57 protein-coding genes and 3 pseudogenes (1 of these 60 only partly in view) are annotated in these 55,563 nt (G+C 67.0%); 29 read left to right on the top strand and 31 right to left on the bottom strand.

The window, feature by feature from the left end:
• The 4 genes from ADT71_RS18195 to ADT71_RS18180 all read right to left on the bottom strand — a co-directional run.
• Positions 1–345 carry the 5' portion of an MFS transporter gene (locus ADT71_RS18195; protein WP_054439042.1) on the bottom strand. 1,032 nt of this gene lie to the left of the window's left edge, so the window shows 345 of its 1,377 coding nt (coding positions 1–345); its start codon is at positions 343–345; its stop codon lies off the left edge, out of view.
• A gap of 32 nt (positions 346–377) precedes the next feature.
• On the bottom strand, positions 378–959 hold the full coding sequence (locus tag ADT71_RS18190) for a hypothetical protein (protein WP_054439040.1): 582 nt from the start codon (positions 957–959) through the stop codon (positions 378–380).
• Positions 956–1,822, bottom strand: a complete 867-nt coding sequence (locus ADT71_RS18185; protein ID WP_054439039.1) for a phytanoyl-CoA dioxygenase family protein — start codon at positions 1,820–1,822, stop codon at positions 956–958. The genes ADT71_RS18190 and ADT71_RS18185 overlap by 4 nt, the downstream gene beginning before the upstream one ends.
• Positions 1,823–1,976: 154 nt before the next feature.
• Positions 1,977–2,942, bottom strand: a complete 966-nt coding sequence (locus ADT71_RS18180) for a LysR family transcriptional regulator (RefSeq protein WP_054439038.1) — start codon at positions 2,940–2,942, stop codon at positions 1,977–1,979.
• A gap of 162 nt (positions 2,943–3,104) precedes the next feature.
• Between ADT71_RS18180 and ADT71_RS18175 the strand changes: the two genes are divergently transcribed.
• The 3 genes from ADT71_RS18175 (at position 3,105) to ADT71_RS18165 (ending at position 6,223) form a co-directional block, all read left to right on the top strand.
• Positions 3,105–4,292 (top strand): LLM class flavin-dependent oxidoreductase, encoded by a 1,188-nt coding sequence (locus ADT71_RS18175; RefSeq protein ID WP_054439037.1) that lies wholly within the window; start codon positions 3,105–3,107, stop codon positions 4,290–4,292.
• A 15-nt stretch (positions 4,293–4,307) separates the two neighbouring features.
• Positions 4,308–4,859, top strand: coding sequence for a cupin domain-containing protein (locus ADT71_RS18170; RefSeq protein WP_054439036.1), 552 nt, complete (start codon positions 4,308–4,310; stop codon positions 4,857–4,859).
• A 143-nt stretch (positions 4,860–5,002) separates the two neighbouring features.
• The gene (locus ADT71_RS18165) at positions 5,003–6,223 is read left to right on the top strand and encodes an alpha/beta hydrolase-fold protein (protein ID WP_054439034.1); all 1,221 of its coding nucleotides are present in this window, start codon (positions 5,003–5,005) and stop codon (positions 6,221–6,223) included.
• A gap of 48 nt (positions 6,224–6,271) precedes the next feature.
• Here ADT71_RS18165 and ADT71_RS18160 read toward each other — a convergent pair whose 3' ends face one another.
• Positions 6,272–8,485 carry a beta-glucosidase gene (locus tag ADT71_RS18160; protein WP_054439032.1) on the bottom strand — a complete coding sequence of 738 codons (2,214 nt, stop codon included), beginning with the start codon at positions 8,483–8,485 and terminating at the stop codon, positions 6,272–6,274.
• A 204-nt stretch (positions 8,486–8,689) separates the two neighbouring features.
• Here ADT71_RS18160 and ADT71_RS18155 point away from each other — a divergent pair, with 204 nt between their 5' ends.
• The 6 genes from ADT71_RS18155 to ADT71_RS18135 all read left to right on the top strand — a co-directional run bounded on the left by ADT71_RS18155 (position 8,690) and on the right by ADT71_RS18135 (position 12,742).
• Positions 8,690–10,117 carry an MFS transporter gene (locus ADT71_RS18155; RefSeq protein WP_231636014.1) on the top strand — a complete coding sequence of 476 codons (1,428 nt, stop codon included), beginning with the start codon at positions 8,690–8,692 and terminating at the stop codon, positions 10,115–10,117.
• Positions 10,110–11,033, top strand: a complete 924-nt coding sequence (locus tag ADT71_RS18150; RefSeq protein ID WP_082370431.1) for a DUF3089 domain-containing protein — start codon at positions 10,110–10,112, stop codon at positions 11,031–11,033. The genes ADT71_RS18155 and ADT71_RS18150 overlap by 8 nt, the downstream gene beginning before the upstream one ends.
• A complete protein-coding gene (locus tag ADT71_RS18145; protein ID WP_054439028.1) occupies positions 11,030–11,224 on the top strand; it encodes a hypothetical protein in 195 nt (64 codons plus the stop codon). The genes ADT71_RS18150 and ADT71_RS18145 overlap by 4 nt, the downstream gene beginning before the upstream one ends.
• A 189-nt stretch (positions 11,225–11,413) precedes the next feature.
• A complete protein-coding gene (locus tag ADT71_RS18140; protein WP_054439023.1) occupies positions 11,414–11,815 on the top strand; it encodes a cytochrome c family protein in 402 nt (133 codons plus the stop codon).
• Between the two features lie 2 nt (positions 11,816–11,817).
• Entirely contained in the window at positions 11,818–11,964 is a 147-nt protein-coding gene (locus ADT71_RS32295; RefSeq protein WP_197283073.1) for a hypothetical protein, read from the top strand.
• A gap of 34 nt (positions 11,965–11,998) precedes the next feature.
• Entirely contained in the window at positions 11,999–12,742 is a 744-nt protein-coding gene (locus tag ADT71_RS18135; RefSeq protein WP_231636013.1) for a serine aminopeptidase domain-containing protein, read from the top strand.
• Positions 12,743–12,814: 72 nt separating this feature from the next.
• On the opposite strand, the gene ADT71_RS34040 is transcribed toward ADT71_RS18135, so the two are convergent.
• On the bottom strand, positions 12,815–13,639 hold the full coding sequence (locus ADT71_RS34040) for an FAD-linked oxidase C-terminal domain-containing protein (RefSeq protein ID WP_231636012.1): 825 nt from the start codon (positions 13,637–13,639) through the stop codon (positions 12,815–12,817).
• The gene (locus tag ADT71_RS34035; protein WP_231636011.1) at positions 13,549–14,373 is read right to left on the bottom strand and encodes an FAD-binding oxidoreductase; all 825 of its coding nucleotides are present in this window, start codon (positions 14,371–14,373) and stop codon (positions 13,549–13,551) included. The genes ADT71_RS34040 and ADT71_RS34035 overlap by 91 nt, the downstream gene beginning before the upstream one ends.
• 148 nt (positions 14,374–14,521) lie before the next feature.
• Between ADT71_RS34035 and ADT71_RS18125 the strand changes: the two genes are divergently transcribed.
• The 4 genes and pseudogenes from ADT71_RS18125 to ADT71_RS18110 all read left to right on the top strand — a co-directional run bounded on the left by ADT71_RS18125 (position 14,522) and on the right by ADT71_RS18110 (position 17,934).
• Positions 14,522–15,145 (top strand): ureidoglycolate lyase, encoded by a 624-nt coding sequence (locus tag ADT71_RS18125; RefSeq protein WP_054439021.1) that lies wholly within the window; start codon positions 14,522–14,524, stop codon positions 15,143–15,145.
• 4 nt (positions 15,146–15,149) lie between these two features.
• Positions 15,150–15,506 (top strand): hypothetical protein, encoded by a 357-nt coding sequence (locus ADT71_RS18120; RefSeq protein WP_054439114.1) that lies wholly within the window; start codon positions 15,150–15,152, stop codon positions 15,504–15,506.
• Positions 15,507–15,528: 22 nt separating this feature from the next.
• A complete protein-coding gene (locus ADT71_RS18115; protein WP_054439019.1) occupies positions 15,529–16,713 on the top strand; it encodes a class I SAM-dependent methyltransferase in 1,185 nt (394 codons plus the stop codon).
• Positions 16,714–16,840: 127 nt separating this feature from the next.
• A pseudogene (locus tag ADT71_RS18110) lies at positions 16,841–17,934 on the top strand (LLM class flavin-dependent oxidoreductase).
• Between the two features lie 93 nt (positions 17,935–18,027).
• On the opposite strand, the gene ADT71_RS18105 reads toward ADT71_RS18110, so the two are convergent.
• The 12 genes from ADT71_RS18105 to ADT71_RS18070 all read right to left on the bottom strand — a co-directional run bounded on the left by ADT71_RS18105 (position 18,028) and on the right by ADT71_RS18070 (position 25,974).
• Positions 18,028–18,957 (bottom strand): alpha/beta fold hydrolase, encoded by a 930-nt coding sequence (locus tag ADT71_RS18105; protein ID WP_231636010.1) that lies wholly within the window; start codon positions 18,955–18,957, stop codon positions 18,028–18,030.
• Complete coding sequence (locus tag ADT71_RS18100; protein ID WP_132469558.1) at positions 18,954–19,349, bottom strand: hypothetical protein; 396 nt, start codon at positions 19,347–19,349, stop codon at positions 18,954–18,956. Before ADT71_RS18100 ends, ADT71_RS18105 begins: the two co-directional genes overlap by 4 nt.
• Before the next feature lie 2 nt (positions 19,350–19,351).
• Positions 19,352–19,513 (bottom strand): alpha/beta fold hydrolase, encoded by a 162-nt coding sequence (locus ADT71_RS34030; protein WP_231636009.1) that lies wholly within the window; start codon positions 19,511–19,513, stop codon positions 19,352–19,354.
• Positions 19,514–19,619: 106 nt separating this feature from the next.
• A complete protein-coding gene (locus ADT71_RS34025) occupies positions 19,620–19,778 on the bottom strand; it encodes a hypothetical protein (RefSeq protein ID WP_231636008.1) in 159 nt (52 codons plus the stop codon).
• Between the two features lie 41 nt (positions 19,779–19,819).
• Positions 19,820–20,329, bottom strand: coding sequence for an alpha/beta fold hydrolase (locus ADT71_RS34020; protein ID WP_054439016.1), 510 nt, complete (start codon positions 20,327–20,329; stop codon positions 19,820–19,822).
• Between the two features lie 69 nt (positions 20,330–20,398).
• Positions 20,399–20,734 carry a hypothetical protein gene (locus tag ADT71_RS34015; protein ID WP_231636007.1) on the bottom strand — a complete coding sequence of 112 codons (336 nt, stop codon included), beginning with the start codon at positions 20,732–20,734 and terminating at the stop codon, positions 20,399–20,401.
• Positions 20,704–21,813 carry an MFS transporter gene (locus ADT71_RS18090; RefSeq protein WP_231636006.1) on the bottom strand — a complete coding sequence of 370 codons (1,110 nt, stop codon included), beginning with the start codon at positions 21,811–21,813 and terminating at the stop codon, positions 20,704–20,706. Before ADT71_RS18090 ends, ADT71_RS34015 begins: the two co-directional genes overlap by 31 nt.
• Before the next feature lie 2 nt (positions 21,814–21,815).
• The gene (locus ADT71_RS18085) at positions 21,816–22,832 is read right to left on the bottom strand and encodes a phosphotransferase enzyme family protein (protein ID WP_054439015.1); all 1,017 of its coding nucleotides are present in this window, start codon (positions 22,830–22,832) and stop codon (positions 21,816–21,818) included.
• On the bottom strand, positions 22,801–23,634 hold the full coding sequence (locus ADT71_RS18080; protein WP_054439112.1) for an alpha/beta fold hydrolase: 834 nt from the start codon (positions 23,632–23,634) through the stop codon (positions 22,801–22,803). The genes ADT71_RS18085 and ADT71_RS18080 overlap by 32 nt, the downstream gene beginning before the upstream one ends.
• A gap of 71 nt (positions 23,635–23,705) precedes the next feature.
• A complete protein-coding gene (locus ADT71_RS18075; protein ID WP_054439014.1) occupies positions 23,706–25,106 on the bottom strand; it encodes an MFS transporter in 1,401 nt (466 codons plus the stop codon).
• Complete coding sequence (locus ADT71_RS34010) at positions 25,103–25,282, bottom strand: hypothetical protein (RefSeq protein ID WP_231636005.1); 180 nt, start codon at positions 25,280–25,282, stop codon at positions 25,103–25,105. Before ADT71_RS34010 ends, ADT71_RS18075 begins: the two co-directional genes overlap by 4 nt.
• Complete coding sequence (locus ADT71_RS18070; RefSeq protein ID WP_231636004.1) at positions 25,210–25,974, bottom strand: alpha/beta fold hydrolase; 765 nt, start codon at positions 25,972–25,974, stop codon at positions 25,210–25,212. The genes ADT71_RS34010 and ADT71_RS18070 overlap by 73 nt, the downstream gene beginning before the upstream one ends.
• Positions 25,975–26,094: 120 nt before the next feature.
• Between ADT71_RS18070 and ADT71_RS18065 the strand changes: the two genes are divergently transcribed.
• From ADT71_RS18065 to ADT71_RS18030, 9 genes are all read left to right on the top strand, one after another.
• Entirely contained in the window at positions 26,095–27,396 is a 1,302-nt protein-coding gene (locus ADT71_RS18065; protein WP_054439012.1) for a Xaa-Pro peptidase family protein, read from the top strand.
• A complete protein-coding gene (locus ADT71_RS34005; RefSeq protein ID WP_082370430.1) occupies positions 27,393–27,659 on the top strand; it encodes a hypothetical protein in 267 nt (88 codons plus the stop codon). Before ADT71_RS18065 ends, ADT71_RS34005 begins: the two co-directional genes overlap by 4 nt.
• On the top strand, positions 27,554–28,240 hold the full coding sequence (locus tag ADT71_RS31490; RefSeq protein ID WP_231636003.1) for an LLM class flavin-dependent oxidoreductase: 687 nt from the start codon (positions 27,554–27,556) through the stop codon (positions 28,238–28,240). Before ADT71_RS34005 ends, ADT71_RS31490 begins: the two co-directional genes overlap by 106 nt.
• The gene (locus ADT71_RS18055; protein ID WP_054439010.1) at positions 28,237–29,466 is read left to right on the top strand and encodes an LLM class flavin-dependent oxidoreductase; all 1,230 of its coding nucleotides are present in this window, start codon (positions 28,237–28,239) and stop codon (positions 29,464–29,466) included. Before ADT71_RS31490 ends, ADT71_RS18055 begins: the two co-directional genes overlap by 4 nt.
• Positions 29,463–30,458 carry an alpha/beta fold hydrolase gene (locus ADT71_RS18050; protein ID WP_054439009.1) on the top strand — a complete coding sequence of 332 codons (996 nt, stop codon included), beginning with the start codon at positions 29,463–29,465 and terminating at the stop codon, positions 30,456–30,458. Before ADT71_RS18055 ends, ADT71_RS18050 begins: the two co-directional genes overlap by 4 nt.
• Positions 30,459–30,597: 139 nt before the next feature.
• The gene (locus tag ADT71_RS18045) at positions 30,598–31,806 is read left to right on the top strand and encodes an NAD(P)/FAD-dependent oxidoreductase (protein WP_054439007.1); all 1,209 of its coding nucleotides are present in this window, start codon (positions 30,598–30,600) and stop codon (positions 31,804–31,806) included.
• Positions 31,807–31,856: 50 nt separating this feature from the next.
• Positions 31,857–32,147 (top strand): DUF1330 domain-containing protein, encoded by a 291-nt coding sequence (locus ADT71_RS18040; RefSeq protein WP_054439005.1) that lies wholly within the window; start codon positions 31,857–31,859, stop codon positions 32,145–32,147.
• Positions 32,148–32,265: 118 nt separating this feature from the next.
• A complete protein-coding gene (locus ADT71_RS18035) occupies positions 32,266–33,729 on the top strand; it encodes an MFS transporter (protein ID WP_054439003.1) in 1,464 nt (487 codons plus the stop codon).
• A 30-nt stretch (positions 33,730–33,759) separates the two neighbouring features.
• A complete protein-coding gene (locus tag ADT71_RS18030; protein WP_054439001.1) occupies positions 33,760–34,821 on the top strand; it encodes an LLM class flavin-dependent oxidoreductase in 1,062 nt (353 codons plus the stop codon).
• Between the two features lie 73 nt (positions 34,822–34,894).
• On the opposite strand, the gene ADT71_RS18025 is transcribed toward ADT71_RS18030, so the two are convergent.
• Together ADT71_RS18025 and ADT71_RS18020 are read right to left on the bottom strand one after the other, a co-directional pair.
• Entirely contained in the window at positions 34,895–35,263 is a 369-nt protein-coding gene (locus ADT71_RS18025) for a hypothetical protein (protein ID WP_231636002.1), read from the bottom strand.
• 11 nt (positions 35,264–35,274) lie between these two features.
• A complete protein-coding gene (locus ADT71_RS18020) occupies positions 35,275–36,504 on the bottom strand; it encodes a class I SAM-dependent methyltransferase (protein ID WP_054438999.1) in 1,230 nt (409 codons plus the stop codon).
• Between the two features lie 192 nt (positions 36,505–36,696).
• On the opposite strand from ADT71_RS18020, the gene ADT71_RS18015 reads away from it, so the two are divergent.
• The 3 genes from ADT71_RS18015 (at position 36,697) to ADT71_RS33995 (ending at position 38,902) form a co-directional block, all read left to right on the top strand.
• Positions 36,697–37,731 carry a DUF1838 family protein gene (locus ADT71_RS18015; protein WP_054439106.1) on the top strand — a complete coding sequence of 345 codons (1,035 nt, stop codon included), beginning with the start codon at positions 36,697–36,699 and terminating at the stop codon, positions 37,729–37,731.
• A gap of 104 nt (positions 37,732–37,835) precedes the next feature.
• On the top strand, positions 37,836–38,333 hold the full coding sequence (locus tag ADT71_RS34000) for a Gfo/Idh/MocA family protein (protein WP_231636001.1): 498 nt from the start codon (positions 37,836–37,838) through the stop codon (positions 38,331–38,333).
• Positions 38,330–38,902 (top strand): Gfo/Idh/MocA family oxidoreductase, encoded by a 573-nt coding sequence (locus ADT71_RS33995; protein ID WP_231636000.1) that lies wholly within the window; start codon positions 38,330–38,332, stop codon positions 38,900–38,902. Before ADT71_RS34000 ends, ADT71_RS33995 begins: the two co-directional genes overlap by 4 nt.
• Here the strand turns inward: ADT71_RS33995 and ADT71_RS33990 are convergent, their stop codons facing one another.
• The 6 genes and pseudogenes from ADT71_RS33990 to ADT71_RS33980 form a co-directional block, all read right to left on the bottom strand.
• Positions 38,903–39,241 carry a hypothetical protein gene (locus ADT71_RS33990; protein WP_231636024.1) on the bottom strand — a complete coding sequence of 113 codons (339 nt, stop codon included), beginning with the start codon at positions 39,239–39,241 and terminating at the stop codon, positions 38,903–38,905.
• Positions 39,242–39,981: pseudogene (locus ADT71_RS33985) on the bottom strand (glycoside hydrolase family 27 protein); the annotation flags it as partial.
• 176 nt (positions 39,982–40,157) lie between these two features.
• Complete coding sequence (locus tag ADT71_RS18000; protein ID WP_054438998.1) at positions 40,158–42,596, bottom strand: glycoside hydrolase family 3 protein; 2,439 nt, start codon at positions 42,594–42,596, stop codon at positions 40,158–40,160.
• Between the two features lie 9 nt (positions 42,597–42,605).
• Positions 42,606–44,098, bottom strand: a pseudogene (locus ADT71_RS17995) (tryptophan halogenase family protein).
• 162 nt (positions 44,099–44,260) lie between these two features.
• Positions 44,261–46,801 (bottom strand): TonB-dependent receptor, encoded by a 2,541-nt coding sequence (locus ADT71_RS17990; protein ID WP_231635999.1) that lies wholly within the window; start codon positions 46,799–46,801, stop codon positions 44,261–44,263.
• 26 nt (positions 46,802–46,827) lie between these two features.
• A complete protein-coding gene (locus ADT71_RS33980) occupies positions 46,828–47,364 on the bottom strand; it encodes a TonB-dependent receptor plug domain-containing protein (RefSeq protein WP_231635998.1) in 537 nt (178 codons plus the stop codon).
• 216 nt (positions 47,365–47,580) lie between these two features.
• On the opposite strand from ADT71_RS33980, the gene ADT71_RS17985 reads away from it, so the two are divergent.
• The 3 genes from ADT71_RS17985 (at position 47,581) to ADT71_RS17980 (ending at position 49,892) form a co-directional block, all read left to right on the top strand.
• The gene (locus ADT71_RS17985; protein ID WP_369818305.1) at positions 47,581–48,558 is read left to right on the top strand and encodes an ROK family transcriptional regulator; all 978 of its coding nucleotides are present in this window, start codon (positions 47,581–47,583) and stop codon (positions 48,556–48,558) included.
• The gene (locus tag ADT71_RS35875; RefSeq protein WP_369818304.1) at positions 48,531–48,824 is read left to right on the top strand and encodes a hypothetical protein; all 294 of its coding nucleotides are present in this window, start codon (positions 48,531–48,533) and stop codon (positions 48,822–48,824) included. The genes ADT71_RS17985 and ADT71_RS35875 overlap by 28 nt, the downstream gene beginning before the upstream one ends.
• 147 nt (positions 48,825–48,971) lie before the next feature.
• Positions 48,972–49,892, top strand: coding sequence for an ROK family protein (locus ADT71_RS17980; protein ID WP_054438996.1), 921 nt, complete (start codon positions 48,972–48,974; stop codon positions 49,890–49,892).
• Between the two features lie 6 nt (positions 49,893–49,898).
• Here the strand turns inward: ADT71_RS17980 and ADT71_RS17975 are convergent, their stop codons facing one another.
• The 4 genes from ADT71_RS17975 to ADT71_RS33970 are packed head-to-tail and all read right to left on the bottom strand — an operon-like array spanning position 49,899 to position 54,863.
• Positions 49,899–51,359 carry a carboxylesterase/lipase family protein gene (locus tag ADT71_RS17975; RefSeq protein ID WP_054438994.1) on the bottom strand — a complete coding sequence of 487 codons (1,461 nt, stop codon included), beginning with the start codon at positions 51,357–51,359 and terminating at the stop codon, positions 49,899–49,901.
• On the bottom strand, positions 51,356–52,150 hold the full coding sequence (locus ADT71_RS17970; protein ID WP_231635997.1) for a GDSL-type esterase/lipase family protein: 795 nt from the start codon (positions 52,148–52,150) through the stop codon (positions 51,356–51,358). The genes ADT71_RS17975 and ADT71_RS17970 overlap by 4 nt, the downstream gene beginning before the upstream one ends.
• Positions 52,151–52,152: 2 nt before the next feature.
• Positions 52,153–53,607 carry a glycoside hydrolase family 2 TIM barrel-domain containing protein gene (locus ADT71_RS33975; protein ID WP_231635996.1) on the bottom strand — a complete coding sequence of 485 codons (1,455 nt, stop codon included), beginning with the start codon at positions 53,605–53,607 and terminating at the stop codon, positions 52,153–52,155.
• Positions 53,592–54,863 (bottom strand): sugar-binding domain-containing protein, encoded by a 1,272-nt coding sequence (locus ADT71_RS33970; protein WP_231635995.1) that lies wholly within the window; start codon positions 54,861–54,863, stop codon positions 53,592–53,594. Before ADT71_RS33970 ends, ADT71_RS33975 begins: the two co-directional genes overlap by 16 nt.
• Positions 54,864–55,195: 332 nt before the next feature.
• On the opposite strand from ADT71_RS33970, the gene ADT71_RS33965 reads away from it, so the two are divergent.
• Positions 55,196–55,563: hypothetical protein (locus tag ADT71_RS33965; protein WP_231635994.1), on the top strand; the 368-nt coding region annotated here is incomplete at its 3' end.

Genomic DNA, 55,563 nt, shown 5'->3' with positions numbered 1-55,563 from the left:
GAAGAACAGCAGCGTCATCCCCACCCAGACCCAGAGGCCGGTGCCCAAAAGCGCCGCAGGCACGTTGAACAGCATGACCATGGAAAGCCCGGCCATCAGCCCGCCGCCCAGCAGATAGGGGCGGTACTTGCCGAAACGGGTGTGCGTGCGGTCGCCGATGTGGCCCATCAGCGGGTCGCAGGCGGCATCGTATATCTTGGCAAGGACGGTCAGCATTCCGGCCAGCCCGATGGCAAGGCCGAGCGAATCCGTCATGAACCGCAAGTGCAGCAGGCCCACGGCGCTGACCAGCGCCGAGGACGTGAAGGAGCCGATCGCCCAGCCGAGATATGCAGTCTTCTTCACGCGTGTTCCTTGCAGCGAGGGGGGCTATGGGCTCAGCGGGCTTGGTCGGACCAGACCTTCGTCATGTCGGAACTGCCGGACAGGGGGCAGCCTTCGCCGGGAAGCTGCACCGCGACCATGAACGAGCCTTCCGGCCCGGCTTTCGAGATGTGGCCCTTGCCGGTGCAGTCCTCGGCATAGGCGAGGTCGCCGTGGCGCAGTTCGTATTCGGTGCCGTCATGAAGGCCGATCATCATCGACCCGAAGATCGGGATCAGCAGGGTCGGCTGGCTGGCGACGTGGAAGCCGAAACCGGCGCCGGGCTGCGATCCGCCCAGGGTGACGCGCGCGGCGGTGCGGCGCAGCAGCGTGGCGATGGCCTGGCCGCGCGGCTCGACCACTTCGAGTTGTTCGGCCCGGGTCAGCCCGTCTGGTCCGGAATAGAGGTGAAAGACCCGCTTCAGCCAGGGAACCGTGCCGCCGCTGCCGGGAAATTCCATCGGCAGGTTCGGGCCCTGGACCGGCTCTACCCGGATGCCGGGAGCGCTGCCCGCCACCGCCGGGCCGGAAATTCCCAGCATCGCGAGACGCGCCGCGCCGCCAAGGAATTCCCGCTTGCCGGGATCGAAGGTCATGCTGCCCGCGCCGCTTGCGCGGGGCGCGGGGCGAAGGCGCGCGGTTCGTCGTCGGGGCGGTGCCAGATCAGCGGTAGCAGTTCGCCGGGTTCGGGGTGAACGCCGTCGGGCTGGCTCATCAGGTCCATGCCGTGGACCGGCATCAGCCCTTCGCGCGGGCACCAGTAGCAGTCGTCGCCGATCATCCGCATGGCAAGGCCGGTGCGGGCGAGCGTGTCGGAATCGTTGCCCTTGGAATAGTGCGGGATATCGACATGGAACAGCACGGCGTCACCCGGCTGGAGATCCCAGGTGACGAAGCGGAACGGGAAATCCGGATTGTCGCGCTCGGCTTCGAAGTCGGGGAAGCGGAAGGTGCCGTCTCCGGCGGGGCCGAAGCGCGAGCCGGTGTCGATGCAGAAGCGGTGATAGCCCGCGACGAATTCGATCCGGCCGTTTTCCTCGTTCACCGGCGACAGCGCGACCCACAGGTTGGGGATCATGGTGCCGGTGAAGGGCCAGAGGTGATCGGCATGCCACTGCATGATCGCGGGCGATTGCGGCGGCTTGCGGAACAGGTGATCGTGGAACATCTGCACGTTGTCCGCCTCGATCACGCGGCCCACGATCTCGCCGGCGGGCGAGTTGAAGGCGAAGTCGCGGAATATGCCCGGCTTGTGCCAGAGGTGCGAAACCGAGACCATGGCGCCGTGCGAGGGGCCGGTAAGGCCGTGTGCGGCGGGATCGGCGGATACTTCGAGCGCGGCCTGCTGGAGACGCTCGATCCATTCCGCGTCGAACATCTGGCGCAGGCAGACCACGCCGTCGCGGCGATAGGTCTCGATGTGCTCGGGCGTGACGGGGTTGAGGGGATGCTTGTTCATCGCCGGACTCGCTGTGAGGAAAAAAGGGGCCACGGTGAGCGACTGGAACCCAGCGCAGCCAGTGGCGGCATGTTGCTTGGGCTTGGCGAGGCGGAACGGAGAACTAATTTTGACCTGTGATAGAGCGCCTCTATCACCCGGGCAGCAGCGGCCATCATGCCGCGATCTTCGGGGTGGGCAGCGCCTTGGGATGGTCGGGAACCTGCATCGTGCGCAGCAGCGACTTCAGCCGCCGCACCGCCAGCGTCTCGTAGCAGCCGTCGATCCACAACAGGCCGAGCGGCGGCCCCTCGATGTTGGAGCCGGGCACCTGGCGCACGGTGCCGCCCTGCAGTTCGGTGGCGAACTGGCTTTCCGGCACCATGCCCAGCAGGCCGCCGTCCATGACCATCCGGCGGATCAGGTGCATCGAGGCGGAGCGGATCGCCACCATGTTCTCGGTCATCCCGAAGCGTGCGAGCAGTTCCAGCACCATGTTGGTATTGCTGCGATCGCCACTGCTGGCGGTCACCTGCCGCGCGCCGACATTGGGGGCGTCTGCCTGCGCCCAGGCATGTTCGGTGATCGGGCCGCCGCTTTCGATCTGTTCGAAGATCGCGTGATCGGGGCGGGCGAAGATCGAGTAATACTGGCGCAGCAGCGGCTCGAAGGCGATTTCGTCGGCGTCCTCGTCCTCGGGCGGGGCGGCGGAGAAGGCCAGGTCCAGTTCGCCGCGTTGCAGGCGGGCGATGAGGTCGGCGCTATAGGCTTCCACCACGCGCAGGGTAACGGCGGGCTCGCGTTCGCGAAAAGCGGCGATGGTGTGGGCGAACTGGCTGTTGAGCAGCACCGGGTGGACGCCGATCACGATCACCTGCTGGCGGTTCTTGCGCTCCACTTCGGCGAGCAGGCGGGCATGTTCGCTGACGATCAGGCGCGCGCGCACGATCAGCGTCTCGCAGGCTTCCGTCGGGCGGATGCCGGAGGGGCCGCGCACGAACAGCGAGAGGCCGAGGCTTTCCTCCAATTGCCGGATGCTCCAGGTGAGCGCGGGCTGCGACATGCCGAAACGGCGCGCTGCCTTGCGGAAACTGCCTGCCTCGTAGACGGCGATCATGCGTTCGAGCTTGACGATGTTCATCGGCGGGGGGCCTCCTGGTTGCGTTGCCCGGGGAGGTTCGATCAAGCTTCTCTCGCAGGGTAATAGATTTCTTGGATTATTCGCCTCTCGGTCACCTGCCAGTTTTTCGGGGTCAGATTTGAAGCCGGCACGCATCGTGGCCCGGCCTTGGGGAGGGCCGTCATGTCGCTTGAAATCCTGGGAGTCCTGCTCCACCGCAATGCCTCGGAAGTGTCGCCGCCGGGCGGGCCGAGCTTCGATGTGGAGACGATCGGCACGCTGGCCCGCGCTTTCGACGAGAACGGCTTCGACCGCGTGCTGATCCTCCAGAACTCCTACGCGCCGGACCCTTTCGCCATCGCCAGTTACGCGGCCGCGATCACCCGGCGGCTATCCTTCATGGTGGCGCATCGGCCCGGCTTCATCGCGCCGACCATGGCCGCGCGCATGTTCGCCACGCTTGACCGGCTGAGCGGCGGGCGTGCCGGGGTCCATGTCATCACCGGCGCCAACGATCTGGAACTGGCCTGCGACGGGGATTACCACACCAAGGACGAACGCTACCGGCGCAGCGGCGAATATGTGGAGATCATGCGCCGGGTCTGGGCCGCGCGCGAGCCGGTGAGCCATGCGGGCGACTGGTACCGGTTCGACCGGGCACTGGCGGAAATCCGGCCGGAGGGCGGCGCCATCCCGGTCTACTGGGGCGGAGCTTCTCCGCTGGCGCTGGAAGTGGGCGCGCAAGTGGCGGATGTCTACGCGATCGGCGGTCTCAAGCCGCTGGCGCAGATGGAAGATGCGGCGGCGCAGGTCAAGGCGGCCTGGGCGGCAACCGGCCGTCCCCTGCGCCTCCAGACATCGGCGCGGGTCATCCTTGGCGAGACCGAGGAACAGGCATGGCAGGCCGCGCGCGCGGTGATCGAGCAGCTTCGCGACACTGCAGCGATGCAGCAGGCGAAAATCTCCGAAGCCGATGCCGGAAAGGGCGAGGCGACCGGCACCGCCATGCGGCTCGACCCCAGGCTGGCCACGACGCGCGGCGGTTCGGGGCGTGAGGAACTGGAGGCGCTCGCCGGTGGCAGCGAACTGATCGACAAGCGCCTCTGGACCGGGATCACCCGCGCCTCGATCGATTTCTCGACGCCGATGCTGCCGCCCGCGCTGGTGGGCACGGCCGAGCAGGTGGCGGATGCCTTGATGGACTATTATGCCATGGGCATCGGCGGCTTCTTGCTGCGCGGATTCGACCTGCTGGGCGATATCGCGGTCCACGGGCGCGAACTGATCCCGCGCCTGCGCGAACTGGCCGCCCGCCATGACGAGAAGTCCGGCGCCGACCTCGCCGCCGCCGGTTCCCGCGTCAGTGCCTGAAGGAGAACAAGGCGCATGAAACTGCTCGTTCCGTTCGCCGCCGTGCTGGCGCTTGCGGCGCCCGCGCTGGCCGATCCGGCGCCCGTCACCCCGCTTTCTCCCACCGGCAAGGCCATGCGCATGATGCACATGTACGGCGGGGAGGACGGCGAATCCCATCTCGAGATCATCGACCTGCCGCTGACCGGCGGGGGCGACGGGCGTTCGGTGCAGTCGCGCCTGCGCGCCACCGATGTCGAGATCGGCGATACGCTGCCCGGCGGTTTCATCGATTTCCACGGCGTTTCCACCCCGCGTTTCCTGATCGTCCTGTCAGGCCAGCTCGAAGTGGGGCTGGGTGACGGTTCTAAGCACATCCTTTCCAAGGGCGACATCGTTCTGGCGGACGACGTGACCGGGCGTGGCCATACCTCGCGCATGATCGGCACCGAGCCCGTGCGCATCCTCACCGTCCGATTGCCGAAGGACAGCGCGCTCGTGCCCAAGGCCGAGAGCTGCCCCGATGGCATGCCCGCCGACCAGTGCGTGGCGGCGCGGCTGGGAAAGCAGGGCGAAGCGCGCAAGTGAACCGCCACCCACGGTGATGGCGGGGTGTGCGGAGCGGGTGGGTCCGCCAGTCGGATAGACGCGATGGCGCCGTTCGTTCCGGCACCGGCAGAAGCGACCTTTCGCGGCAGCAGCGCTCGCTGCGTTCGCGAAAGGTTTTTTGCATGGTTCGCCGCAAGATAGTCTCCTCCGCCGCGCTGCTGGCGGCCGTATCCGCCATCGCGGCGGCGCTGCCGGCGACGGCGCAGATGCAGTCGCCCAAGCTCGATCCCTCCACTTGCGTGATGCCCCCGTTCTATTCCGGCCCCGCGCCCTACAAGTCGGTGGAGCAGCTTCCCGACCGGCGCGTGACCTTCCGCCTCTGCGCGCCGAACGCATCGGAAGTGCTGCTGACCAGCACCGATATCGCCACGGTCATTCCCATGGGCTTCCCCGCCGGTACGCCGCAGGGCCTTGCCATGGCGAAGGACGCGACCGGTCTCTGGACCGTCACCACCGCCCGCCCGGTGCCGGCGGACACTTACCGCTTCGCCTTCCGCGTGGACGGGGTGAAGACCGTGGATCCGCTCGGCAAGACTTTCTCCGAGGAGCTCAAGGGCATCAATTCGACATTCGAGGTGCGCGGCCCCGAAGGCGATTTCCAGACGTGGAACCCGCAAGTCGCGCATGGCGCGGTATCGACGATCGAATACTGGTCGAAATCGCTCGGCATCGCCCGCCGCGCCCATGTCTATACGCCGCCCGGCTATATGAAGGACGGCCGCAAGTATCCGGTGCTCTATCTCGTGCACGGCGCGGGAGACAGTGACGACAGCTGGACCAGCGTGGGCCGGGCCAATGCCATCCTGGACAACCTGATCGCCGCCGGAAAAGTCGTGCCGATGATCGTCGTCATGCCGGACGGCCACACCCCGCTGCGCGAAGGGGTGATGACGCTCGACAACCCCGATTTCGGCGCCGACCTGATCGGCGACCTGATCCCCTATGTCGATGCCGCTTACCGCAGCGACGCCCGGCCAGAGGCACGGGCCATGGCGGGGCTGTCTATGGGCGGATCGCATACCCTGCGAAACGGGCTAACGCACCCGGACCAGTTCCGCTGGATCGGCATATTCTCGATGGGGCTGAGCAAGGGCAACGCCTTCAACGGCGTGGAGACGTATGCCGCGAAATACGATGCCGAACTGAAGCGCAGCGCGAAGGAACTGAAGCTCGTCTACTTCGCGATGGGCAGGGAGGATTTCCTTCACGAGACGGTCGCGCCCACGCGCGCGCTGTTCGATCGCTACCACATCGCGCACGTCTATCACGAAACCGGCGGCGGCCACGAATGGGTGAACTGGCGGCGCTATCTCGCCGATTTCGCGCCGCGCCTGTTCCGCTGAAGGCAGGCCCGGGCGCGCCTTTTGCGCGCCCGGGCCTGCCTTCTGGCTTCAGTCCTTCCAGCGGCGCGCTTTCATCGTCACGGTCACCGGCGCGCCCAGATGCTCGGCATCGGTGCCCACCGCGAAAGCGTAACGGCCCGCCGGGATCGTCCAGCTTCCATCCTTCCAGTCCGCCAGCAGGCGCGGGTCGATCGTCATCGCCACTTCGCCCGAGGCGCCCGGCGCCAGTTCCACGCGGCCGAAGCCGACGAGACGGCGTTTCGTCTCTCCTGCCCGGTCGGTCAGGTAGAGCTGTACCACGTCCGCACCTGCCCGCGCGCCGGTGTTGGTCACGGTGACGCGCGCGGCGGAACCCTTGATCACCGGCTTGCCTTGCGCGAACGCGGTGTAGCTGAGCCCGTGGCCGAAGGGGAACAGCGGCCGGACCGCTGTGCGGGCGAACCAGCGATAGCCGAGGTCCGAACCTTCGATGTCGTAGTCTGCGGGCAGCTTGTCCTTGCCTCCCTTCGGATTGCCGCCGAAGTCCGGCTCCACCCAGTCGCTCCCGTCCAGGCGGGGGCGGGGAAGCTGGCTCTCGTCGGCCGGGAAAGTGATCGGCAGGCGGCCCGAGGGGTTGGTTTCGCCGAACAGCACCGAAGCGATTGCCTCGCCGCCGCGCGCGCCGGGATACCACGCCTCGATCACGCCCCTGACCTTGCCCAGCCAGGGCATCTTCACCGGGCCTCCGGTTTCGAGCACGACGATGGTATTCGGATTGGCGGCGGCAACTGCCTCGATCAGCGCATCCTGTCCGCGCGGCAGCGACAGGTCCGGCACGTCCAGCCCTTCGGTCATCCACTGGGTGGCGAAGACGATGGCCACTTCCGAACGCGCGGCCAGTTCGGCCGCGTCCTTGATGTACTGACCCTGGCGGTAGAGCACGGCGGCGCCCGGCGCCTGCGCCTTGATCGCCGCCATCGGGCTGGAGCGGTGGTAGGATTCCGAGATGAACCCGGCCCATACGCCCGACCCTGCCACCGGCAGCTTCACCGCAGGCCCGCCTTCGCCCATGACCTGGCTCGACCCGGCGCCCGAAAGTACGCCGCCGTCGGCATACCCGCCGATGACCGCGATGGACTTCGCGGTACTGGCCAGCGGCAGCACATGGCCTTCGTTTTTCAGCAGGACGATGCCCTGCTTGGCGACCTCCTCGGCAATAGCGGCATGGGCGGGCCAGTCTATCACGCCGCCGGGCTCTGCGGGATGGCTGTCCAGCCCGGCGGCATAGACGGCGGTCAGGATACGGGTGTTCATGTCATCGAGCCGGGCGGCCCATGCCGGATCGGACGCGGCCTTTTCGGCCAGCTTCGCGCCGAAGAACACGCCCGGATCGAGCTGGTCGCCCGATTGCTGGTCAAGCCCGTTCATCGCCGCGTCGATCGAGGGCACGGCTCCCCAGTCCGACATGACGAAGCCCTTGTAGCCCCATTCCTGCTTGAGCACCTTGTTGAGCAGCCAGTCGCTGGAGCAGGCCTGCGCCCCGTGAACGCGGTTGTAGGCGCACATGACCGAGCCCGGCTGGCCCTGCTCGATGCCGATCTGGAAGGCCAGCAGGTCGCTTTCATGGGCGGCGGCGGGCGCGATCTTCACGTCCACGTACTTGCGGCCGGTTTCCTGCCCGTTGAGCGCGAAGTGCTTGATGGTGGAGATGATATGGTTGGATTGCACGCCCCGGATCGCCGCGCCCGCCAGCACGCCGGACAGCAGCGGGTCTTCCGAGAAGTATTCGAAAGTCCGCCCGTTGCGCGGATCGCGGGCCAGGTTCACGCCGCCTGCAAGAAGGACGTTGAAGCCCTTGGCCCGCGCTTCCGAGCCGATCATCGCGCCGCCGCGCTCGACCAGTGCGGGGTTCCAGCTTGCCGCCTGCGCCACGGCCGAGGGCAGGGCGGTGGACCAGTCCTTGCGCGCGCCCATCACCCAGCTCACGCCGAGGCTGGCATCGGTTTCCCGCAAGTGCGGAATGCCGAGCCGGGCAACGCCGGGAATGTAGCCCGCGCCGATGATCGCTTCGGCCGGGATCTCCACTTTCGGGCCGCCGCCGGGCAGGGGCATGATGCCGTGAGTGATGACCACCTTTTCCTGCGCGGACATGCGGGAAACCGTTTCGCCCGCGCGCTTCTGTGCGGCCGCAAGGTCGATGGCGCGGCTGTCGCGTTCGGCTGCGGGCGCGGGCGCGGCGATAACCAGTGAAACGGCTGTGCAGGCGAGCAGGCGGGAAATCATTGCGGAAGGTCTCCAGGAGAGGGAGGATCGCCCCGAAATTCGGGTCTCGGGGCTTCGCGGCCACCATGGATCGCTGCCGAAGGGTGTCCACGCAGCGGACCGCCACGTCCGTCTGGTGGATAAACCGCGCAATTGCCGCGATGCGGCAAAGGTCAATGGCATGAATATCCCATGGACGGAGCGGGCGCTCCGTCGCATGTTGCAGTGCACCAAAACAAGATTCGGGAAGCGCATGCCCACCATGTCGAGCAGACAATCCTCCCGCAGCCACCGGCGGGGCATGACGACAGGGTCGGCACCTCCGTCCTCCTGCGCTATGGCACCGGCCAGCTCGGGGCGCAGATCTTCCGCGATACCCCCGCGGTACTGCTGCCGCTGTTCCTCACCACCATGCTCGGCGTAGAGGCCTGGCTGGCGGGGCTGGTCGTGCTCATCCCCAAGCTCTGGTTGATCGTCTGCGATCCGCTGGTCGGCGCCTGGTCCGACCGGCTGCGCGGAAAGCACGGGCGCGCGCCCTTCCTCGTCGCGGGAGCGGTTCTCACCAGCCTCGGCTTCGTGGCGCTGTTCACGCTGACCGAGAGTTCCAGCCCGCTGCTTTCGGCGGCGATCACCTGCTTCCTGTTTTTCCTCGCCTCCACCGCCTTCTCGATGTTCTCCGTGCCCTATCTCGCGATTGCGGCGGCGCTGTCGCACGATCCGCACGAACGCACGCGCATCATGGTCTGGCGCATGGTCTTCTCGACGCTGGGCGTGCTGGTGGGCGTGGGCGTGGCGCAGCCGCTGATCTATGCGCTGGGCGGCGGCGCGCATGGCTGGACGGTGATGGCACTGGTGCTGGGCGCAGTGTGCCTCGGCACGATGCTGGTGACCGCGCTGGGCCTCGCCCGCGTGCCGATGATCCGCGACGATGCCGCGCCGGGCAGCCTCTTGAGCCAGCTTGGCGCGATCAAGGGCAACCGGCCCTATCTGGTGCTGCTGGCAACCTGCCTGATCCAGAACATCGGGCAGGCTTCGGGCTATACCGTGATCGGCTTCATCTATCTCTATGCGATCCAGGCGATCTGGATCGTGCCGCTGTTCATCCTCGTCATGGCGATCGCGGGTATTCTCGCGCAGCCGCTCTGGCTCGCGCTTTCGCGCCGCTGGGGCAAGGAGCGCACTTACGTCATCGCCTCCGCCGCATGGGCGATGGTGACGGTAACCTGGTTCTTCGTCCACCCGGCCACCGATGTGCTGGTGAACATTCCCGGCGTGGGCGCGCTGGGCACGCAGCACGTTCTGGTGCTGGTGCGCGGCGCGGTGATCGGCGTAGTGAACTCGGCGTTCGTCATGCTCTCGCTCTCGATGCTCACCGATACGATCGATTACGAACGCCGCCGCAAGGGCATTGCCAACGAAGGCGTCTTCGCCGGACTGTTCTCGGCCATGGAAAAGCTCTCCTTTGCGCTCGGCCCGGTCGTCGCGGGCCTTGTGATGAGTGCGTTCGGCTTCGTATCCTCTACCGGCGGAGCGGTGACGCAGACGCCCCATGCGATCACCGGCATCGTCCTGCTCTACAGCCTGATCCCGGCTGGGACCCAGCTCGTCAGCCTCCTTGTGTTCTCGCGCTACCGGCTGCCCGCCGATGCGTGAGCGCGGCCGCGCTGCCCGGCTGAGGGCACGGTCGGCGGCAAGATCCGCAGCAGGCCTCATATCGGTGCTGCTGTGCTGGTCCGGTCCGGTCCGCGCCGCACCGCAGGATGACATCGCCGCGCTCGCGCCGCCCGCACCCGATTACGCTGTCGCCGGGAACTGGGCCGCCGGCCCTGCCGGTCCCGGCCCGGCGGCGGCCTTGCCCGAGGGCGCCGCGCCGGTCGCGCAGGCTCCGGGGGTGGATGTGTTCTATGTCCATCCCACCACCTTCCGCAGCCAGACCGCGTGGAACCAGGACCCTGCCGACGTCGCCGCCAGCACCTGGACGGACGAGAGCGCGGTGGCCCGGCAAGCCAGCGCGTTCGGGGCCTGCTGCCGGATCTGGGCGCCGCGATACCGGGCGGCCAGCTACAAGGCGCTGATGGACCCCGCGCACCGGGATGCCGCCTTTGCGCTTGCCTATTCCGACGTGGAGCGCGCGTTCGACTGGTTCCTCGCCCATGTCGGCGATGGTCGGCCCTTCATCATCGCCGGACACAGCCAGGGCGCCAAGCACATCGCCGACCTGCTGGAACGGCGGATCGACGGCACGCCGCTGCAGCAGCGCATGGTGGCGGCCTACATCGTGGGCATCAATCTTTCCGAAGGCGAGTTCGGCCTGCGGTACAGGCATGTCCCCGTTTGCGACAGGCCCGCGCAGACCGGATGCGCGCTGCAATGGAATGCGGTTGAGGCTGGCGCCAACCTTGCGCCCATCGTCGCCGCTTACGAAAAGGCCTTCGTCGACAGATATGGCGACGTTCCCGGCAAGCGCCCGCTCTGCATCAACCCGGTGACTTTCGACCGGTCCCGCCCCGCCGCGCTTTCGGCGCAGGCACGCGGCGCGGTTCCGGGCAGCCCGGTTTCGGCGCGATGAAGCCGCTGCGACCCGGCGCGGTGGCCGTGCGGTGCGAGCAGGGGCTTGCCGTGACCTATCCGGCGCCGGGGCTCGATGTGAGGCCGATGGCGGGCGGAAGCCTTCACTATTACGATTTCGCGCTGTTCTATGCGGACATCCGCGCCAATGCGGCCCTGCGCGCCTCGGCCTGGCTCAAGGCGCATCGCTGAACGGCCTGTCCGCAAGGCGGATAGTCGGCGCTGCGTATCGGGCAGAGTTCGCGTTTACGTCCTAGGTTGGAGGATGACTGGAAAGAACGGGCCCCGGCGGACCCGATGGGCAGCCTTCCAAGCAGAGAAGGCGTCCGGGCATCCCGGCCGGAGCGATAATGACGCATTCCAAAGGGTAGGCAGTTAGACATGACCAGACAGATCATCCTTCCGGCACTGGCCGCGGCCGCCTTCGCTGCCATGGCGGCGATTCCGGCAAGCGTTTCGGCCGCGCCGCCGGCGACTGACGCCGCGGCAGGCAAGCGCATCTTCATGCGCTGCATGGCCTGCCACACGGTGAATGCCGGAGGTGCGAACAAGGTGGGACCGAATCTGTCGGGCGTGGTCGGCAAGAAATCCGGCACGGTGAAGGGCTTCCGCTATTCGGCAGCCATGACCAAGTCCGGCGTGACCTGGAACGATGCCACGCTCGACAAGTGGCTGACCCGTCCGGCCAGCGTGGTTCCCGGCACCTCGATGGTCTTCGCCGGGCTTCCCAAGCCGGAAGACCGCAAGGCCGTGATCGCCTACCTCAAGAAGCCGGCGCCCTGAACGTGACGCGGATCGTGGAGACGGGCCTTGCGGTATCGCGCCGGTCGCTGCTGGCCGGTTCCGTCGCGGCGGCGGGACTGGCCGTGGCCGGACGCGCGCTGGCGCCTCCCCGCCAAAGCCGATGCCGCAGCCTGCGGTCATCGAGCTGAAGACGCCGGAAGGCCGCGCGGTTTCCATCACCGAATGGCGGCCGCAGGGCAGCCCGCGCGGGTGATCCTGTTCTCGCACGGGGCGGGATCGGCCCCTGCATACTACGATCCGATCATAGGGCCCTGGGTCGCAGCAGGGTGGCGGGTGCTCGCACCGCTTCACGTGGATTCGCGCGAGCACCCGCAAACCGCGCAGTACCAGGGACTTGCAAGCTGGAAGGCGCGTATCGAGGATATGCGCGCGCTCGTTTCCCATATCGGCGATGCGCCGTTCGTGGCGGCGGGCCATTCCTATGGCGGCCTCGTCGCGACGATGCTGGGCGGTGCGCAGCCGGTCCTGCCGGAAGGGCTGCAAGCGCCGCTGGTGCCGCGCCTTGCAAGGGCGGTGATCGCCTTCTCGCCTCCGCCGCCGATCCCTGTCCTCGTGACCGAGGCGGGCTACGGCGCGCTGTCGGTGCCCGCGCTGGTCCAGACGGGTACGCTTGACCTGATGCCGGGGATGGCCGCCGATGGCTGGAAGGGCCACCTCGCGCCGTTCACTGCCGCTGCTGTGGGGGGTGATCGCTATGGCCTCGTGCTCGAAGGGGCCAACCACTACTTCGGCGGCGCTATCTGCGATTTCTCGCAGCCGGGACCGCCGCAACTGGCGGCCCTGAAGCTGGCGGTCGAGCGTGCCGCGCTGTTCCTCGAAGGCTTCGGCGGGGGAAGCGCAAGGGCGCGCCGCCGTCTCGACAGGCTGGTGACGGAAGCCCTGCCGGCGCGCCTCATGAAGCGCTGAGGCTCTTCGCCATTCTCGTTGAAAAACGCCCGGAATTCGTTTCCGGGGCGTTTTTTGTGGGTTTCGGCGGTTTCAGAGCCCGAGCGCGCCGGGGTTCATCAGTCCCTTCGGATCGAGTTCCCGCTTTACCGCGCCCAGTAGGGAGAGCGCCTGGGGAGACAGCCGCTGGCGGTAGGGATAGGCCCGGCCGAGCTGGAAGTGCCCGGCGCCGTATTCCTGCATCAGCGCGACGATCGCCTGCTTGAGATCGTCCGCATAGGCGCGCGATTCCGCGTTGGCGGGGAACTGCGGCTGCTGGGACAGGTATTCCGCGCCCAATACCGTGCGGTGATAGGCGGTGCGGTCATCCGGCCAGTAAAGCGCCACTTCGTAAAGGAAGCCGGTGGCGCCGACCGGGGAGAACATCGTGCCGGTCCAGACGCCGAGACGGTCCATTTCCGCCTTGCGACCGGCGATCAGGTTCTTGAACGCGGCGTCGAACGGCACGGCCTGGTCGTGGGCGAGCACGCCGTGGATCGGCACCCAGCGCTCGCCGCCGGGGCCGAGCACGTTGAACAGCGGCGCGAAGGGCACCGAGTGGACGAAAGTCGGGATCGAGTTGGCGATCTCGCGGCCGTGCCGGGCCAGCATCCGGCGCAGGATCCTGGCCTTGTGCGCCGCCTCGTCGGCATCGAACCCCTCGATGATGAAGTGGCACATGTAGGCGCCCGCGCGCATCGGGTTCTCGCCCGCCAGCGCCATGCGGACGAGCTGGGCAAGGCCCTTCATCTTGTCCGGCGCCTTGCGCATCACCTCGGCGGCGATCTTCAGGCGCGCGCCCATGCCTTCCTGGCGGCCGATCTGCCCTTGCGACAGGGCAAGGTCGAGGCCGAAGTGGGAATCGTCCAGCCGCGCCATGGCCGCTCGCGCGAGGCGGCGTGATAGTCCGCGAAGCTTTCGAACGCGAAGCTCAGGCATTCGAAATGCGGCAGGACCGGCAGCAGCGGCAGGCGAATGCGTGCCTTGATGCCGAAAATCCCGCAGTCGCCCGTGAACAGGCCGGTGAGGTCCGGCCCGTAGAAGCGCATGGCCGAACTGGCGCTGGTCGAGAGCATTTCCCCGCTCGCCAGCACCACGTCCATCGACAGGACCGACTGTGCCGAGATGCCGTGCGCGGTGCTGCCGTGGCTCAGCGTGTTCTGGCTCATGCTGCCGCCCACGGTGGCGGCGATGCCGGAAAACGGCCCCCAGAACGGCGTGCGCAGGCCCTTGGCGTCAAGCGCGGCCTTGAGCGCCATCCACGTGACCCCCGCGCCGACCGTGACGACGGCGTTGCGTTCGTCGATCTCGATCGTGTCGAGCGCGCCGGTGTCGATCAGGACGTGACCGCCCTCGGGCAGGAGATAGGCGTCGGTATAGGATGCACCGCCGCCGCGCGGGACCATGGCGACCCCGGCCGCCGCACAGATGCGCACGGCCTCCTGAAGCGCTTTCACATCGGCCGGGCGGACAACCGCCTTGGGCGCGGCCCCGCCGCGATAGACGTCGTTCGAGAAGTAGGCGAGCGCCTCGCCCTCATGGATCACGGCATCGGCTCCCAGTGCCTTCACCAGGGCAGAAACCACTTGTTCCTCGACAATCGCGCTGCTCATCAGAATACCCGAATTTTCCATATCGGCCGCTAGGCTTGACCATTCCCGCCAGCCCCCGCGACCGCCCGGCGCCAGCCTATCCACCCTGCGGCTATCCGGCCAGCGATCAAACAGTTCGATCCCTGCTCGAATCTCCTTTCCGGGGCGCATGATCGGGCGGACAAAGGCGGCAGAGGGCATCCATGACCACGCAAAACGCAGTTCAACGCCTGAATGCACCGTGATCGAGCTTGCGGTCGAACCCGCCACGCCCGAGGCGCTGGCGCCGTTCGGTGCGGTGATCGGCCGCGATGCGCCGGTAAAGCCGGTTTCGGTCGATTTCTACAAGGGCGCGGTGAAGATGAGCTACCCCGCCCGTTTCCTCTGCGAACATCCGGTGGAACTCACGCTGGCCCAGATGGATCGCCGCCCCGGCGAGGTGCGCTACATGGAGCGCCATTTCCAGCATACCCAGGCATTCCTGCCGCTTGGCGGCAAGCCTTTCGTGGCGGTCATGGCGCCGCCGAGCGAGGGCGAGCTTCCCGACCTTTCGCAAGTGCGCGCCTTCCGTTTCGACGGGACGGCGGGCTTCGCCATGCACCTTGGCACATGGCACGAGTTTCCCTTCGCGGTGGAGGACGGGACCGACCTCGTCGTGATCCTCTCCAGCCAGTCCGGCTATGATCTGAAGGCCAAGGATGCCGTGACCGAAGAGGCGCACGGCCCCGATCTCGACAAGAAGGACATCGTTGCCCGCACCGGCAACCTGTTCCGTTTCGAACTGATGGAGTGACGTGATGGCAGAGCGCATGAACCTTGACCGCAAGGCGCGGTCGAAGGGCAGCCAGCCGGTGGTTTTCGAAAGCGGGACGGTGGACGCCCTCGCGGGACTGGTGCTGGCGCTGATGGGCGAGGTCGTCGTGCTGAAGGACCGGCTCGACGCGAACGAGCGCCTGCTCAAGGCCGCGGGCTTGCACGGCCCCGCTGATATCGACACATTCGCCCCGGACGCCGAGGCGCGCGCCTATCGCGGCGCCTACCGGCAAGGGATTTACGAGCGCGTGCTGGGCACCGCCCGCGACAAGCTGATGCCCGAGGCACTGGCCGACCAGCACGATTATGAAGGCGTCCTCGACGCCGTGACCCGCGATTAATCCGGAACGGGAGCCCCAAGACATGGAACAGTACCGCCAGGAACATTTCGGTCATGCGGTCATGCCGCAGTCCAACCATGACGAGCAGGCGATGGAGGACCACTTCCTCGCCATGCGCGCCTGGACCAGCCAGAACATGGACCCGCTCGACCGTCGCCTGCTGGACGAGGTTATCGTCCCGGAGATCGAGAAGAAGACCGGCAGCAAGCCGACCTCCAGCACCCAGGTTCGCGGGGCGCTGGAAGCCCATCCGCTGCACCAGTACTGGCTGACGCTCTCGCTGTTCTATCAGGACCGCATCTGGCTTTCGCTCGACGGTGCGATCGACCGCCAGTTTGACGACCTTTCGGCCAAGGTCGAGGCGCAAGTGGCGGAGCCCAAGGGCAGCCTGCGCCTGAATCCGGACCTTGCGATCCCGCGCTACATCTCGTCCTTCGATCATCACCGCATGCCGGGCAGCTACACGGTCGACACCGCCGCGGGCGATTTCCGCGCCGGCGCGCTCTACGACCGGTTCGCTTCCACGTACCTCCGCAATCTCAACGGCGGCTGGAAGAACGACGGACGCGGGCACACGCTCGCCAGCCATGTCCAGGACTTCTACCCGGACTTCAAGCCCCGGCGCATCCTCGATCTCGGCTGTTCGGTCGGCCATTCGACCGTGGCGATTGCGCAGGCTTTCCCCGATGCGGAAGTCTTCGCGCTCGACGTGGGCGCGCCGATGCTGCGCTACGGCCATGCCCGCGCCGAGGCGATGGGCGCGGCGATCCACTTCAGCCAGCAGGACGCCGAGCATACCGACTTCGAGGACGAGAGCTTCGATCTGGTCTGCTCTTCCGCCGTGCTCCACGAGACTTCGGCCAAGGGCATGCGCGGCATCTTCAAGGAGAGCCACCGCCTGCTGCGCAAAGGCGGGATCATGTGCCACGTGGATGTGCCGCCGCGCCATGAGCATCTCTCGCTTTGGGACCAGATGCGCTGCGACTTCGAAAGCCACTACAACAACGAACCGTTCATGACCTCGCTGGCGCGTACCGACTGGATGAAGGTCGCGGTGGATGCCGGTTTCGACCCTGAAGAAGTCATGGTCGGCTACCGCAAGGGCACGTTCTTCCTCAAGCCCGACCGGGCGGACTTCTTCACCGAAGGCCACCCCGAAGGCCGGGCGATGATCGGCAGCTGGTACGCCTGCTCGGCTACCAAGTGACCTTTCCGGGCAGGTGGGACGGCACCCCCCGTTCCACCTGTCGGATACCGAAAAGCGGCGGCTTTGCGCCGATACAGCCGGGCATAGACTTCGGCCTTCAGCACTATAGAGGAGGGCTTCGAGCCTCATGCCGGTCGAGATAAACGGTCTGCTCAACCACAACATTTCGAGCGAAACGCATCCCGTTCCCTTCGAGACGTTCGATCCCGAAGGCATCGCGCGGATGGCGCGCCTCCATGACGCATGGGGCTATGACAAGGTGCTGGTCGCCAATGCCGCGATCATGCCGGACAACTTCACCATCGCCGGATATGTCGCCGCGAACACGACGCGGCTCGCGTGATGCTGGCGCACCGGCCGGGCTTCATCCCGCCGACCATGGCCGCGCGGATGCTGGCCACGCTTGACCGGTTGATGCCGGGCCGCGTCGGCGTCCACATCATCACCGCCGCCAGCGACGAGGAAACGCAGGCCGACGGCGATTACCGGACCAAGGTGGAGCGCTACGACCGCGCGAAGGAGTACATCTCGGTGCTGCGCCGGATATGGACCAGCGAAAAGCCCGTCGATCATGAGGACAAGTGGTTCCGCTTCAACGGCGGTTTTGCAGCGATCAAGCCCACGCAGGGCACGGTGCCGGTCTATTTCGGCGGGATGAGTCCGGCAGCGCTCGAAGTGGCGGGCGAGTATTGCGATACTTTCGCCACTCTCTCCGATACGGTGGCAGGGATGACCGAAGTGGTCGCCAAGGTGCGCGAGGCCGCCGCGCCGCATGGTCGCTCCCCGCGCTTCCTGATGTCGATCCGCATTGTTATCGCCGATAGCGAGGAAGCGGCATGGGCCCGCGCCGACGAGATCCGCGAGGCAGTGGCCGCCAATATGGGCAAGCTGGCGCCGAACACCGCCGCCGTGAAGGCCGACGGGTTCAAGCGCACCGCCGAACTCGCCGCGCGCGGCGACAGGCTGGAGAAGTGCTTCTGGAACGGCATCAACCAGCTTCGCGGCGGGCAGAGCAATTCGGGCACCCTTGTCGGTACCCCGGCCCAGCTCGCCGATGCGCTGATGGACTATTACGACGCCGGGGTTTCGGCGTTCATCCTGCGCGGTTTTGATCCGGTGGAAGACGTGATCGCCATCGGACGCGACCTTATCCCGCTGCTGCGCGCGAAAGTGGCCGAGCGCGATGCCGAACTGGCGGAGGCGGAACCCGTGCCGGCCTGACCGGGCGCCGTTTGCCTGAGGGATCGAAGGCCGCGCCCTTTCACGGGGGCGCGGCCTTTTCCTTTCACCTGGCAGTGCGGCGGAGGAAGGGCATCATGCGTTCGAGAGCCCGATCCGGGCAGTCGAAGGCATCATGTGGCCGCAGCGGTCGATGACTTCGAGCGATTTGTCGGTGCTGCCGAGCAGCGCGAGCGCCTGTTTACCGTCCCGCTCCAGCGTGGTTTCGTGGTCGTCGGCGGACCAGAGCAGCAGCGTGGGCGCGGTGATCCGGCGCAAGTCGTCCGGCGTTCGCGCGAAGGACGTGGACGCCGCCACCGCCTTGCCGATGGCGGGATCGCGCAAGGGGCGGCTGTTGAGGTCGGTCCACTGGGCCACCAGCGCGGGAGTGATGCGCGCGGGATCGACGACATTGGCGAGCAGGATCTGCCGCCAGTATTCCGGCGCGTGCCAGCCGGGGTGGGTGCGGTCCTCGGCCAGCGCGACCTTGAGCGCGGGGGGCAGGCCGTCGAGGTCGAACTTCACCGGCCCCGCCGCGATGTTGTTCAGCACCAGCGCCCGCACCCGCTTTGGCCGGGCGGCAGCGTAGGCGGCGGCGGGCAGCCCGCCGCTGGATGTCGCGACCATGACGAAGCGGTCTGCCTTCAGCCGGTCCATCAATCCGTCGATCACGCGGATGCGGTGCTCGATGGTATAGTCTCCGGCAGGGCTGGGGCCCGAGAGTCCGGCGGGAGACTGGTCGTAGCGGATCACCCGGTAATGGCGCGAGAGCCTGGCGGCCCAATCGTCCCACTGGCGCAGGCTGGCGTAGGAGCCGTGGACCAGCAGGATCGCCGGGCCCTTGCCCTCCACGACGTAATGGACGCTTTCCCCGTCGATCTCGGCGAATTGCGAGCCGGGCAGCGCATAGCGGCTGCGCAGGGCGGCATCGCCGAGCGGGGCCGGCTCGGTCTGCGCGGCGGCGGGAGACAGCGCCAGGGCGGCCAGCGAGAGCCCGCAGATACGCGCAAGCCGGATCGGCCTCATGTCCGTTCCTCCCGCGTGGCCTGCAGTTCCATGACGACGTATCGGCCGTTGTAGTTGCACGAAGTGCCCCGCGCGCTTGCAAGGTCCGGGGCGAAGGTGAGCTGTGAAAGGCCGAAGAAGGTATGGCTTTCGGTGGCGAAATGCTCGGGGTCAGCCTCGTAGCCATAGCGCAGGTGCCACTCGCCCGAGGGCAGGGGCGTGAGCTTCTCGGCGAAGCTCACCGAGCGGGAGGTCTTGAAGCCGGTGGTCTCGATGGCGACGGAGAAGGCATCTCCGCCGGGAACGAGCGTCATCCTGCCGTCCCATTCGTAAAGCGTATCGCCATCGGGCCCGAGCGTGGCGCCGTGGAGGGCCCAGGTGCCGGCCAGATCGGGCCCGGTTCGATCTGGCACGCTCACTTCGTCACCGTCCGATCGAGCCAGGCGCGCAGGTCCCTTGCGGTTTCCCCGGGCAGTTCGAGCATCGGGTAGTGGCCGAGATCGGGATAGTGGATCACGTCCACTTTCGTGCCCGAGAACTCCTTCACCGCATCGGCGGCGAGGTACTTCGGCAGCACCGGATCGGCATCACCCCATTGCAGCAGGATTGGCGCCTTGACCCGCGCGCGTCGTCGCCCGCGCCCTTGGCCCAGACCGCCTTCTTGTTTGTCTCGTAGTAGTCCTTCACGCGGGCGAAGCCGCGGGCAGGGTGTTGGTCTGGTAGTACCAGTCCACCGTCGCATCCGTGAGGCGTTCGGGCTTGCCGTAGAGTTCGGAAAGCGCGCGGCGATAGTAGAAGCGCGGGTAGTAATTGGGCACCAGCGTTTCGTGGGTCCAGACCATCGCCCACATCAGGCGGCTGAAATCGCTGGGCGGCGGGGCTTTCAGCGGCAGGGCCGAGAGCGCCAGCGCCGTGACCTTCTGCGGATACTTCGCAGCGTAGAGCGTCGAGACGTGGCTCCGCTGGACGTGCCGACAAGGGCGAAGCGCGTGACGCCCTTCTTCTCCATCAGCTGTTCCAGCAGCGCCACCACGCCGGGCATCCCGGTGGAGGGGGCGCTGTCCGTCGAGAGGCCGTAGGGCGGCCAGTCGAACCGGATCACCCGGTACTTGTCCTTGAGCGCGTCGGTCCAGCCGTCCCATTCGCGCAGGTTCGTCATCGAGCTGTGGAGCATCACCACGACCGGGCCATCGCGCGGACCTTCGTCGCGGATGTGGAGATTGGCGGTGCCGATGCGTTCGAACGTCGAGGGCGCGGTAGCCTGCGCCGCCTTTACGCTTTCATAGGACGGGTTCCACCAGCCCAGCCGCATCGTCAGCAGCACGAGCGCCAGCAGGACGACAACGGCAAGGACCGCGCTCCCCGCCGTCTTGAGAATTCGACCGACCGTCATCGCTGTTTCCCCCCTGGGTAGGCTGTCATGGCCGGGCGATTGCGCCCGGCCATGGATTGTGTGTCTCGATCAGTTGGCGCCGCTTGAAAGAAGCTGCGCGCATTCGCTGTCGCCGCGCGCGGCGGCGCGGCGCATCGCGCGCCCGGCTCCGGCATAGAGCGCGGCGCCCAGCAACAGGAACGGCGTGCAGACCACGGCAATCGACCAGCCCACTTGCGCCGGGTCGTGCAGCACGCGCTCGGTCACACTGGCGACCATCAGCGGGCCGAGGCTGGCGCCGATGATGGTGTTGAGCACGAGCGTGAGCGAGATCGCGCAGCCGCGCATCCGGGGCGGGACGAGGGACTGCAAAGTGGCGAACATGACCGTGCCGATCACCGAGAACACGGCGTTCGAAGAGGCCACCAGCACTGTCGCCAGGTGAAGTTCTCCCGCCAGCACCGCCAGGACCGAGGGCAGGGCGAACAACGGTGCGACCGCGAGGATCGCGAAGCGCGCCATCGTCCGGCCCGACGCATCGAGCGGTCCAGCATCGTTCCGCCGATCAGCGGGCCGATGGCGGAGAACAGGATCGAGAGCGGCCCCAGCCACTTGCCGAGGAACGCGGCATCGGCGCCGTAGCCGCGCAGCAGCATCGTCGGCGCCCAGGCGGAACCGCCGTAGGCGACCGTGAAGCAGGTCGCGAAACCGAAATAGAGCGGCAGGAGCACGCGGCGGTTGCGCCAGAAATAGGCGGCTTCCGCCGCACCGGGCAGGCGCGGCACGGCTCCGGCGGCGGCCTGCACTTGCCGGACGGGCTCGCGCGTGAAGGCAAGCAGGGCCAGCGCCACCAGCAGCCCGCCGGCGCCGAACACCACGAAGACGATCCGCCAGGGCACGAGGTGGCCGATCAGCGGCAGGCCGAGGAAAGCGCCCGCACCGGCGGCCGTCACCAAGAGGCCGGTAAGCGAGATGGCCACGCCGTTCGCGAGGCCCTTTCCCATCATGTAGAACGAGATCGGCCGCCCGCGTCGCTCGGGGGAGAAAAGGTCCGCGATCAGCGAGATCGCGGCCGGCCCCAGCGCCGCCTCTCCCAGACCCACCAGCAGGCGGGCGGTGAACAGCGAGCCGAACGTCTGGGCCAGCCCGCTGCCGATCGTCGCCACGCTCCACAGCGCGATCCCCGCGACAATCAGGTTGCGGCGGGAGATGCGATCGGCCAGCAGACCCATCGGCAGGCCCATGAAGGCATAGAACAGCCCGAAGGCGAGGCCCTGCAACAGCCCGATCTGCTCGTCCCCGATGCCGATATCGGCGCGCACCGGATCGACCAGGATGTTGAGCGCCGCCCGGTCGATGACCGAGAGCACCCCTGCCAGGAACAGCATGAAAACCATGACCCAGGCGGATTTTCCGCCCGGCCACGAGCCTTCCGCCACCGGGCGGGAGCCGGACGATGGCATCGCCGCAGCCTCCGCCCTGTTGAGCGCGATCGGGCCGTTCATGGTCAGAGCAGGCCGCAGGCGCGGGCGCGGGTCTTCACATAGTCCCCCAGCCAGTCGAGGTTGCGGAAGCGCAGGGTGCCGCGCCCTACCGCCGTCGAGCTATGGGCCATGCCTGCGATCAGGCGCAGGGCCTTGGCCATCAGGAACAGCTCGGTATTCTCGGTCTCTTCCGGGGTGAAGGGCCGAACCGACTGGTAGCCGTCCTCGAAAGCCTCGCCGATCTTCGGATCGAAGCCGTAGAACAGGTTGCCCCAGACGAAGTTCTGCACGTCCTGCATGAGGAAGTCCTCGCCCGCGGCGTCGAAGTCCAGCAGGGTGATGCCGCCGTCTTCGGCGACGTGGACGTTGCTGGGGTGGAAATCGCGGTGGCACACGCCCAGCGGCACCTTGCCCGAGGCGGCCAGTTCGTCGAGCCGCTTGTCGAGGTTGGCGGCGATCACCGGATAGTCGCGCAAGTCGTCCGGCCGGTCGTAGACGAAGTCGATCAGCGCCGGCATGCAGATGTTGTAGTCCTTGGCCGTCTCGGTCGAGAACCGGTGGTCGGCTCCCGCCCAGGCATTGCCGAGCAGGTGCATCCGGGCCATGGCGGCGCCGATGCGGAAGGCGGTTTCCTCGGACAGGCGGTCTCCGAACTTCACGCCCGGCGCCCAGTCGTAAAGCGCGATGGCGCGTTCGCCCTCGGGGGAAAGCACCTTGAAGTAGAGCTTGCCGTCATGCTGCGGCACGCCGACCGAGGCGGGGAAGCCCTGTTCGCGCAGATAGTCGAGGAAATCGAGTTCGTAGGCCACGTCGTCAACGTCGCGGTAGGTCTTGCGCCAGACGCGCAGGGCGTATTTCGCTTCCTCGTCCTGCACGAGATAGACATCGTTCATGCCCCGGTAGAGCAGGAAACAGGTCAGCTCGCCCTTGACGGGATAGCGGCGCGCCACTTCGGCGGCGATGAACTCGGGGTGGAGGACCGAGTGCGAAACCTCGGCCACCGGAAGGTCAGAGGCGGTCAAGGAAGTCACGCAGTTCATGGGCAATACGCTCCGGGGCAAGATCGAAAATGTCTTTGTCGAGATCGAGAAGCTGGACCGCCCGGCAGTCCGGCATGCGCGCGGCGGCCTGGAGGGACACTTCGAGAAGGTCTTCCGCCGTCTGCACGAGCACGGCAGGCTGGGTTACGAGGCCGAGGCGCGAGAAATCCCACGACCAGACGCCGCTGTAGGCCCAGGCGAAACGGTGCAGCACGCGCGATTTGTCGGCGAAGTTCCACACCGCCTTGTCGAGCGGCTGTGCGGGATCGCGGTTGGTGACGATATAGCCCCAGAGCCTGCCAAGCAGGCCGAGGATCACTTCGCCGCTTTCGTCCGGCTCCGGGAAATTGCGCGCTTCTTCGAGCTTGGCGGCAAGGGTGGCCGGATCGAACATCGGAATGCCGGTCAGCCCCAATGCGCGGACCTTGTCCGGGCGGGCGATGGCCAGTTCGCAGGACAGCAGCGTGCCGGTGTGGAAGCCGTAGAGATCGACCTTGCCGGTCAGCACGCCCTCGGCCTCCAGCGCATCGAGCCCGTCCGAGAAGGCGGCGGCATAGCCGGCCATCCCCGGCGGCGCGGGCGGCGCGTCGGACATGCCGTAGCCCGGCGTGTCGAAGGAGATCACGAGCCGGTCGGTCGCCAGTTCGCGGATCAGGGCCTCGTACTCGTAGGAAGACGAGGGGTTCTGGTGCAGCAGCACGATGGGCGTGCGTCCGGCCTGTGCGGCCCCGGCAGTGCGATAATGCATCTGGCCGTGGCGGCAGGTGGTATAGGCACGGCGGATCGAGGGTGTGTCGGTCATGAAGGCAGAATGCTCGCTGCTTTGCGCACCTTGCGCGGCCAAAGAGGAATCTCCGCTGTTCGGGGATCGGGTCATGCCACTGCGTTCCCAAGGCCTTCGGAAGTCTCCAGGCGCGCGGCGGCGAGCTTGTCCTCGTCAAGGTCGTAGGCCCAGAGGAACAGGCCGTTGATCGCGAACATGACCGCCGGGATCACCGAGAATCCGAGCTTCAGCGCCAGCATCGCGCTGGCGGGCTGGGCGACGATGGCGCCGCCGGTGGTCGGCACGTAGCCCAGCGCGTGAAGGAACACGCCCAGCACCGCCACGCCGAGCGCGAAGCTGACTTTCTCGATCACGGCTATGGCGCTGGAGAGCAGGCCCTCGCGCGCCTCGCCGGTCAGCAGGCGGTCATAGGCCTGGGTGTCGCCCAGCATCGAGATCGACATCAGGATGATCGCGCCCGAGCCGAGGCCGCCGCCGATACCGCGCAGGACGATACCGGTCGTGGTGATCGAATGGTCGGCCAGGAGCCAGCTCAGCGTGGTCATGCAGAACAGCACGACGCCCGCCAGATACGTGCGGCGCTTGCCGAAGCGCTTTCCGGTCCAGACCCACAGCGGCATGACCAGCGCGGTGACGACGTTCTGGGTCACGGCAAAGGCGATCTGGCCGCTGTAGCCCACGCCCACGACGTTGAGCATGAACAGCAGCATCGTCGAGGCGACCGAGGCGAAGGAGAGGAACTGGAACACCTTGGCGCCCAGCAGCATCATGAAGGGCCGGTTGCGGGCGATCGCGCGAAGCTGCGCCGGACCGGGCAGGTGCTTGCCGGAACCCGGCGCGGTACCGTGCTTCACCGGAACGGCGAGCGCCGTCGCCGTCATCGATCCGCCGATGATGAGCGCCATGACCATGCCCATTGTGGCGAAGCCGGAACGGCCCGCGCCGCCGCTCTGGATCAGCCACGCGGTGCCCGCCATCGCCAGAAGCTGGCCGATCGAGACGAACACGGTGCGGAACGAGATCAGGCGCGTGCGTTCGTGGAAGCCGTCGGTCAGTTCGGCGGGCAGGGCCATGTAGGGCACGTTGAACAGCGAATAGGCGGTGGAATAGATCACCAGCCCCGCGATCATCCAGAGCAGCAGTGCTCCTTCGGACAGGACCGGCGGTGCGAACAGCATCACGAACGAGACCGCCGAAAGCAGCGCTCCTCCCAGGAGGAACGGCTTGCGCCGGCCCCAGCGGGTGCGGGCGCGGTCGGACAGGCTGCCGATGGCGACGTCGATCACCGCGTCGGCCAGCTTGGAGATCATCAGCAGGTAACCGGCGATCTCGGGCGACTGGCCCAGCACGGTGGACATCAGCGCGGGGAAGTAGGTGGTCACGGTGTTGAGCATGATCGACACGCCCACCGTGCCGATCCCGAAGCCGAGGCAGGTCCTGACACTTAACCGGACATCGGCCCGGCTATCCTTCGAAACCGACATCTTCATGGTAGCTGCCTCTTGAGGAATTTGGCCATGGCGGCGGCCTTGGCTGCGGGTGATCCGCCGGTTGCCGCCTCATGCCCGTCGGCCAGCAGGCCAAGCGCGGTCTTCACCGAGGCATTGAGCAGGGCCAGTTCGGTCTCGGGCTTGAGCAGCAGCGTGGGCGCTGCGATCCGGGCCATGCGCTCGAACGCGCGGTAGCGGAACGCGGCGATGTAGGGCTTGGGATAAGTGTCGAGCGCTTGAGCACGTCCAGCGTGATCCGGTGCAGCACTTGCGGCGGCGGCATCGGCACGGAAAGCCGATGTTCCGCATCCTTCATGAAATGGGGGAAGAACAGCGCCTGGTCGCGGCAGAAGTTGAACGCCCAGACCAGGTGGCGGCCATATTCGTCCGGCTCGACCACGGGGGCGTAATTGGCGATCACCGCTTCGCGCAGATCGTCCTCGTATTCGGTGATGCCGTCCAGCACGAGGCGGTGCACGCGGGCGGGACGGCCGGCGGCAAGCTCGCAGGCGATGCGGGCGCCGGTGTGCGTGCCGTAGGCATCGACCGCTCCGAAGCCCAGTGCGTTGCACAGGCGGTCCACGGAATCCGCGAAATAGGCAATGTCGGGCTCGGCAGGTCCGGGGGCGGCGGAATCGCCGTTGCCGAGCGTATCGGGCGCGACGATCTCGCCCAGGTATCCCGCCGCGCGAAGGGCCGTCATCAGGTCCTGCATGAACCATGAGGACGCGGGCGAGGCGTGAAGCAGCAGCAAGGGCCGGTGCGCGGCATCGGCCGCGGGCAGGCGGCGCAAGTGAACCTGCCCCTCATCCAGCCGGACGAAGGCGCGCTCGATCTGAAGGGTATCGGGAATCTCGGGTTCGTTCATGGGGGCCGAGGCTATCGCAGGCCGTTCACCCGCCGCCCCTCCATGCAAACTTGATCGGCAGGCGAATAGTTTTATCCCCCCACCCCGGATTGCGCGGCGGCGGGGTTCATAATCGCCGTCATGGACACATCCTTCCTTCCTGACGACGGCGCGCTTCTGACGGCGCTAGAGCGCGAGGGGCCGATCAATCTGGCCCGTGCGATCGCCGTGATGGAACGGCACGATCTGGCGGGCCTGGTGCTGGGCGATCCGGTGAACGTGTTCCACGCGCTGGGGCACTGGCCGCAGATCGGGCGGACCCGTCCCGGGCAGCCCCCGGGAACTTTCGCACTGATCGCGCGGGAGCGGCCCGGACAGTGGGGCCTCGTCACCAGCCGCTTCCTCCATCACTACAGCTGGGCCGACGGACGCAGCCGCAACGACGTGGCCGTCTGGCTCTACGATGCGCTCGGAGACGAGGGCGACGATACCCCGGCCCTGGTGCCGGACACGCCGGTCCTGCCGCGCCGATCCAGCAGCCCTCCGACCGCCGCCGAGGCTCACCGCGAGGCGATTTCCGCGCGTGAGGCCGGGGCCATGACGGCGCGCGGGGATGCAGGGGCTGCCATCGCCGCGGCCATGCGCGGTCTTGGCCTGTGGCAGGGACGGATCGGCTACGACCACGGGGTCATCGCCGAAGTCGCCCTGCGGCGCGAGCATCCCGGGGAACTGGTGCAGGCCGACAATATCCTGCGCGAGATCCGCCTCGTGAAATCGCCGCTGGAGCACGTCCTGATGGCGCGCGCGGCGAAGTCCAACGTCGATGCCCTCAATGCCGTGGGCCGCGCGATCCGCGCCGGCGCCAGCCATGCCGAATTGCAGGCGCTGTTCCGCATGGAAACCGCCGCGCGCGGCAATACGGCGGTGTTCCTCAATGTCGACCGGGTCTCCTCGGACCTGTCGCGGATCGAGGTGGCGGATGGGCAGACGCTGATGCTCGACGGGGTGAGCCAGTATCTTGGTTACCACGGCGATTTCGCCCGCACCGTTTTCGTCGGCGAGCCCACCCGCGCCGCTGCCCGCGCGGCACAGGCGGCCGCCTTCGGCTGGCAGGCGGTGCGCGAGAAGCTGCGGCCGGGCCTGCGTTATTCCGAGATCGCGATGCTGGGCGAAGCGGCCATTCGCAAGGCCGGATACGAGGCTGTCATCGGCTTCGGCCCGCACAGCGTCGGCCTGGCCCATACCGACGAGCCGGGCGAGGTCCACGGCGGTTTCTGGCGCAAGCCGGACATCGTGCTGGAGCCGGGCATGATCCTCTCGGTCGACTGCCCGACGCTGGATACCGGCATCGGCGGCTCGGCCCATTGCGAAGACCTCGTGCGCATTACCGAGACCGGCTGCGAACCCATCCATCCCCTTCACGAACCGGTGATCATCGTATGACCAGACCTTTCATTCTCTCCGCCTCGATCGCCGAGGTCGCCTTCGCCGTTCCCGAAAGCGCCGCGCCGATCCTGTGCGCGGCCGAAGCGGCCGGTCTCGACCTGCTGGTCATGGGCCGCTCCGGCGCGCGTCCCTTCGATGCGCAAGTGCTGCTGGCATGGGCGGCGCCGCTGACCTCGCGGCTCGCCTCGTCGCCACGGTTCCCGCGTCGAACGCGCACCCCTTCCACGTTGCCCGGGCGCTTTCGGCCATCGATTTCCTGAGCGCGGGCCGCACCGGCTGGTCAGTGGTATCCGAAGGCGCGCCGCAAGGCATGGGCGAGGACATGGTCGGCGCCGCCCGCGCGCTGTGGGATGGCTGGGGCAGCGACACGCTGATCCTCGACAAGGCGAGCGGACGCTATCTCGATGCGTCGAAAGTCAGCGCCTCGAACTACGAAGGCGCCTTCTTCAAGGTGGCCGGTCCCGTCAACGCCATGCGCCCGCCGCTCGGCCATCCGCTGCTGGTGGTGGACGGGGATGACCCTCTCGCCGTGGCAGATGCCGATATCGCGCTGTTTGCCGATGGACAGCCCGTGCCGCCGGCAAGCAAGCGGCTGCTCAAGGTTGCGCCCGATGCCGATCCTGCCGAACCGATGGCCCGTTTCGAGGCCGGTGAAATCGACGGCCTGCACTTCACCCTGACCGACGCCCTGTCGCAGCTTCCCCTGATCGGGGCGCGCTTCGGCGCTCCCGTTTCGGCGCGGCCTTCCGAGAGCGGCGACCTGCGCGCGCGGCTTGGCCTGCCGATCCCTTCCACCGCATCCAACCAGCCCGGCGGCGCCGTGATCCCGGAGAACGCATGATGGACAAGCAAATTCACCTCTGGGCCTTCCTTCAGGGCATCGGCTTCTTCCCGAGTGGATGGATGCATGAGCGTGCGAACCCGGCGGGTGTGTTCTCGATGGACTATTACGCCCGCGTCGCGAAACTCGCCGAACAGGGCATGTTCGACGCGATCGTCTTCGGCGACCAGCTCCAGTCGCGCGGGGCGGGTGGTCGCACGCCGGAGCGCATGGCGATGCCGACGCTCGATCCCGTCAGCCTGCTCACCGCGATGGCGGCGGTAACGAAGCACGTCGGCCTCGTCGCCACGGTTTCGACGACATACAACACCCCGGAAATGCTCGCCGAGCGCTTCGGTACGATGGAGCGTATTTCCGGCGGCCGCGCGGGCTGGAACATCGTGACCACCGCGCACCCCGACACCGCCCCCAACTTCGGCGAGGACGACCTGCCGCCGAAGGACGAACGCTATCGCCACGCCAAGGAAGTCGTCGCCAAGGCCTGCGAACTCTGGGCGGCGATGGACCGCGAAGGGCCGCTGCTGCCGCAGGGGCGCCCGGTCCTCGTCCAGGCGGGCCAGTCGCCTGATGGGCGCGATTTCGCGGCACGCACGGCCGAGGCGATCTTCTGTCCGGCCGCCAATATCGAGGCGGGCGTGGATTTCCGCAGCGACTTGCGCACTCGCATCGCCGCCGTGGGCCGCGATCCGGACGGCGTGCGGATCATGCCGGGCCTGTCCTGCGTGCTCGGCGGCACCGAGGAAGAGGCGCGCGCCAACCATCTCGCCATTCTCGATCTTGCCGACGATGCGCTGGCCATCGAATATCTCTCGGAATCGCTGGGCTGCGACCTGACCGCCTTCGACCCCGCCGGTGCGATCCCGGTGGACACGATCCTCGACCGGACGATCCTGCCCAAGGCCGACATCGCCCGCGCCATCACCCCCGCGCAGGAGAAGGGCACGCCGCTTGGCGATTTCGCGGCCAATTTCATGCGCCATCCGCGCGGCCATAACGTGTTCCTCGGCACGCCCGAACAGATGGCGGAGATGATGATCGCCTGGCGCGATGCCGGTGCCTGCGATGGTTTCACCCTCCAGCCCAGCTACATGCCGGGCGGGCTGGAGGACTTCGTGGAACAGGTGGTGCCGCTGCTCCAGCAGCGCGGACGCCTGCGCACCGAATATCCCGGCAGCACCCTGCGCGAGACGCTGGGCCTGTCCGCGCGTGAGGCGGTGGCAGCATGAAGAAGCGCCATATCCTTCTGGGCGCGCTTGGCGCACTGGTGCTGGTCGGCGGTGGAAGCGTGCTGGCCCTGCGGGCAGGAGCGGGCGCGAGCGACCGGGCGGAGCTCGAAAAGCGCTGGGCCGACGGCCCCTCGCGCTTCGTCACCGTGGACGGTGTGCGGATGCACGTGCGCGAGGAAGGCCCGGCGGGCGCGCCGGTCGTGGTCCTGCTTCACGGCTCGATCGTCAACCTTCATGAATGGGACGGCGTCGCCGAGCGGCTCAAGGACCGCTACCGCGTGGTCCGCTTCGACTGGTCGCCCTATGGGCTGACCGGCCCCGATCCTTCGGGCGTCTATTCCACGCCGCGTTCCGCGCAGCTCATGGACGGGCTGATGAAACAGCTTGGCCATGACAGGTTCGCGGTCGTCGCCACGTCCAATGGATCGAACGTCGCGCTCGAATACAACCGCGCCTATCCGGGCCACGCCACGGCCATGGCGTTTTCGATGCTGCCGCTCGAACGGCCGAGCCAGACCCGCAAGGTCGATCCGCGGCTGGCGTGGATGCTCTCGTTCCACAAGGCGGTGCTGCCGGACTGGCGCTCGCACTGGTTCTGGAAGCTGATGCTGGAGGATACCACGCCCCCCGGCTTCGTGCCGACCGATCGCATGGTTGACCAGATTTACGACATGAACAACCTGCCCGGCGCGCTGGGCCGCCAGGCGCAGTACATTCAGGCCAACGTCAAGGCGTTCAAGACCTCGGACGTCGGAGCAGTGGCGGAAACGGTGCGCGTGCCGGTGCTGCTGCAATGGTGCAGCTATGACGACGTGATCTCGCAAGGGGCCAAGGCCTCGGTCGCCCGCTTCACGCATGCGCCGGTCGAACTGATCGAATATCCCGACCTCGGCCACTTCCCGATGTGGGAGAACCCGGAGAAGTTCACCCGCGACCTCAAACGCTGGCTGGACAAGGTCACACCGGCTCCCGTTCCGGCCGCGAAAGCCTGAACGGAGCGCTCGACCGCCTCCCCAAACATCGCAGCCCCGATCCCGCTCACCGCGCCTCGGATAGAGTCACGGTCGGCGCCGCAAGCCCGGACGGCAGCTTTTACGCCTGTCGGTCCCGTTGAATGGAGTTTCATCGCAAATGTCAGTGAAAGATCGTTGCCAGGTAGCGATTGCCGGTGCCGGCCCTGTCGGCACGGTCATGGCGACGTTGTTGGCGCAGCAGGGTATCTCGGTGATCCTGCTCGAAGCCGGACAGGACTGTGCGCAGGATCTGCGCGCCTCGACCTTCCACCCGCCGACGCTCGAAATGCTGGACGATATCGGCATCACGCCGATGCTGCTGGAAACCGGCCTCAAGGCCCCCGTCTATCAGTGGCGCGACCGCGCTTCGGGCGAAGTGATCGAGTTCGATCTCAGCGAGCTGCACGACGTCACCCGCTATCCCTTCCGCATCCAGTGCGAGCAGTATCACCTTTCCCGTGCGCTGGCATCGGGGCTGGACAATCACGCCAATGCCGATGTCCGCTTCGGCAATCGCCTGCTTTCGTTCGTGCAGGACGAGAACGGCGTGGACCTTGCCGTGGAGACGATGATGGGGATCGAGCGCGTCCGCGCCGACTTCCTGATCGGCGCGGACGGTGCGAATTCCATCGTGCGCAAGTGGCTTGGCACCGAATTCGACGGGTTCACTTATCCCGAGCGGTTCCTGACCCTTTCGACTGAAACCGACCTTGGCCAGTTCCTGCCCAACCTTTCGCTGGTGAACTACGTTTCCGATCCGCAGGAATGGCTGGTGCTGCTGAAGGTGCCGTCCGTCTGGCGCGTGCTGGTGCCGGTGAACGGCGCGGTGGACGAGGCGGAACTGACGTCCGAAGCCAACAAGACGGCGATCTTCGATCGTCTCATGGGGGACGGCGCCTCGGTCGTCACGCATCACCGCACGCTCTATCGGGTCCACCAGCGCGTGGCCCAGTCGTTCCGCGAGGGCCGCGTCATGCTGGTGGGCGATGCTGCCCATCTCAACAATCCGCTCGGCGGCTTCGGCATGAATTCGGGCATCCACGATGCCTTCAACCTGTTCGAGAAGCTGCTGCCCGTGCTCAAGGGACAGGCGGCGATGGAGCCCAGCCTCGCGCTTTACGACCGCCAGCGCCGCGAAGTGACGCATAGCTTCACCCAGGCCCAGACCAAGCAGAACATGGCCTTCATCAGCAGCGGCTGCGGATCGGCGCACGATGCGCGTCGGCGCGAGTTCCTGGCGATCAAGCAGGACGACGAACGCCGCCGTGCCTACCTCATGCGCCAGGCGATGTTCCAGAGCCTGGAGGATGCGGCGCTGATCCGCTGACCCGCGTGGAACCGGACCGACCGGTCCGGTTCCCATTTCGGAGACAGAACATGCCTGCCTGGTTCGTCATCACCACGAAAGTCCACGACCGGGAGGCCTTCATGTCGGGCTATTCCCCGGCAGTGGCCCGGCTCGCGGAGGAATGGGGCGCGCGCTACGTGCTGCGCGGGCGGAAGGGCCGGGTGCTCGAAGGCGCAGGCCATGAGGGCGGCGGTGCGGTCGTCATGGAGTGGCCCGATGCCGGAACCGCGATGGCCTTCTGGGAATCGGCCGAATACGCCGAGGTGAAGAAGCTGCGCGACGGCATTGCCGAGGTCAGCGTGACGCTCGTCGAAGGGTGATCCCTCGCGGTTCTCCGCTCTGCGGAGAATGCGCAGAAACGGCGCGGCGGGCGGCTGCCCGCAGGCACCTTCGCAAGGGACGGCATCGACTGGGATGCACGGCAGGAGGGCAGCAGGCTTGACCAGCGAACTAACCGGCGCGGGAACGATTCCGCGCGCCATCGATATACCGCAGACCATCGCTCCGCCTGCCGGTTCCAAGCCATCCGGTTCCAGGACATGGCGCATCCGGTTCGGTTCGCTCATGATCCCGCTGGCACATGCCGCGGGGCAGAATGTCGTCACCGTGCTGGGTCTGCGCTTCATGACTGACAGCCTTGCCATCTCGGCAGGGGCGGCGGGCCTGATCTTCGCGCTGGTCAAGATCTACGACGGTTTCCTCGATCCGGCGGTCGGCGCCTGGAGCGACCGCGCGGTGACGCCCTGGGGGCGCCGCCTGCCGTTCCTCTTCGCAGGTGGCATCGCCATGCCGCTGGGCCTCGCGCTGCTGTTCGGGGCGCCGGACATGGGCTCTATCCTGCTGGCGCAAGTCTTCGTCACGCTGGCTCTGGCGATCCACGCCACCGGCTATACCCTGCTGACGATCCCGGGCTTCGCGATGGTGGTGGAAAGCTCCTCCGATCCGCACGAACGTACCCGGCTCATGGCCTGGCGCACTTACGGCAATGCCATCGGCACCCTGATCGGATCGACGCTTCCCGCCTGGCTGCTCGGCCTGACCGGGCCGACGCGCGGCGGGCATCTCCTGCTGGCGATGGTCGTGGGTCTCGTGGTCCTGCTGGCCACCGTGCTGGCGGTGCGCCTGCTGCGCGACGCTCCGCGCACGCAGCCGCGCGCCTCCACCGCCATCGTGCGCCGCAATCCGCTGGTCGCGCTGGGGCGGCAGGTCCGGCTAGCCTGGGATAACCGACCTTTCCGGATTCTCGCCATCGCCCATGTCTTCCTGCTGTTCGGCACCGCGATCGGATCGGCTGCGCTTGCCTATTTCACGCGTGTCGTTCTCGGGCTGGGCGACGAGGTGCTGGGCACTTACTTCATGATGGCGACCGTGATGATGGTGCTGGGCATGACGGTGTGGGTCTGGCTTTCGGGCCGGGTCGGCAAGAAGGCCTGCTACATGGCCTCGCTGGCGCTGTTCGGACTGGTGCAACTGAGCTGGCTTGCCGCCGCGCCGGGCGAGAGCATGGTGCTGGTTTCTCTGCGCGGTCTGGCAAGCGGCTTTGCGGGCGGGGGCATGATCCTGTGCGCCTATGCCTTGCTGTCCGACGCCGTGCGCTATGACTATGTGCAGAGCGGCGAGCGCCGCGAGGGCGCTTTTGCGGGCTTCACCACGCTGTTCGACAAGCTCTCCTCCGCCGCGGCGCTGGCGGCGATGGGGGTGTTCCTGGGCGCGATGGGCTACGTTCCTTCGGCCAGCGGACAGGCGGCCGTGCAGGGCGAGCGGGCGATCCTGGCGATCATGCTCTGCGAATCCGCGATCCCCGCGGCGGCCATGCTCTGTGCCATCGTCGCCTTGTGTTTCTACCGGCTCGATCCCGCGCAGCTTCAGGCGCTGGAGAACGGGCAGGACGCGAAGGCCTGATCCTCAGGCTCCATTCCGGGAAATCATGCCATGTCACGCAAACCCATCGAGCTCGTCGGCCTCGTCTCGCCCTACCGGGGTTCCGAGGCGAGCGTCGAACCCGCCGTTTACGATCCCGCCTTCGTCGCCGAATGCGCGCGCGCCTATGAGCAGGCGGGCTACGACCGGGTACTGATCGGCCAGAACGCGAAGTCTGCCGACAGCCTCGTTACCGCGACATGGGTGGCGGCGGCGACCAGCCGCCTCAAGCTGATGGTTGCGCATCGTCCCGGTTTCATTGCCCCGACCATGGCCGCGCGCGCCTTCGCGACGCTCGATCAATTTTCCGGCGGCAGAGCGGGCGTCCACATCATCACCGCCTTTTCCGACATCGAAACCCGCTGTGACGGCGATTACCACTCCAAGCAGGAGCGCTATAACCGCAGCCGCGAATATGTGCAGGTCATGCGCCGGATGTGGGCCGGAGAGCACCCCTTCGACCATGAGGGAGACTGGTACCAGTTCGAGCAGGCCGGCAGCGAAGTGCGTCCGGTGAACGGCAGCGTGCCGGTGTTCTGGGCGGGAACTTCTGAACTGGGCCTGCGCTACGGCGCCGAACTGGCGGACGTCTACGCGCTGGGGCCGGGCAGCGCGGCGCAAGTGGCCGAACTGGTCGGCAAGGTGAGGCGGGAGGCGGGGGTCCATGGCCGCGATCCGCGTTTCTCGATGTCGATGCGCCTTGTGGTGGCGGACAGCGACGAGGCGGCATGGGATCGCGCCCGCGACCTCCTGCGCGGTGTCGAGGCGCGGCAGGCCGCGTTCGGGGCACTGGGACGCGATCTTGGCCGGGCGGCACAGGATGCGGCGGAGCGCGCGGTGGAGGCGGACGATGCCGCATTGGACCCATGCCTGTGGACCGGGCTCACCAAGGCGACGCAAGGCCGCCTTCAGGTGATGTGCCTTGTCGGATCGCCCGGAACCCTGGTGCAGGCCCTGATGCGCTACCGCGAGGCGGGGATCGACAATTTCCTCGTCACCGGGTTCGACTGGCTGGCGGACACGCACCGTATCGGCACCGAGATCGGTCCGGAACTGCGGCGACTGGCGGATTGAGGCAGACGGGAGGCACGAAAAAGCCGCCGATGCGTCCGGCATCGGCGGCTTTTTCCTTGTCCCGGCAGCAGCTCTACTGCTGCGCGATATCGGCAATGGTCTGGTTGTAGGCGGCCTCGGTCTGGGCCTTGGCCGCTTCGTCGGCATCCTTGAGCTGGAGATAGAACAGCCGCTGGAGGAAATCCTGGCGGCGCTGCTCGCGCTCTTCCAGGGCGTCCTGGTCGAACTGGAGCGCTTCGATCCCGGCGGCGAGGTCGAGCCCCGAGGCCTTGGCGACACGCTCGGCGGAATCCAGCCGGTCGCGCAGGACGCACATCTCGTTGGCGAGCACCATTATCATCGACATGGCGGCATCGAGGCCGGGCGTGTCGTAGAACTGTGGGCGCTTGCCCCTGGCGTGGCGGATGACGTGCGGGCGTTCGCCGGTGGTTTCTTCAGTCATGGTCATGTCGTTCACGCGGCGAGGGCCTTTTCTTCGGGCTTGCGGGCAATGAGAACTTCCCAGCCACCGCCGGGCGCGAATTCGCCGGCGGTGAAGTCACGCTCGGCAACATGCTCGGAGGCTTCCTGGCTGTAACCCTCGGCGGCGGCGGCGAATTCCATCACGGCCATCGGCGCGGTATCGAAACGCACGTCTGCGCGGTCGAACCCGGCCTTTTCGGCCAGCGCGATCTGGTCCATATCACGCATGGCGCCCCAGAACGGCTCGTTATTGTACCAGGTCTCGTTATCGAGGATGAACTGGGTGAACGGGTCCATGAGATCGAAGGGAGGAAGGTCTGCGTGGATCATCAACCCGCCGGGCGCGAGCACGCGGTGTGCTTCCTCGAAGATCCTGGGCATGGCCTTGCCGCTGGTTTCATGCAGGAGGATATGGCTGACGACGAGGTCGAAGTGACCGTCGGGGAACGTGGTCTGCTCGGCGCTCATCTGCGCGAAGTTGACCTCCTGTCCCATCGCGGCGGCGCGGGCATGGGCATAGCGCACCACCGGCGCGCCCACATCGATGCCCCAGACTTCGGCTTCGGGGAACAGTTCCTTGTAGGGCAGGGTCGAGTGGCCGACCGTGCAGCCCATGTCGAGGATGCGGCGGGGCTTGAAATCAGGCCGGTTGCGCTTGAGGTAGTTCACCACCGAGCGGCCCATGTCGTCATTGTCGGGGCCGGTATAGCCCATCGCATAGAGGTAGACGCCCCGGTCGTAGAGCGCGCCCACCGAAATGTCCTGCGCGCAGACTTCCGAGCAATAGCCGCCGGGCATGCAGTGGATGTCGAGCGCGGTGACATAGCGCGGCGGGACGAAATCTTCGGGAATCTGCAGCTTTGCCGGGGTGGAGGCGGACAGTTCCTTCGCCTTTTCCAGAAGTTCGGGAAGCTGGCGGTCCACCGAGCCGTTCACCGATTCCCACAGCAGTTCCTGCGCGATCCGGTTCGCGGCGGCATAGTGCTGGAAGTAGAGATCGCCCACCATGCCGGTGCGGATGTCGCGGCGGTCCACCGGGGCGCGGCCGTGCTGTTTCTCGAACGACTGGGAGACGCGGGTCTGATAGACCGGGCCGAGGCCCGGCAACAGGCCGGACTGGATGAAGCCCTTGAAGCTCTTGGCGAATTCCTGGCGCGAGGCCTCGTCGGCATTCGCTTTCGGCAGGGCTGCGTGGGGCGATTGCTGGAAGGTGTTGAGCATTCTGCTGCGACTCCGCTTGATCCTGTGCGCGGTTACGGTTCTGCGGCGATGCGCGGTTCGGGGCAGCCCCGCCGCCGCCGGCTATCCGCTTGGCGATCACCGCACCCTATCGCGATGCCGTCGCGCTTTCAGAAGCGCAAAAAACCGATCAACCGGTTCGAACGGATGCCGGACCCAACAGGGGATCATCGAATGGACGAAATGAAGTTCTCCCGCCGCGAAAGCCTCGGATTCGCAGGAGTTGCAGCAGGACTTGCGGCAGCACCGTCGCTGGCGCAGGCCGCCACCGGGCCCAGCAAGGCAACGCCTGCCTTCAAGACCAGGATCGATTTCAAGGACCCGGAGTGGAACCGCGACGTCTACGTCCGTATCGATGCCGATATCGATCCTGCCAAGGAAAAGTGCGGCTGGCTGAAGGGCAAGGCCTATGGCGTGCGGCCGAACGAGCCGGTTCGTCCGCTGTTCGGGGTGGAGGGCTTCAGCTTCGTGCGGACCAAGCGGCTGGAGGACGGTTCCTATCGCCGGATGCTGCGCGAGATCGTGTTCTATCGGGATCTTGAAACCGGTAAGATACTGGAAAACTGGCAGAATCCATACACTGGCGAGACCGTGAAGGTCGTGCCGATCGCCAACGATCCGTTCAACTTCACGATCAGCCAGTGGGCGCCCGAACCCCCGTCCTACGGCGGTCTCAACAAGGACAAGCCGCCGCGCAAGCCCTTCCTTCAGGATTGGGAGGAAGGTCCCAACGGCACGCTGATCCTGCGTACCGACATCGACATGCAGTATCCCAACGCACTGGACCCGGCGAGGTGGGTGCGCGAATCCGCCGGCCCCATGAACCGCGTTTCGGAGCACTTCATCTATACGGTGAAGCGCGAGGACGTTGAGAATCCGCGCCTTACGCATATCCCGCATATCGGCGCCTGGAGCCGGATCACGCCGTGGTTGCCGTGGATGCTGATGGGGCAGGCCGAAGGCCATGTGAACTATTTCACCCATTTCCAGACGATCGAGGACGGCGAAAAGGGCCTTCCGGCGGATCTCGTGGCGGCAGCGCGCGGTTATGGCGAAAAGTGGCTGCACGCGCCGACGGAGGACTATGGCCCGTCGCTTTCGAGCCTTGAGAACTATGCCCGCGAACAGAAGCCTGCCCCGGTTCCGGCGGGTTGGACGCCGCCCAAGCCGCCCGCCGCGCCGCAGGCGCTGCTGCACAAGCCGGAGTAGACCGAGCGGCACCTAAAGCTGCCTGAACGGCACCGAGGGGTGGGTCGGCCTGTCGACCCGTCCTTCGGTGCGGATTTCCTTCTCCCGACCGGAGCCCCGCGACGATGACCGACCAGACAAGACCGCCGACCGGTCTCGCCATCATCGGCTGCGGCCGCATCTCCGGCGCGCATTTCGCCGCCGCCGCATCGCTTCCCGGCCATGTCAGGCTGGTCGCCGCGGTCGATGCCGATCGGGCCGCGGCGCAGGCCGCCGCTGCGCCGTTCGGCGCCCGGGCGCTGACCTCGCTGGAGGAAGCGCTGGCGCTGGCGGAGGTGGAGGCGGTGCTGATCGCCACGCCCAACGCGCTTCATGCCGAACAGTCGCTGGCGGCGCTGCGGGCAGGGCGGCATGTGCTGGTGGAGAAGCCGGTGGCGGAGACCGGGGCCGATGCCGCGATGCTGGCGCGCGAGGCGCAGGCGCGGGGGCTGGTGCTGGCGGCGGGGCACACCTTCCGGCACAACGCCGCGGTGCGCTGCATTGCGGACATCCTCTCGGGCGCAGCGCCGAAAGGTCGGCGCAGTTCGGCCGCCTGCGCGCGCTGGAGGTTTCGACCTGCGTGAAATGGGACGGTCCGCAGGCCCCGTGGTGGGCCGAGCGCAGCCCGGAGGAGGGGCTGATCCTTTCGCTCTTCGCGCCTCATGCGCTGGATTTCGTGCAACTGGTCATGGGGGATGACGATCCCGTTCGCGTCCATGCCGAAGCTGCGCGCCACCAGTCCGGCTGGCAGGGCGAGGATGAGGCGATGATCCTGCTCGCCTATCCCGGCCGCCGCATGGCCAGCGTCCACATCTCGTACAACCAGCCCTCGGTGCTGGACCGCAAGGTGCTGCACTTCGAGCACGGCGTGCTGGAGATCGAGCACGGCGAGATATTGCGCTGGAACGGCGAAGTGCTGGTCACTCCGCCGGAGGGCGTGCTGGCCAATCCGCGCGCGATGGGCGGGCGCCGGCTCGATCACTACTTCACCGATCAGCTCCGCGAATTCGTGCAGGCCCTGCGCGGAGAGCCGCATCGCTGCCCGACCGGCGACGATGCCGCCCGCCTCATCACCCTGATAGACCGGGTGAAGGCATCGGCCCGCGCCAATTCGGCGGCCGATGCCATCGACCCTCCGCTTCTGGCGGAGTGATCAGCTTTCCGGCGTGAGCGTCACCATCACCACGTCATGCGGCTGGACCTGCGCCGAGAAGCTGCCCTTCATCGCGCCCAGATCGCGGTGCGCCCAAAGGTCACGCAGCCTGAGCGACTGGCCGGCAGGATAGTCCAGCTGCGCCCAGTTCACCGTCAGCTTCACCGGCGTCTCGCCCCGGTTGAACAGCAGCGCGGCGCGCTTGCCGTCCGCCAGCGTGCGGACCCAGACTTCGCCGTTTCCGTCCTTCGCCACACGGCGGCCCTGACGGCCCAGCTTGTCCTGATCGACCGCGATCACGTCCTTGTTGAGCAGGATCGCCCTGGTGTCCGCGCTCATGTTCGCTACGTCGTTGCCCGCGATCAGCGGCGAGGCCATCATCGACCAGAGCGAGAAATGGCTGCGGTATTCGGTGGTGGTCATGCCGCCGTTGCCGACTTCCAGCATGTCCGGGTCGTTCCAGTGTCCCGGCGCGGCATAAGCCCAGAGCGGCTCGTTGAGATCGACGATATCGAGCATGCCCAGCGCATAGCCGTGCTTGCCCGACCATTTGTCAGTGATATCGGCGGTGGTGCGCCACATGTTGCCGATCTTCGAGGCCCAGAGCCATGGGCGATTGGTGCCCCATTCGCAGAGCGAGAGCAGCACGTCGCGCCCCGTGGAGCGCAGCGCATCGGACATCAGCGCATAGGCTTCTTCCGCATTGCGGCTGCCGGTGCTGCACCAGTCGTACTTGAGATAGTCCACGCCCCAAGAGGCATAAGTGATCGCGTCCTGATACTCGTGGCCCTGGCTGCCGGGCGTCCGCCGCAGGTCTTGGTGCCGGCGTCCGAATAGATGCCGAACTTGAGGCCCTTCGAATGGACATAATCGGCCGTGGCCTTGATGCCCGAGGGGAAGGCCTTGGCATTGGCGGTGATGAAGCCCTTTGCATCGCGCTCGCCATGCCAGCAATCGTCGATCACGAGGTAATTGTAGCCCGCATCCTTCATCCCGGTGGCGACCAGTGCGTCCGCCGTGTCGCGGATGGTCTTTTCCGAGATGTTGCAGGCGAACTTGTTCCAGCTGTTCCAGCCCATCGGCGGCGTCTGTGCAAGGCCGTTGGCCATGCGTGCCGGGTCCTGCGAGGGCGGCAGGCGGTTCTGGTCCACTTCCTCCGCCAGCGCCGGATTGGTGAGGGCCAGAGGGGCAAGGCTCAGGGCGAGTGCGGCGAATTTCGCAAGTCGCGACATGGGGAGCATTCTCTCTTTAAAGCTCAGTTCGGGCAGATCGCGCCGGTGGGATCGGCGTCGAGCTTGATGGTGGAAATGGCGATCGCCTGGCCCGCATTGCCTTGCAGCACGAAGGGACGTGAAATCTTCGTCATGTCCGCCCCGGCCTTGGCGAAGCAGGAGAGCGAAACCTTGACGCTGGCCCACTGGCCCGGCGCGGCGGTGAAGACCTGTGCGCCGTCGAGGAGCGTCTCGCCCAAGCCCAGCTTCGGCGCGACGGTTCCCTTGGCGTCGATGCGGTAATCGATGCGCAAGCTGAGCATCGCGTTGCTCTGGCGGTTCAGATCGACCGTCGGCCCTTCGATGCGCACTTCGCCGGGGCCGGTGAAGGTGAGCTGGCGCGCGCCTTCCTGCGTGCCGCCGCCGTCGACATTCCTCACCGCGACCGCGCCGCCTGTTGCGAGCTTCCACGGCGCCAGCACCTTGCCCGGCAGGTAGTAGACCGAGACGTTGGAAAGCGAGGCATCGAGCCCGGCCACTTCGCTCAGCTGCGGAACCGCGCCCTTGTCCTTGTAGGTCAGGCCGTAGCCATAGGCGAACTGCGGATCGTAGCCCGGCTGGCCCACGTTGTTGAGGAACTGGCCCGCGTTCTTCGGCCAGGAATAGCTGAGCTTGCCGCGGAAGTCCTTGTTCGGCGTGCCGTCCTTCCTGGCGACCAGCACGTCGGCCAGGCCCTCGCCCTCGGAACCCGGCAGGAAGGCGGCAACGAAAGCGTCGGACTGGTTGATCTCCGGGTTCACCCAGAGCGCACGGCCCGAAATGAACACCGAGACGACCGGAATCCCCTGCGCCTTCAGCGCCTTCAACTGTGCCAGCGCCTGCTTGTCGCCCGGCTGGAATTCCAGCGTGGAGATATCGCCGACCATTTCGGCATAAGGCGTCTCGCCGAAGACGACGACGGCGACATCGGGCTGCGGCCCCGTGACCTTGCCGTCGGCACTCAGCGTGGCGGTGCCGCCCGCCGCCTCGATCGCGGTCTTGAGGCCGCTCCAGATCGAGGTGGCGCCGGGGAAGTCGGCATTGGTGTTGCCGGTGCCCTGCCACGACATCGTCCAGCCGCCGGTCTGCATGCCGATATCGTCGGCATGGGTGCCGGTGACGAGCACCTTCTGGCCCGGCCTGATCGGCAGCAGCGCGCCGTTGTTCTTGAGCAGCACCAGCGATTCCGCCGCCGCCTGACGCGCCACCGCGCGGTGCTCCGGCTTGCCGAGTTCGGTGCGCTGCTCATAGGGACGCGCCGGATCGAACAGGCCCAGCTTGAACTTCACGCGCAGGATGCGGCGCACCGCATCGTCCACCCGCGCCATCGGGATGGTGCCGTCCTCCACCTGCTTCAGCGTGTTGTTGAACAGGTCCTTCCAGTCGCTGGGCACCATCGCCATGTCGAGACCGGCGTTGAAGGTTGCCGCGCAATTGCCGTTGGTGCAGCCGGGGATCTGGCCATGCGCGTTCCAGTCGCCCACGGTGAAGCCCTCGAAGCCGAGGCGGCCCTTCAGCACATCGGTCAGCAGCGATTTGTTGCCGTGGTTCTTCACTCCGTTCCACGAGGAGAAGCTGGCCATGACCGTCATCGCGCCGGCATCGATGCCGCTGACATAACCGGGCACGTGAAGCTCGATCAGGTCCTTTTCGGGGACTTGCGCGTCGCCCTGGTCGATTCCGCCGTGGGTGCCGCCGTCAGCCAGGAAGTGCTTGATCGATGCGGCGACATTGCCGTTCTGGATGCGGCTCTTGCCGGGCGCCCCCTGAAGCCCGCGCACCATGGCGGCGGAATATTCGCGGGTGATCTCGGGGCGCTCGGAATAGCCTTCGTAGGCGCGGCCCCAGCGATCGTCCTGCGGCACGGTGACGGTGGGACCGAAGGCCCAGTCGAAGCCGGAGGCGGCGCTTTCGGCAGCGGTGACTTGGCCGATCTTCTCCATCAACGCCGGATCGCGCATCGCGCCAAGGCCAACGTTGTGCGGGAAGATCGTGGCGCCGAAGACGTTCGAATTGCCGTGGACAGAGTCCATGCCGAAGATCACCGGGATCGGCACGTGGCCGGGGCGCTTTTCGATCGAGATCTGGCGGAAGGCTTCGGCGGTGGCGATCCAGTCGCTGGCCGGGCCCCGGTCGTTGCCCGAAAGCGGCGGATCGTTGCCGCCGCCGAGGATCGAGCCCACCGGATATTCGCGCAGTTCCTCCGGCTTCATCGCGGCGATGCTGGGCTGGATCATCTGCCCGACCTTCTCCCGCACCGACATCTGCGCCATCAGCCGGGTGATCTTCGCCTCCGTTTCCGGATCGACAAGGCCGACGCTCTGCGCCTTGGGCCAGAGTTCGGCATGCGCGGTGGCGGCGGGGCCGGTGTCCTCGGCAAGAGCGCTCGCCAGCGGCAGTACGCTTCCGGAAAGGGCAAGCAGAGTGGCGAGCGTACGGCGCATCGGGCGTTCCTAGGCTGAATGGGCGGGCACGCGCCCATGGTCGTGAGGCGCGGCAGGGGCGGCGCAGTTTTCGGCGATGAAGCGGGCGTGCGGCACTGCCAGCGCTGCGGCGCGCCCGATGGCCTCGCGCATCTTGGCGAACGAGGCGCCCAGTTCCTCCACCGTCAACTGGTCCGCCAGCGGATCGTGGCGGGGCGGCCAGATGTCGAAACCGGCATACATCGAAAGCCAGCTCGGCGACTGGAAGGAGTCCCACTCGAAACGCGGCAGCTTGCCGCCGCCGGTGAAGGCACGGATGCGCGCGGCCAGCGTCTCGGGCAGTTCCAGCGCGCGGCATTCGTCCCACATCGCCTCGCCCTCTCGGCGGTTCGCCCAGTAGTGGAGCAGCAGGAAATCCCTGATCCGCGCATATTCCAGCCGGGTGATGCGGTTGAATTCATCCGCCAGCGAGGGATCGAAGTCACGGTCGGGGAAGTGGTCGAGCAGGCGTTCGACGGCGCTCTGGATCAGGGTGATCGAGGTCGATTCCAGCGGTTCGAGAAAGCCCGCGGCCAGGCCCACCGCCACGCAGTTCTTCTCCCACAGGCGCTGCCGGTGCCCGGTCCTGAAGCGCAGCATGTTGGGTTCGGCCAGCGTCTCGCCTTCGAGCCGTGAGAGCAGCGTGGCGGTGGCCTCGTCGTCGGAGATGTGGCGGCTCGAATAGACGTAGCCGTTGCCGACACGGTGCTGGAGCGGGATGCGCCACTGCCACCCGGCGGAAAGCGCGGTGCTCCGGGTGAAAGGGGCCAGCTCCTCGCCATGCGTGCAGGGCACGGCCACCGCGCGGTCGCAGGGGAGCAGGTGCGTCCAGTCCTCGTAAGGCACGTCCAGCGCCTGTCCCAGCAGGAGGCTGCGGAAGCCCGAACAGTCCACGAAGAGATCGGCCGCCAGTTCGGCGCCTCCTTCGAGCGTGACGGAGGCGATGCGTCCGGTCTCTCCATCGCGGTTCACGCCGGCGATGGTGCCTTCGACATGGCGCACGCCCAGATCGTCACGGGCGCGCCGGGAAAGGAACCGCGCGAAGAGGCCCGCGTCGAAATGGATCGCCCAGTCGAACACGCCGAGGTCGTTGGCGGGCTGGTCGGGCGGCAGCAGCACGAGACCGCGCGATGCCGCCTCGGTCGCCAGGCAATAGGCCGAGAGCGGGGTCTCGTCTCCCGCCATGCGGCGCTTGAGCAGAACTGGTGGAACGGCACCGCGAAGGCGTCCACGCCGTAGCGGCCGAAGGGATGGAAAAAACGTTCCCCGGGCCGTGCCCAGTCCTGGAATTCGATGCCGAGCTTCACGGTGCCCTGCGTGGCCCGCATCACTTCGAATTCGGTGACGCCGATGGCCTTGAAGTAATCCCGAATGGCGGGAACCGTTGCCTCGCCCACGCCGACGGTGCGGATGTCGGGGCTTTCGACGAGGGTAATCTCGATCGGCAGGCGGCGCAGGCGCGTTGCCAGCAGGTTTGCAGTCATCCAGCCGGCGGTGCCGCCGCCGACGATCAGGATGGAACGGATCGCATTCTTCGCCATTGTCTGGCCCCCCGAAGACCTGTCCAGGTCGTGAACCTAGCCGGTCGCGATGGAAAAAAGATCCCCCCCGCCCGGAGGAGGTGGGCGGGGGAGAAAGGGGGGAGGTCAGAACTTGACGCGCGCACCCATGGTGAAGCGGCGTTCGAAGATATTGTTGTAGGCCTTCTGGTCCTTCCAGGTGAGGTAGTACTTCTCGTACTCGCCCGTGAGGTTGGAACCCTGCCCGTAGATCGTGATGTTCGGCGTCACGTCGTAGCTGATCGAGGCGTCGACGTAGTTGGTGGGCGCCTGGTAGAGTTCCAGACCGGCAATGCCGCCGAAGTTGGACTGTACCGCGCGCTTGGAACGGAAGTTCCACGCCACGCGGGCCTGGAAGTGCGAGTCCTGGTAGAACACGGCCGCGTTGGTCTGGATCTTCGAGTTGTCCTGGAAGGGAATCTTGCGCCCCGCCAGATCCTTGTCGCCGGTGCTGGAGGGCGAGAAGGTGAAGTTCGTGTCGATGCCGAAGTTTTCCAGGAAGCCCGGCATGAAGCCGAGATCGGTGAACGAGAGTTTCGCACCGGCCTCGACCCCCTTCAGCGAGCCGCCCGAACCCTGCACCGGGGTGCTGATCGAGACCGTGCGGTTGCGCACCACGCCGTCGTTGTCGGGCAGGTCGGTCCGGATCTCGTTGCCGCTCTGGATGAAGCTGTCCACCGCGATGTGGAAAGCGCCCAGGCTCAGCAGGCTTCCCCGGCCGAGGTAGTATTCCAGCGATGCCTCGACATTGGTGGCGCGCCAGGGATCGAGGTTCGGGTTGCCGTTCTGGCTGCCGCCCGTGACGCGGAAGACAGGGGTTCCGGGAATGCTGGTGTCGATCGCGTAAGTCGGGTTCAGGCCGCCGCCCCACTGGTTGAGGTCGAGCAGGGTCATCGTCTTCGAGAAGGCGAAGCGGAACTTCAGGTTCTGCGCCAGGTCGAAGGCCACGTTGAACGCGGGCAGGATGTCGGTGAAATCACGCTTGGTGTTGACCGAACCGCCCAGTTCGTTGGCGAGCCCGTAAGGCTGTGGGCCTCCGGTGATGTACTGGGTGATGTCGAGCTTGGTGTTGATGACCTTCACGCCCCCGTTACCCGAGAAGGGCACGCCGAACAGGTCGCCATGGAAGTCCGTCTGGACATAGCCCGAGATCTGCTTGACGCCGACCTTGAACGATGCGCCCGGGTTCATGACCTCGACGTTGCCGGGGTAGAACTCGTTCTGGAAGGCCAGGGCGTTATCCATCGCCTTTGGATCGAGCACGTACATGGCAGGCACGCCCGCAACGCCGGGGTTGAACAGCTTGACCCGGCCGCCGAGGGTCGGATCGTTGGCGAGGCGGGTGAGACCGGCGGTGTAGAAGCCGGAAGCGTCGCCGGCGCTGCACGAGCTGTCGCTCATGGGAACGTCGAACGCCTTCCACTTCACGAGGCAGCCGTTCGGATCGCTCGCCATGCCGGCATAGAGCGGCGCAGCGCGGTCGAACTCGTAGTCATTGATGGAGCGTTCGGAATAGCGGCCGCCGAAGCTCACCGTGAGGTCCGGCGAGGCTTCGTAGGAGCCATCCGCACGCAGGACCTTGAGGTCGCCCTTGCGGCGATAGTTGCCTTCCGACGACATCGTCTTGAGCGCATAGTTGCTGATGTCGCCCAGTTCGCTCAGGAGCTGGGAGGGCAGGGTGAAGACCGGCTTGTTGCCGGTGAAGTCCACTACGGCGGGAAGCGAGTTCAGCCCGGCAATCGTGTTGACGGTGTAGCCGTTCTCGTTGAACACGCGGTCGCCGTCGGGATAGTGGCCGATGCCGCCCGGCTGCCACTGCCGGCCGTCCGACATGCTGAACTGGAGGTAGCTCTGGTCGTAGTACTGGTGCGCCTTGCCATAGATGCCGCGCAGACTTCCCTTGAACGGACCGCCATTGTCGAATTTCAGCTCGACGTTGTAGTTCTGCGACTGCGACTTGTAGCGATCGGTCTGGGCGTAGGAATCGAAGTTGCCGAGATCGTAGTTGTAAACCTGGGTGGTATTGATGTTGTAGGTGCGCCCGTCACCGCCGACATAAGTTGCGCCCGTATCGCGTGACTGGCCGGGGACGAATTCCGCCGCCTGCCAGTTCACGTTCTGCATCTGGAAACCGGCAGTGCGGTCATGCTCGTTCTGGCGGGTGAAGAAAGCGTCGCCGGTCAGGGTGAGGGCGTCGTTGATCATCCACTGCGCCGAGCCGTTGATGCCGAGGCGCTGGCGCTGGTTGATCTTGTTCCAGCCGGTGAAGCCCTGCGGAACGATGAAGGCATCGTTGGAATTGCCGTTGCCGTTGACGTCCACGCCGCCGGCTACCGCCGTGCCGCGCGGGCGGTTGGCGGGCGAGAAGCCGTTGGTTGAGGTAGCGTCCAGCGTGCCTTCGTTATGCAGGGCGGCGCCGTAGCCTTCCTGGATGCCGTTGTGCGAATTCGACAGGCGCACGTCGGAATAGGCGGCGGAGACCATGAAGCCGAAGCGGTCGTTGTGCCAGGAAAGCAGGCCGTTGAAGTTCGGGTCGAACTTGTGCTTGGTCTTGTCGCCGTAGGCCCCTTCCGCCGCGACGGCGACGGTCACGCCTTCCTTCAGGTCGAAGGGACGGCGGGTGCGCAAGTTGACGGTGCCGGTGATGCCGGCGTTCAGCGAATCCGCGGTGGCGACTTGATGACGTCGGCGCCTGCGAAGAGCTGCGAGGGGATATCGTTGAAGTTAGGCTGGATCGTGGTGATCGACTGCGCGCCGAGATAGGCTTCGCCGTTGAGCAGCGTGGTAACTTGCGGAAGGCCGCGGATATTGATGGTCGAACCTTCGCCCGCGCTGCGCAGGATCTGCACGCCCGGAATGCGCTGGAGGGAGTCCGAGATGGTGACGTCGGGCAGCTTGCCGATGTCCTCGGCAGAAATGGAATCGACCACCGAAGTCGCATTGCGCTTGATGTTGACGGCGCGTTCCTGGGAGGCGCGGATGCCGGTGACGATGATTTCCTCGGCGCTGGGATCGGCCGTCGGAGCGGCGGTACCGCCGCCATCGGCCTGTTCCGCCACGGCAAGGCGCGTGGCGGTTCCGGTCAGGACCGGCGCGATTTCCTCGGCCCAGGCGCCATGCGACGAACCCAGTGCAACGATAGACGTGGCCGCCAACAGGACGCCACGACGCACGCAACTATGCTGCTTCATTCCCCTCAACTCCTCTCCACTCACGCGCGATGCGTGCCTCATTCTTTTCGGAGAGGGGCGTCGACCCGCGGTCGTACTGCCGCTTATCCTCTCCGGGTGCGAGTATTCTTGGTGACTCGCGTTGCGATACACATCTGCCCAATAGGGAAGAGCGTCAACTTAAATTTTTTCTTTTTTGTTAGTTCGGCGAGCAATCCGGATGTAATCGTCTGAGCCATGAAAAGAGAGGATCGCATCGTCGCATCACCTGATTCGGCGGAAGCCCGTGGCAAGCGGCTCGCCATCTCGCTGTCCGGCACCAACCTGGCGCGGGCGAGCGATTACAACCAGCGCATCGTGCTCCAGGCCATCCGGCTCAGCGGCGAAACCACGCGTATCGAACTGGCCCGGCAAACCGGCCTGACCGCGCCCACCATCGCCAACATCACCTCCCGGCTCGACGAGATGGGCCTGATCGCCCACCTCGGCCGCAAGCATGGCGGCCGGGGGCAGCCGGCCCTGCGTCTTGCGATCAACCCGGACGGGGCCTTCGCCATCGGCCTTAACGTGGACCGCGATCACATCACTCTTGTCGCGCTCGACCTTGCCGGCGAAGTGCGCAGCCGCGTCACCCGCGAAGTCCGCTTCGCGCTGCCGTCGGACGTGCTGGCTATCGTTGCCGAGGAAATCGACGGCCTGCTGGCGGCGGGCGGGGTCGACCGGGAACGGGTGTTGGGGATCGGCCTTGCCCGGCCCGACGATCTCGGCGGGATCGCCTTGCCGCACAAGCCGGAAGGCTACGGCAGCTGGTCGGAAGTCGATTTCCCCAGCCTCCTCAAGGAAATCCTGCCCTGGCCCGTCCATGTCGACAATGACGCAGCAGCGGCCGCTCTTGGCGAGGCGCAAGGCGTGATCGGGCAGGAAAGGCCGAGCTTCTTCTACCTGCTGATCAGCGCGGGTCTTGGCGGCGGGCCGGTGATCGACGGCAGCTATTATCGCGGCGCGCGGATGCGGAGCGGCGAAATCGGGCTCATGCCGGATGTCGGCGCGGCCGAGCCGGGGGCGGTGGTGCAGGACACCGTTTCGCTTTCGGCGATCGAGGAGCGGCTGTTGCAGGCCGGGCGCAGGCTCGATGCGCTGGAGGACCTGCTCGCCCTGGATCCGGTGATGGCGACCACGATGGACCAGTGGATCGCGACGCCACCCGCGCGCTGACCGGGCCGCTGGTGGCAGTGTCGTGCCTGCTCGATCCCGACGCCATCGTGATCGGCGGCCGGCTTCCGGTGCCGCTGATCGAACGGTTGAGCGCCCGGCTCGACGCCGCCCTCGCGCAGGTTTCCATGCCCAATCGCGTGCCGGTCCATCCGGCGCAGATGGCGGCGGAAGCACCGGCCATCGGCGCGGCGATCCTGCCGTTCCTTGACCAGCTCCTGCCCTCCGATGCCATCCTCATGCAGGCCGGTCGCTCGGACCCGATCTAAAAAAAAGAAATTGTCTTATTCGGTGAACGTGCCAAAGTGCGCTTGAACACTTGAAGCGTCGCGGGCGTGTATGGATTTGCCTGGCGAAGGCGCAGTTTTACCGGAGAGGGCTATGGCGGGTTTCGCGCCGATGCGGCGAGCGGCCGCATGACCATGCGGATTGGAATCGATTTCGGCGGCACCAAGATCGAGGCGGCGGCGCTGGCTGCAGACGGCTCGGTGCTGCACCGCCGCCGGACGCCGACGCCCGGCTCCTATGACGGTGCGCTGGCGACGCTCTGCGAACTTGTGGCGGCGGTCGAAGGCGAGCTTGGGATGCGCGGCACGATCGGGATCGGCACGCCGGGGTCGGCGGCGCGCGGCACCGGCCTCATGCGCAATGCCAATTCTGCCTATCTCAACGGACGCCCGTTCCAGCGCGATCTCGAAGCGGCGCTGGGCCGGCAGGTCCGGCTTGCGAATGACGCGAACTGCTTCGCCCTGTCGGAAGCCATCGACGGTGCGGCGGCGGGCAAGGCGTCGGTCTTCGGGCTCATCATCGGCACCGGCTGCGGCGGCGGCTTTGTGCTGGACCATCACGTCGTCGGCGGCGCGCATGGACTGACCGGGGAACTCGGGCATATGCCGCTTCCCGATCCGCAGCCCGACGAGCTTCCCGCGCCGCCTTGCTGGTGTGGTTTGCGCGGATGCTTCGAATCCTGGGTTTCGGGAACGGGCTTCCGCCGCTCGTTCGAAGCCGCGACCGGACGCGATCTCGATGCGCCGGCCATCGTTGCCGCCGCCGAGGCCGGGGATGCGCATGGACGCGAGGCGCTGGAGCGCTACCGTGATCGTCTGGCGCGCGGTCTGGCGGTGGTTGCCAACCTGCTGGATCCAGACGCCATCGTGCTGGGCGGCGGCATGTCGAATGTCGAGCCGATCTACGAGGGATTGGCGCAGGCCGTGCGGGCGCGGACTTTCTCCGGCGCGTGGACCGGCGAAGTCGTGCGGGCGCGCTGGGGCGACAGTTCGGGCGTGCGCGGCGCGGCGCTGCTCTGGGACGTGGACGAGGCGGTTCCTGCCGCCTGACCCCGATCAGGGTGCGCTGCGCAGCGCGCAGACCTCGCCGGAAAGGCGGTGCACCAGCCGTGCGCCGTTCGCGGTGAATTCCAGCGTGGCGGCTTCCGCGCCGAAACGGGGCCATGCGGGCAACCCGGCGGCATTGGGATCGCCCGTGGCTGCAAACGCGGTCCAGTAAGCGGCGAGCGGGGCGAGCGCGCCTTCCGCGCTCCCTGCGGCGCCGAGGACGTAGCGGATTTCCGAACCGTGGGTGACCGGGGCCTCTCCGGGGCCGTCGATGCTGAACTGGTAATGCCAGGTGCGCCCGCCGCCATGCGCGCGGGCCGCCGCGACATGCAGGGCGGGGCAGCGGAATGTCAGGTCGTTCGCCAGCCGCAAGTCGAGATCGGCGGGGGGCGTGCCGCCGCGCGTCAGGCCATATGCCTTCAGCGCGCTGGGCGCATTCGTTCCGAACCCCTGCGCGATGGCCCGCTGCGGCGTGCCGTGAAGGCCGAGTTCGTGGAAGTTGTTGCCCAATATCAGCGGAATGTCGTTGCCGGTCCCGCGTGCCAACGATGCTGCCGGGGTTTCCGTCAACACCACTCCGTCGACCACGGCCTGAAGCCAGATGAAGCTGTCATCATCCAGCGCGGGAACGTCCGCCGCCTCGCTGGCGGCGATGAGCGCCGCTGCCGGGACGGCGCGAAGCTGCCGTGCCGAGGCATGGGGCGGGGCCCCGGCGGCCACGGCGATATGCTCGCCCAGCGTTTCGTTTTCGGTCAGGCTCCGGGGCGGCAGGCCGAAGCCGGGGGTTCCGCTTTCGGCGATGGCCTTGGCGAACAGCCCCCGGGCGCCGGGCGAGAGCATTTGCAGCCCGACGTCCTGAGCCCCTGCGGATTCGCCGAAGAGCGTCACATTCGCCGGATCGCCGCCGAAGCGGGCAATATTGGCTTGGACCCAGCGCAGGGCGGCCTGCTGGTCCATCAACCCGTAATTGCCAGAATGTGCGCCGAGCGCCGGGTGGGACAGGAAGCCGAGCGCGGAGAGCCTGTACTGCACGCTGACCAGCACGATGCCGCGCCTGACGATCGGCGAGGAGATCGTGCCCGCACCGCCGCCGCCGCGATTGCCGCCGCCGTGGATCCAGACCATGACCGGCAGCGGCTTCTCCGGCCGCAGGGACGGCGTGCCGACTTCCAGATAGAGGCAATCCTCCGACTGGTTCGCCGCCGCTTCATGGTTCCAGCCGTAATCCACCTGCATGCAGGCCGGGGCGGAGCGCGTGGCTTCGCGCAGGCCCTGCCACGGCGTGACGGGTTGCGGCGGCTGCCAGCGCAAGTCGCCGATGGGCGGCGCTGCAAAGGGAATGCTGCGAAACAGGCTGCGCCCGTCTTCGGTGGTCTCGCCCCGGATCGTGCCGGCATCGGTCTCCACCACGGGCGCGGCGGCGCTCGTCCCCGCCGCGGTCAGGACGAGCGCCGCCAGAGCGCCGATCATGGCACGCGGGCGGCGGCCAGCGGCCTTGTCGCGGGCAGGGCGAGGGCCTGCTTGAATGCTGCCTCGGCAACCTTGTTCATCACTTCGTATCCGGCGGGCGTCGGGTGGACATGGTCGGAGGTGAGCCCCTCGCGCGCGCCGAGGCCGGTGCCCTTCATCGCCGTCCAGTAATCGGCATAGACCGCGCCGGTCTTTGCGGCATAGCTCTTGAGCCAGGCATTGATGCGCTGGATGCGCGATCCCGTGTCGAGGCCGGGGCGCCAGGGGAACAGGTCGGCCGGGGGAATCGAGGCGATCACCACGCGGATGCCGTGCGCCTGCGCCAGTTCCACCATCGAGCGGAAGTTGCCCTGGATCTGCTCGTCGGTCATCGGCCCGGTATTACCGGCGATGTCGTTGGTTCCGGCCATGATCTGCACGACCTGCGGCTTGAGATCGATCACGTCCTGCCGGAAGCGCAGCAGCATCTGCGAGGTCGTCTGCCCGCCGATGCCGCGTCCGATCCGGCCCGGCGTGAAGAAGGGGCGATCGAGATCGTACCAGCCCTGCGTGATGGAATCGCCCATCAGCACGATGCGGGGGCGGGCAGCAGTGGCCGCATCCGCCAGATTGGCGTCCCGGTAGCGCGTCGTCCAGGCCCAGTCCGTCCGCAGGCGCAGGTCCGCCGCCTGCGCCGCATTGGGCGCTGCGGGCGCGGTCGGAGCCGTCTGGGCAAGAACCGGCGCGGAAAGAGCCAGGGAGGACAGGGCAAGGGAGGGAAGGGCGAAAGCAGGCAGAATTTTCAGGCGCAAGGTCATTTTCCTGTGGCGATGGTCCGGGGTTCGACGTTCCAGCCGCGCAGCTTGACCGAAGGTGAATTGCCGGCGGCAGCGGTGGGCGCGGTGATCGTCACGTTACGGGTCTCTCCCGGCAGAAGCGAGACGTAGTTGTCCGAGAAATAGGCCGGAAGCACCTGTTTTCCCTTGGCATCGAACAGGGTCAGCTTGGTCTGGATCGCGGCTGTCGTGCCGGGGTTGGTCAAGGTGACCTCGATCCTCGTCTCGTCGCCGTCCTGCGCCGCCCTTGCGCTTGCGGTGAGGGGCACCTGCGCCATGGCGCTGAGCGCCTGAAGCGCTTCGTCGCTCGCCGCCTGCCAGTAGAAGTTGTCGGAAAGCCGGGTTCCCGATGTGTCGACCACCTCCAGCCGCACCAGAACCGGACCCGAGGCCATGAGCGGCGCAAGGTCGAGCGTGAAGGCCTCGCTAACCTTGCCGGCGGTGAGATCGAGTTTCGTCTCCTGAGCCGCAAGCTGGCGGCCGTCGAGCGCCTGCACCCTGGCCCGCACGGTCACGCCGGAAAGCGCGGCCATGCGGTTGTTGACCACGATCACCTTGTGGTCCGGCAGGTTCATCTGGACGTGGACCGGCTCGGAGGCCTTTTTCATCCCGTAGAACGCGCCGTGGGTGTCATAGTCGGAGGACAGGATCTGCCACGCCGAACTCGGCCAGGCGGGCTGGGTCATCCAGAGCATGCGGCCCGAATTCTCGGTCCAGAGGCCGGCGTTCATGCCCTCGAAGATCGCACGATAGCTTTCGTATTCCAGCATCTGCGCCTTGCGCTCGAAATCGGGCAGGCTGGTCGGCTTGCCGAATTCGCGGTCCATGGCATCGGTGAAGGTCTTGACCGCGCCGTTCCCGGTCTGGTGCCAGTCGTGATAGGCCCAGGTATTGCTGATCGGCCAGCGCTCGCTCGCCGGGATCGCGCGCTCCCACGATTCCAGCGTCGGGAAGGACGGCGTGCCCACCTCGACCGCGAAGCCCTTCGAGTATTCGGTGAAGTACTTCTCCGGCGCGCGCCAGTTGTAGGGGCCGGAATCGTGCAGGCTGATGCGATTGGACGAGGTCATGTAAAGGCGCGTGCCGTCCTCCTTGCGGAGCAGCGTGTCCAGCCCTTCGTTGAGGATCGGTTGCGGCACGCCTTCGTTGCGGCCGAACCACAGCACGATCGAGGGATGGTTGCGGAACCGCTGGACCACGTCCCTGGCATTGCCGAGGAACAGGTCCGCGTCCTCGGCCTCGATATTGTAGTCCTGCGTCGATTCCCAGAAATCGCTCATGACCATGAGGCCGTATTCATCGGCGAGATCGAAGAAGCTGGCCTGCGTATTCTGGCCCACCCAGTTGCGGATGACGTTGACGTGGGCGTCCTTGTGCAGCTTGAAGAAGGGCTCCAGCCGCTCGCGGTCCACGCGCTTCATGAAGTCGTCCATGCCGATCGAGCCGCCGCGCGCGCGATCGCACGCCGTTGTACGCGCAGGACGAGGAACGGCGAAAGGCCCTCGTCACCCCGGATCGGGGTGACGGCGGGGGAGTTCTCGGCGCCGGGCGCGAAGGAATAGGCCCAGCCGCCGCGCACCTGCCGGATCGCCTCGTGCCGTTCGTCCACGATCTGCTGGCCGAGCGCCCGCGCCTTCTCGAAGTCGATGGCGACCCGGTCGAGATTGCCTTCGCCGTCCACCAGCGAGAGTTCGTAAGTGACCTGCCGCATGCCGAAGCGCAGATCCTTCGCATCGGACTTGCCGCCATCGACCGAGGCGGTCAGGTGAAGCGTGTGCAGCGCCGGGTCGCCGTATCCGTTGGGCCACCAGAGCCGGGGATTGCGCACCGCCAGCACGGCGTCGGTCTCGGGCGAGAAGCGCACCGAGGTGGATTGGCGCGCCGGAACGGTGATCGATCGCTCCACGGTCACGTCGTCGAAAGCGGCGCGCACGGTTGCGGTGCGGGGCTGGTCCGACAGGTTGGAGACCGGAACCGTGATCTCGACATTGGCTACGGAATTGTCGGGATTGGGCAGGGTGGTGACGACTTGCGGATCGCCGATCCGCACATCGCCCGAGGCGAGGAGCTGCACGTCCTGCCAGAGCCCGGTCTGGCGGTCGCGGATGGTGGGGATCCAGTCCCAGCCTTCGGAGGCGCCGAAGGTCGGCCCGTCGAGCATCATCGCCCCGCCGTTCTCGCCAACGCCTGCCGTCAGCGATTCCTCATGGGCGCGGCCCGGATGCGGCGGCGGCGAAACGCGGATGGCCACGGCGTTGCGGCCGGGCTTCAGGTAGGGCGAGACATCGAAGCGGCCGCGCACGAAGGCCCCTCTGGTGGTGCCGACCTCGGTGCCGTTCACCCAGACTTGCGAACTGAAGTTGACCCCGTTCAGCAGCAATTCCAGCCGCTTGCCGGAAGCTTCTGCGGGAAGATCGAACTCGGTGCGATACCAGTAGTCCTGCCGCGCCAGCTTTTCGGGAATGACGAGGTTGTTCAGCCCGTGCGCGGGGTCGGGATAGACGCCCCGGTCGACAAGGGTGGTGAGCACGGTGCCGGGAACGGTGGCCGCGTACCACTTCCCGGTCGTGAAGCCGGGGCGGGAGATGGCAGCGGCATCGCCGGAAACGGCCGGCGCCTCGGCCAGCGTCCACTTCTGCAAGGTCCACCGCGCATCGCCCTGCGGCGCAAGGGCGGGGACTTGCGGCACCGGCTTGGCGATGGGCTTGTCCGGCGCGTAGCGCTGCGGGCAGGGTGGCGGGAGGCTGGGGCGTGAGCTGGCCCTGCATCTGGCGCACCTGAAGCGGCCAGCGGGCGCTGGTCTCGGTAAACTGGATCAGCGCGGGGTCGGGCGCCTGCGCGGCGGCCTTGCGCAAGTCCGGCTCGGTGGCTGCGCCCGCCTCCAGGTTCAACCCGGCGATGCGGCCCGCCACGCTGCCCGAAGGGTTGGCGGATGGCGCTACCAGCAGTCTGGCGGGCGGTGATGCGAGATGGCGGGCCAGCGCCGCTGCCGGCCGGCCGTCAATATAGAGCCGCTCGCCCTTGTCGGTGGCGACCAGCGCGAAATGGTGCCAGCCTGCCGCATCGCGCAGCACCGGGCCGGAGGCGCTGTCTTCCCCGGCCGAGAGCACGGGCCTTGCGCCGTCGAGCGCGATCGACACGATCGGGGTTCCTGCCGGGTCGGCCAGGGCGACGAGCTGTCCGTGCGAATTCTTGGAAAGGGCGGCCCAGAAGCTCAGCGTCCAGGACGATCCGGGCGCGACATCGCTGGACCAGGTGGGCGCGGCGGGGATCACTTCCAGATCGACCGGCCCGGCGCCCTGCGCGAAGACCGAATTGGCCAGGACAAGAAGCGGCAATCGCACAGGCAGTTGCCAGAACGCGCGCGCGCGAATCGATTCTTCCCATTC

This window comes from Novosphingobium sp. ST904, from assembly GCF_001298105.1.
Lineage (GTDB): Bacteria > Pseudomonadota > Alphaproteobacteria > Sphingomonadales > Sphingomonadaceae > Novosphingobium.
This window is presented reverse-complemented; position numbering and strand designations above follow the sequence as displayed.

Coding starts and splice junctions, on each gene's coding strand:
- ADT71_RS18190 (WP_054439040.1), bottom strand. CDS start 959: ATGACCTTCGATCCCGGCAAGCGGGAATTCCTTGGCGGCGCGGCGCGT.
- ADT71_RS18185 (WP_054439039.1), bottom strand. CDS start 1,822: ATGAACAAGCATCCCCTCAACCCCGTCACGCCCGAGCACATCGAGACC.
- ADT71_RS18180 (WP_054439038.1), bottom strand. CDS start 2,942: ATGAACATCGTCAAGCTCGAACGCATGATCGCCGTCTACGAGGCAGGC.
- ADT71_RS18175 (WP_054439037.1), top strand. CDS start 3,105: ATGTCGCTTGAAATCCTGGGAGTCCTGCTCCACCGCAATGCCTCGGAA.
- ADT71_RS18170 (WP_054439036.1), top strand. CDS start 4,308: ATGAAACTGCTCGTTCCGTTCGCCGCCGTGCTGGCGCTTGCGGCGCCC.
- ADT71_RS18165 (WP_054439034.1), top strand. CDS start 5,003: ATGGTTCGCCGCAAGATAGTCTCCTCCGCCGCGCTGCTGGCGGCCGTA.
- ADT71_RS18160 (WP_054439032.1), bottom strand. CDS start 8,485: ATGATTTCCCGCCTGCTCGCCTGCACAGCCGTTTCACTGGTTATCGCC.
- ADT71_RS18150 (WP_082370431.1), top strand. CDS start 10,110: ATGCGTGAGCGCGGCCGCGCTGCCCGGCTGAGGGCACGGTCGGCGGCA.
- ADT71_RS18145 (WP_054439028.1), top strand. CDS start 11,030: ATGAAGCCGCTGCGACCCGGCGCGGTGGCCGTGCGGTGCGAGCAGGGG.
- ADT71_RS18140 (WP_054439023.1), top strand. CDS start 11,414: ATGACCAGACAGATCATCCTTCCGGCACTGGCCGCGGCCGCCTTCGCT.
- ADT71_RS18135 (WP_231636013.1), top strand. CDS start 11,999: ATGGCGGCCGCAGGGCAGCCCGCGCGGGTGATCCTGTTCTCGCACGGG.
- ADT71_RS34040 (WP_231636012.1), bottom strand. CDS start 13,639: ATGGCGCGGCTGGACGATTCCCACTTCGGCCTCGACCTTGCCCTGTCG.
- ADT71_RS34035 (WP_231636011.1), bottom strand. CDS start 14,373: ATGAGCAGCGCGATTGTCGAGGAACAAGTGGTTTCTGCCCTGGTGAAG.
- ADT71_RS18125 (WP_054439021.1), top strand. CDS start 14,522: ATGATCGGGCGGACAAAGGCGGCAGAGGGCATCCATGACCACGCAAAA.
- ADT71_RS18120 (WP_054439114.1), top strand. CDS start 15,150: ATGGCAGAGCGCATGAACCTTGACCGCAAGGCGCGGTCGAAGGGCAGC.
- ADT71_RS18115 (WP_054439019.1), top strand. CDS start 15,529: ATGGAACAGTACCGCCAGGAACATTTCGGTCATGCGGTCATGCCGCAG.
- ADT71_RS18105 (WP_231636010.1), bottom strand. CDS start 18,957: ATGAGGCCGATCCGGCTTGCGCGTATCTGCGGGCTCTCGCTGGCCGCC.
- ADT71_RS34025 (WP_231636008.1), bottom strand. CDS start 19,778: ATGGTCTGGACCCACGAAACGCTGGTGCCCAATTACTACCCGCGCTTC.
- ADT71_RS34020 (WP_054439016.1), bottom strand. CDS start 20,329: ATGACGGTCGGTCGAATTCTCAAGACGGCGGGGAGCGCGGTCCTTGCC.
- ADT71_RS18090 (WP_231636006.1), bottom strand. CDS start 21,813: ATGAACGGCCCGATCGCGCTCAACAGGGCGGAGGCTGCGGCGATGCCA.
- ADT71_RS18085 (WP_054439015.1), bottom strand. CDS start 22,832: ATGAACTGCGTGACTTCCTTGACCGCCTCTGACCTTCCGGTGGCCGAG.
- ADT71_RS18080 (WP_054439112.1), bottom strand. CDS start 23,634: ATGACCGACACACCCTCGATCCGCCGTGCCTATACCACCTGCCGCCAC.
- ADT71_RS18075 (WP_054439014.1), bottom strand. CDS start 25,106: ATGAAGATGTCGGTTTCGAAGGATAGCCGGGCCGATGTCCGGTTAAGT.
- ADT71_RS34010 (WP_231636005.1), bottom strand. CDS start 25,282: ATGGCCCGGATCGCAGCGCCCACGCTGCTGCTCAAGCCCGAGACCGAA.
- ADT71_RS18070 (WP_231636004.1), bottom strand. CDS start 25,974: ATGAACGAACCCGAGATTCCCGATACCCTTCAGATCGAGCGCGCCTTC.
- ADT71_RS18065 (WP_054439012.1), top strand. CDS start 26,095: ATGGACACATCCTTCCTTCCTGACGACGGCGCGCTTCTGACGGCGCTA.
- ADT71_RS34005 (WP_082370430.1), top strand. CDS start 27,393: ATGACCAGACCTTTCATTCTCTCCGCCTCGATCGCCGAGGTCGCCTTC.
- ADT71_RS31490 (WP_231636003.1), top strand. CDS start 27,554: ATGGGCGGCGCCGCTGACCTCGCGGCTCGCCTCGTCGCCACGGTTCCC.
- ADT71_RS18055 (WP_054439010.1), top strand. CDS start 28,237: ATGATGGACAAGCAAATTCACCTCTGGGCCTTCCTTCAGGGCATCGGC.
- ADT71_RS18050 (WP_054439009.1), top strand. CDS start 29,463: ATGAAGAAGCGCCATATCCTTCTGGGCGCGCTTGGCGCACTGGTGCTG.
- ADT71_RS18045 (WP_054439007.1), top strand. CDS start 30,598: ATGTCAGTGAAAGATCGTTGCCAGGTAGCGATTGCCGGTGCCGGCCCT.
- ADT71_RS18040 (WP_054439005.1), top strand. CDS start 31,857: ATGCCTGCCTGGTTCGTCATCACCACGAAAGTCCACGACCGGGAGGCC.
- ADT71_RS18030 (WP_054439001.1), top strand. CDS start 33,760: ATGTCACGCAAACCCATCGAGCTCGTCGGCCTCGTCTCGCCCTACCGG.
- ADT71_RS18025 (WP_231636002.1), bottom strand. CDS start 35,263: ATGACTGAAGAAACCACCGGCGAACGCCCGCACGTCATCCGCCACGCC.
- ADT71_RS18020 (WP_054438999.1), bottom strand. CDS start 36,504: ATGCTCAACACCTTCCAGCAATCGCCCCACGCAGCCCTGCCGAAAGCG.
- ADT71_RS18015 (WP_054439106.1), top strand. CDS start 36,697: ATGGACGAAATGAAGTTCTCCCGCCGCGAAAGCCTCGGATTCGCAGGA.
- ADT71_RS34000 (WP_231636001.1), top strand. CDS start 37,836: ATGACCGACCAGACAAGACCGCCGACCGGTCTCGCCATCATCGGCTGC.
- ADT71_RS33990 (WP_231636024.1), bottom strand. CDS start 39,241: ATGAGCGCGGACACCAGGGCGATCCTGCTCAACAAGGACGTGATCGCG.
- ADT71_RS18000 (WP_054438998.1), bottom strand. CDS start 42,596: ATGCGCCGTACGCTCGCCACTCTGCTTGCCCTTTCCGGAAGCGTACTG.
- ADT71_RS33980 (WP_231635998.1), bottom strand. CDS start 47,364: ATGAAGCAGCATAGTTGCGTGCGTCGTGGCGTCCTGTTGGCGGCCACG.
- ADT71_RS17985 (WP_369818305.1), top strand. CDS start 47,581: ATGAAAAGAGAGGATCGCATCGTCGCATCACCTGATTCGGCGGAAGCC.
- ADT71_RS17980 (WP_054438996.1), top strand. CDS start 48,972: ATGACCATGCGGATTGGAATCGATTTCGGCGGCACCAAGATCGAGGCG.
- ADT71_RS17975 (WP_054438994.1), bottom strand. CDS start 51,359: ATGATCGGCGCTCTGGCGGCGCTCGTCCTGACCGCGGCGGGGACGAGC.
- ADT71_RS33975 (WP_231635996.1), bottom strand. CDS start 53,607: ATGGACGACTTCATGAAGCGCGTGGACCGCGAGCGGCTGGAGCCCTTC.